Genomic DNA, 57019 nt, shown 5'->3' on the forward strand with positions numbered 1-57019 from the left:
CGGCGATATCCTCCACCGCGACGGAGCCAGGCACAAACGGCTGGAAGATTTTCGCCGTCTCTTCCGGATGTTCGGCGGTCCACTGCTGCGCATCGACAATCGCCTGGGTGATAGCACGCGCGGTGGCGGGATCGTCACGCACCAGCGAGCCGCGCAGACCCAGCACACAGCAGGTGAGGTTGGCGTATTCGCCTTTCAGGTTGTTATCGACTTCCACCAGATCGTGCTGCTTCTTCAGCAGCCAGCCCTGCGGATCGTCGGTGGCGAGCGCCTGCACTTCGCCTTTGCGCAGCGCTTCGCCGAACAGGTCGGGCGGATATTGCAGCCAGTTGACCTGCTTATCGGGATCGATGCCCTGTTTCGCCAGCTGAATGGCGAAGAAGTTGCGAATCGGGCTAGCTTGATCGCTGACCGCCACCGATTTGCCCACCAAATCTTTCACATCGCGGATGCCGCTATTTTGCGGCGCGAGTAAACGCATGCAGCCGCCGTGCGTGCCGACGGTGAGATCCACATCAAAACCCTGCTCCAGCGGTTTCAGCCAGCGCAGCGCCATGCCGATGCCGCCATCGGCCTGACCGGTGGCAATCGCCTGTAACAGCGCATCGGTGGGGCCGCTGAAGTTCACCGGCTCAACATTCAAGCCGTACTTTTTAAAGAAGCCTTGCTTCAGCGCCACAGATATCGGTGACTGACACACTGCGGTTTGCCCCCAGGCCAGCTTGATGGTTTTGAGGGGTTTTTCGTCGGCAAACACGTTGCTGCTCAGCAACGGATTTACCGCCACGCCGGCACTAAAGAGACCCAGCCCGCGTAATAACGCGCGGCGGCTCAGAGAGAATTGTTGCAATGCCATCCTGTCTTCCTTGTAGATAAAGTTCACAGGCACTATGGCAAAGGCAATTAGCGCGACCAAATAACAATCCCGCATGACATCATGCAGTTTTTCATTATGAATATTTGCGGATAGGTTTGCCGAAATGGCTATTTCAGTGTGGGAAAGGCGAGGCTTATGCTTTATTTCTTAGCAAATCAAGCAGGAGCGAAAATATGGCTACCACTTCGGCGGGCGTTAATATTGCGATTGAGAAGGTGAATCATCACTTCACCTTAGAAGGCGAAGATTTACCGGTGCTGGAGAATATTAATTTGCAGGTAGAGGCCGGTGAATTTGTCGCGCTGCTGGGGCCGTCCGGCTGTGGCAAATCGACGCTGCTGCGTTTGCTGGCAGGCCTCGAACCGCCCGCCAGCGGGTTACTGGCGGAGGAGGGCAAAGCGATCACCGCGCCCGATCCGTCGCGCGTGGTGGTGTTTCAGGATCCCACGCTCTATCCGTGGCGCACCGTCTATGACAACGTCGGTCTCGGTTTGCAGATTCGTGGGGAGAGCCGGCCAGTGCGCGAACAGCGTATCAACGCGATGCTGGATCGCGTCGGCCTCAGGCAGTTTGCCCGTGCCTGGCCACATCAGCTTTCGGGCGGTATGGCGCAGCGTGCAGCGCTGGCTCGCGCGCTGGTTAACGTGCCGCGTTTGCTGATCCTCGATGAACCGCTCGGCAAGCTCGATTCCCTGACGCGGTTGCGGATGCAGCAGGAGATTGTCGACCTGTGGCAGGAGCAGCAGTTCACCACGCTGATGGTGACGCACGATGTTGAAGAAGCGTTGGTGATGGCGAATCGCGTGGTGGTATTCAGCCCAAGACCGGCGAAAGTGGTGGATGTGATCGAGGTGGATCTGCCGTGGCCGCGCCGTCGCGATGATCCGCAGCTGGTGGCGCTGCGCAGCAGGATATTGGATTTGTTGGGGGCGGATCGGGTAGCTGCGTGATGTGGGTCGCCATTCATGGCGACCTTCTGGCATTTACCCCTGCACGATCCGGCAACCGGCCAAAATATCATCCGCAGGTTGATACTCGCTGGTTTGAATCCCCGTCAATCCCAGCACGGTGGAGAACAGATTATCCTGCGAATAACCCTGATGCGCCGCTTGTTTATCGACACAGCGTTTACTCACGCCATAACGCTGCTGGTAATCTGGTGACAGCCAAATCAGCATCGGCACATGTTTCTGCACATCCGGTGCAATCGCATACGGCATACCGTGCAAATAAGCGCCATTTTCCCCCAACGACTCACCGTGATCCGATAAATACACCAGGCTGGTGGTGTATTGATCCTGATGCGCCTTCAATACATTGATCGCCTTATCGACAATGTAATCGATATACAGAATGGTGTTGTCGTAGGTATTCACCAGCTGCTGTTGCGAACAATCCTGAATTTGATTGGTATCGCAGGTCGGCGTGAATTTTTTAAACTGCGGCGGATAACGGTTGTAATAGGTTGGGCCGTGACTGCCAATGGTATGCAGTACGATCACGCCGTTGCCTTTGAGGTTTTTAATATAGTCCTCGATACCGTGAAATAATACCTCGTCATAACACTCCCCATCGTGACACATATTCGGCAGATTCAGACTGGTCATATCCTGATGCGGGACGCGATCGCAGGCACCTTTACAGCCGCCGTCATTGTCATTCCATAAAACCTGCACGCCGGCGCGCTGGATAATATCGAGCATGCCTTCCTGATGTTCAGCGAGCTGATCGTCATAATGCGCGCGCGGCATATTCGAGAACATGCATGGCAAAGAGACCGCAGTAGCGGTACCGCAGGATTGCGTATTGGGGAAATAAGAGACGTCATCTTTCGCCAGCAACGGCGTGGTTTCGCGGCCATAACCATTAAGCTGGAAATTCACCGCGCGCGTGGTTTCACCCACCACCAAAATCGTTAGATTGCGCTTTGCACCCGCCAGCATCTGCGGCTTTTGTTTGGCATCTAAGCCAATTTTCACCAGCGGCAAATTGGCGGTGCGGCTGTGGCGATACCAGGAAAGTGTCGCCACAATGGAGTTCGACGGGCTGAGCGATTTGATCAGCTCTTTTTGGTTACGAAACAGCGAGGCGTAATCCTTATAGAAAAATGTCGCCACCAGGGCGATGCAGATGACCGACACCACAATTGACGCGGCGCGTTTGGCGATGTTTTTCCACAGAGGTTCGTTATGTTTAATCCGAATCCAGAATACCAAAAGGGCAGCGAGCAGGCCGCTGCCACCCAGCGTGATAATTAACTTAGGCGACAATAGAGCAAAGGACTCGGACGGTGTGGTATCCAGAATATTCACGATCATCGAGCGATCAATAACAATGCCGAAGGTCCAGATGAAATATTGCGCAGCCGCCGCCACTAATACGAACAGCGCAAGAATAAGCCGGTCAAGCCAAACAAAAGAGGCGAGGGTGGCGATAATATTGATCACGCTAAATGCCACCAGCGGCATTGAGACGAAGACGAATATCGTGCGCAGCGTATCAAGCGGCATTGCTGCAATCACCTGACGATAAAAGGCAATATTCAGGAACACCGCAATATAAATTGAAAATAGCGAAATAAACGTCAGCCGACTTAGCGTCGGTCTTTTGCGCAGCGAAAACGTCATTGGTCCATCCGTAACAGTGAAGATGGCGCCAGATTAAGAAAAGAAGGTTAAGTCAACCTTAGGCTGAATCCTTTGAGGCAGATTTATCTTTAGACAGCATCATTGCGGCTGACCGTGGTGAACAATAATTCGCGCAACCAGCGATGCCCGGCATCGCGGTGCGTTCTTTCATGCTACGCCACGGTTTTGGTGAAGCCTGAATCTCCAGCGGCGGCGCGCGCGTCCCATCGCATTCAAAGCCGCATCGGTGACGCCGTGAAAATTCCCGCCGAGATAAGACACCAGCGCGTGATTCTGTGCGCAGAAGTGGTTAACGTGAGATTTCCAGGGTGGGGCAGCGATGATCGTCTGGACGTGCTGCATGCATGGTTGATCGAAGATCTTTCCGATAATCGCGTGCGCCTCCTGACGCAGGAAACTCAAAACGGCAAACCGGCGGTTGAGCCGGCAAAAGCGCAGGCGAACCCGATGATTAACGGCCATCAGGATTGGCGTTTGGTCAAACTTGCCACGCGTGCCCATATTCATCAAACACCTATTGCGCGATAAATCGCGCGGTGATTAGATAATATTACTAACGTAATTTCATCACTTCCTCCTGCGTCAATCCGTTTTAATCCTCTATCTCCTTGAATAGAAGAAATTCTCCACTGAGGTCTAAAGTAATCGGCATTGCTGCCGATACAAACCTGTGAATTTTTTTTATCAATTAGCCTCAACCATTAATCATTGTTTCCTCCGCACGACAGAGGATTTTTCAATCAAGGATTTGATGTGAATTTACCCTTTTCTAAAAAAGCTGCATTCGTGCTGATCGCCGCTTCTCTGACTTCCAGTTGTGCCTCAATGAATGACTTTGCTCGTGATTACGGTACCGCTGCCGGTTGTATCGGCGGTGCCGCACTGGGTGGCGGCATCACTTATCTGGTGACTCACGACGCCAGGAAAGCCCTGGTGGGTGGACTGGCAGGCGGCGTAGCGGGATGCGTGGTCGGAAACGTTTGGCAGAATCGTGAACAGGCGCTGGCTGAAGTCGCCCAGGAAGAAAAAATTCGCATCAGCACTCAGGCGCTTAAGGCGCAGGAGAACAGCAAGCAGGAGCCGGTTGGGATTGTTGCACAAGTTGAGGACGGTACCATGTTCGCCATCGACAGTGCAGAACTGACCAGCAGCGGCATGCGTCAGGTGCAAAAAATTGCCACAGCGATGAAAGGCGGCCAGCAATCCTCCAACGATGTTTTGCTGGTGGTGGGACATACGGACGCCACGGGCAACGCCGAACACAATCAGCAACTTTCTGAAGCGCGTGCCCGCAACGTTGGGCTGGTACTGGAGCAAAGTGGCATTAAAGCCAGCCAACTCTATTTCCAGGGCGTGGGTTCCTCACGTCCACTGGCGGATAACGATTCCCTTTCGGGTCGGGCACAAAACCGCCGGGTTGAAATCGTGGCGTTGGCGAATGAAGCACTGTTACGCCAACGTCTGGCGCTGGAAAGCAATAACCCACTGTATTTGCGCCACAGCTCTGCTGCTGAAAATACGCTGGCGCGTACTTCAACCACCAGGGCGGCACCACGTATAGCGAGCAAGAAGGCTGCGACTAAAAGCGTTGAAGTAAAAGCGCCGGAAGTGGTGACCCAACCCACTCAAGCCATTGCTGAGAGCAATCCCGTTAACTTTGTCGATTTTGGTGGCAAGCCCACCAGCGCAAAGGTTACGGGTCTCGCCAGCAACTTAAAGCCGCTGTCGCAAGGTTTCAGCCTGATTAGTCAGGCGCAGGCCAGCAGTGTCAGCGGTAGCTGTCTCACCGATCTTCCCCGCGTCAGTGGGCTGGCTAAGAATTTAGCCAGCGGTAAGGCGATCGATCAGCATGATACGCGGGAATATCTGCCCAATATGAACGGGCGCGCGTGGGCTGGATTGGTGAATGGCAACCTGGTGACATTGACGCCAGTGTTTGTTCTCAAGGAGGGTGCCGTGGTGACGCAAAACCCTCAAGTGCTCATCACGCCAAACTATGCGCAGGGCAACCGCAAGGCGCTACAAGGCATGGCAAGTGTCGCCAACAGTTGGGAAGGTGAAGACAGCATTCTTTACCGCGTCTACATCGCCGATGCCCAGCATCAACCGATCTCGTGCGTCGACCTCTTGCTGCCGAAATCGGGCAAGCCTGCGCAACAAGGACAGCTCTTTTATAGCAATCATCGTCAGCCGTGGCTGGCCAATTACGCTCCTCAGCGTGGATAAACGGATAACACTCTTATGGAAATTTTAGATACCTTAATGCAGGCGATCGCCACCTATCGCTACATCTTCTGGCCGCTTTTCGGGCTATTGGCGCTAACACTTGGCGTGATCAAATGGTGGGATCAAGTTCGTTACTTCTTTCTCAACCTGTTTTGTTCCCTACCGCTCTTTGGCCACATCACCCGTTTGTCGCGTAGCCATGAATCTCGCCGTGCGGGCACCGGCGGACGCATCTGGCATCCGGCTGAAGAAGCGTTGTGTGGCAAGTTTTATCAATTTCATAGCATTTCAAACCGCGATGCCGATTTTTATCTGCGCTGCGTTAACTATCTGAACAAAGTGGATGAGCGGGGCCGCAAACCGACCAGCGTGGTGTTGTGGTTATGCAGTATCGCCCTCGTCATTCTGGAGGCCTTTATCTTTGCGCTGGTACTTTCGCCATTCATTGCCAACAACATCTCTGCGAACCAGGCGGAGCTGTCGGCGATTGTGGTTTCGGTGCTGATTGGTGTGATTTTAGTGCCCGCAACGCATTTAATGGGCACGCAGTTACACAAAAATACGCTGCTGAGCAAAATCCGCTACTGGCATAAAGAAGCGCGTCTGGAAGGCCATGCGCAGGCGTTGGTCAAAGACAACCGCGTCTCGCTGGAAAACAGCCGCATTGACGATGACGCACCAAGCTATTTGCAAATGCTCAACCGTGTGAACCACGGTATTGGCGCAAAACCGCAATATGTACAAACGGTTGTGACGCTGCTGCTGATCGTCACCTTTGCGGTAGGCGCCTATTTCATTCGTGCGGCAACCATTAATGCCGCCGAAACCCAGGCCGTTAATGGCACGCCGTTCAGCCAAACCAGCGCGGCGAGCAACGCTTCACCTTTTGAGTTGCCACAGCAAGCGGTGGAAGATAATCAGCTGGCTGATAAACAAGCGGCGAAAGAGGTCAGTGACAACCGCGTGTTCGCCTCCAAATTGACCTTCATTATTTTGTCGGTGATTTTCATTGGCGTGCAGATTATCGGTATTTTGATTGGTTATTACCGTTCTCTGGTCGGCATCGAATCGCGCCTGGCGGCGAAATATATTGGTAATTTCAGTAGCTCTGAAGAGTTTGCCGCGTGGTACGCCATGCGCCGTGAGCGCGTAGAGCGTGATGCGCAGGATAAACTGGCAAGCTTGCAGAATCGTATGGCGATGCAACGCGCCAGTAGCGCCAGCATTGCACAAACTGATGTTCGGACCTTCGACGATTACGTGCGCGGTAAGCAGCGCGATAAAGCACTGGCTGACGATCAGCATCAGCAATTTAACGCCACGCGCGCAACCGTTGCTCAAGAGCGACCGGTACATCAGCCAGAACCGGCTTTAGTATTTGAACCTACAACGCCAACACCTGCACCGGTGGCACTGCAAACGGCACCTGTTGCTAACGCCGATGAAAAGGCGCGCATCGCGGAGTTGGGCGATTTGACAGCCTTAGATGATGAAGAACTGCGTTTGGTGGCTGAGGATTTGGGTCTGCCAATGGAAGCACTGCTCAGTCGTCGTAAAGTGCAGCGCGTGCTTAATAAGGCCAGAGGGTAATCAGGTGAAGATCAGCAAATGGTGTTTGCTGCTGTTAGCCGGGGTGAGTGCCCTGGCGCAGGCTGCGGATCGCAACGATATCCCGAGCTGTTATGACTATGCCAAACTCAGTCAATATCGCCCGGCCAACAGCGGTCGTGAGCTGGTGGTGATTATTGATCAAACGGTTAAAGTGCCGCTGCAGATCAAAAATGCCAGTTGGCAGCAGATTATGCGTTTTAGCCAGCCCGGCGATCATGTGGTGCTGTATCAGTTCTCGGCGTTGTTGCAGAACAATTTCATGCAGCGCTTATTTGATGGACGTCTGGAGCCGCTACTCACGGACAAGAAGATCCGCGACAATCAAGGCATGGAGAGTTTGAAGAACCTCGACAAATGCCTGAGTGAGCAAAAGCAATATTTCGCGAGCGCAATGGGTGGGTTGATGGCAAAAAGTTTCGCTGAGAAGGGCGATAACATCGCTAAAAGCGAGATCCTCGATAGCCTGAAACGCATTAGTCACGATCTTGAGCAGGATGAAAACGCGTCACGCACTCTGTTTCTGATCTCCGATATGTTGGAAAACAGCGCTTTTGATAGCTTCTATCGCAATAACGCGCTGCGTTTGCTTTCGCCTGAGAAAGCGTTGCAGCAGGTTAAACAGCAGAATTTGTTAGCGGATTTTGCCGGCGCTAAGGTATTTGTCGCAGGTGCAGGATTGATTGATACCGACGCGAAAAATAATTATCGCTCAGGCAAAATCATTCAGCAGCTTGAGATATTCTGGCGCGACTATTTTACTGCGTCTAATGCAGAGTTAGTAAGTTTTGGTGCACCGGCGTTGAATGTAGATTTGCAATAAATTATTCAGAAACGATGTATTCACTGCCTCAACGTCTGGCCAGGGCAGTGAATATGAGTCGTGACTTCGTTACCATAATGGTTTTAGGGTGGATTACCCATGTTCATCTGCTCACCGTTGATCTGGGTAAAGCGCTTTAACATCTCCCGCATCTGGCATTGAAAGAATGTGTGCATATGGCAAGGTCCGCTATGAGTGAGGAGCGGAAGTTCATAATTTTTTCGACAATCTTCTAAGCGGTTATGCTAGAAATAAACAGCTACAAAGGGAATGGACATGACATTGTTTGAAGAATGTAAGGAATTGCTCAAGGCAGATTTTGATGTTGTGGAAGGAGATGATTTGAGCATGGTAATGGATATTTTTCATCAATATCCATGGCATAGCGGTAAAATTATGTGGCATGAAATGGAATTCAGCGATCATGAAATTACTGATGAGATGTTTAATGGGGGCGGCTTAGGTAATGAAACTGTATTTGTCATAGCGGATGATGCTAATGTGCCTGTGTTCAAAACGCATCTACAACTCATTGTCGATAATATCTACGATGTTATCTCCATATCATCTAATGTCTTTATATTTAATGATAATTTAATGATGCAACCATTATTTCCTCACGATTTTATACGGTTTAGTTTGCGAAAGTGATTCGCTGAAGTTCTGGCCAGAACCCCGCATATTAGTACATTCCGATGTTAGCAATGTCTGCTTTTAGCACGTAGCTGACCATCGGACTGAACTGAAGGTCCGCTGCGAACGAAAGCAGGCGTAGTTTTCAATTGCTGATTCTTTTATTTAATATCCTAACGCACGATTGACTTGCTCATATTGATACCCGTTACTCCAAAACCGCTGCTCTCGTATACATGGAAAGCACGAGCATTATCTCCAGCTACGCGTAGTCTAATCTCTTTAAAACCCTTATCCTGAAGATCCTCTTCAAAAGCGCGAAGAGCCTGTTTACCCAATCCCCCTCCCTGAAGTGAATTAAAAATATGAAAATCATAGATAAATACTGTGCGCATTGCCGCGTCTGGTTTGTACCAGAGATAGCCTACGTGCCTCTCAAATACATCTAATTTCGCGAAAATGGACAGTAAAATTTGCCCGTGCGTATTCACTCCTTCCGCAAGCAACTTTGATATTTCCTGCCTGGCCATCGTTAGAGAATCACTTTTAGACATTCTATAATTTGACGCTATCTCAATTGCATAATCAGGAATAAAATATTCCAGATAAGCAGAGTACTCTTCTTCTGTCATTGAGCGAAACGAGACCATCTTTTAATCCTTATTGAGGAAGTCATACAGACAGAAAGGGCCATACTAATAGCGCCAATACCAGTGTAACGTCAAATTATTCGTTTATGGAATAACAACACTTCCGATCGATTACATGAAAGTGATACTCAATGTCCGCTTCTGGCACGAAGCGGACAAGCTAACTGAGTCGAGGTCGCTATGAGCGAAGAGCGGACTTTTAGTCAAAAAGATCCCCGTTTTTGCTTAGCTGAACATTGCCTATATGCGAAACGCTTGCACTGGCAATTTCAGAGAGTGCCAATTACTATCCAGAATCTATGGATATGAACATTTTGGGCTTTATGCCAGCCTTACTCCCTGTTGCCCTGTCTCCCGGAGCGAGCTTCACTCTCGTTATGAACAGTGCTCTGACAGGAGGTAACAAAGGTTTATTTAGAACCCTCGCCGGAACCGCTCTGGGCATATATACCCATGCAATTTTTATAGGGTTTGGTATCACGGCAGTGCTCATCTCGTCGTCAGCAGCGTTTGCTGTGCTTAAAGTAACCGGAACTGTCTATCTGCTTTGGTTAGGCGCGATGCTTATCCGGAGAGGGATAGCGGTAAATTCAGGCGGGTTTACTGGTGCAAAGCATTCCGTGACTTTAAAAGAGGCTTGGCTGGCTAATGTTTTGAACCCTAAAGCCATCCTTTTTTATTTGACGGTCGTTTCACAGTTCGCAGGCGCGAAGGGTGGCGTTTACAACTACCTTATACTGGCATCAGTTCATATAGTGGTTATGAGTATCTGGCTTTTTGCAATCACTCAAACGCTCATATTCTCAGCCAAAAAAACTAACCCGCGAATGCTGAAAAAGTACGTCAACATTGTCGGCGGGATAATGCTCATTGCTTTTTCTCTGCACAACCTTATCTATTAACTCCATAGAAATACCGTTGTTCCTGATGGTCTCTACGGCCCGCAGGCCAGAGGCCGGCAAAGGCAAATTCCCGGTCAGGGGCTTCCGCGCTTGATACCATCCAAAAGACTTCAGATGTCTTCATGGTCATTTCCGGCCCATCCTCTGCATCCAGCTCTTTTCCCAGCGAGGAGGCAAGGGCAACGATGCCTTTGCGGCGGCCCACAAGTAACAGAATGTGGTTCTCATTTAGCGGCATGTCAGGCGTAACGGCGATGACTTTATCGCCGCGTTTCATGCGTTCAACGGTAACCGGGAAAGTGGGTTAGCTAACGCTCTAATCTGAGTAATGCTCCTGCTCGCGGCCGCTCCTGCCAGAAACACCCGACCTATCAGTTCAGATAAAGCAGGCATCTGTCTTGATGCCGGTATGATTACACCATGCATCAGTTCCTGTTCAGCTTTTATTGCGTCTTCACGAATAGAGCGCCCCATAATTTTGGCAAGAATGTTAACGCAGATAATGATGGCACCCAGGGAGCCGAAGATGTATGTCACCGCATATCCCACCGCGACATTCCCCTGCATCTGCTGGAGCTGTGCTGGATCAAGTTCAGTTTTGCGATGGCGACCGCAATTCTCTTGTCCAGCGCAAATATGCGCCCAGTTTGAATTTACCAATCCACGTGCCTACAGCGTGAGAAAGAAAAAGCGCCAGCTCCGGTGATAATCGAAAAACTTCATGAATCAAATCCATAGAAATATATCCTGCAGAGAAAATTCTTAGGACTCAGGCATATTTTTCTGCCTGAAGAGTGATTATTCAGTTAGAAGAAACGTCAGCGTTTGATGCTTATCTCAGGGTAGCTTTATAATTTACTTTCGCAAATTAAAAATCCTAAGAAACAGGTTTAAGGTAGTGCAAAATACTGATAAGTAGTCTAATTTTAATCGTTACATTTTGAAGGCGAACCGGCAATTTATTACATACGGTTAACTTTTTTATTCATTTTTCGACTGAGTCAAACTATTAAGCATTATAAAATGGTTAATCATTATGGAAAACTCATGCAAAGTGGCTATATTATTCCTAAGCAAATGACTTGTATCTGTCATCTAAATGCTAATATTATGTAAATAATTGATATGCAAATGCTTGCGCATTGTTTCATAACATGCTCACCGCGTAACGCTACAGTATTTAGATTACGCGGGTGCAGCAAGTAACATTCCACACTACGCCACTCTATCGGAAAATATGAGGTCGTTATGTCAAGTGAATCAGTTAATGATATATCAAAAGACTTATCCGCCTTTGTAGGGACGCATTTTGTCTATACCTATGATAATGGATGGAAATATGAATGGTATGCGCGTAATGACAATACGTGTGATTACAGGATTCATCAGGGGTTGGTAGGTGGTCGTTGGGTGACAAATCAAAAAATGAATGCCGTGCAGTTCGCACCTGGCATTTATAAAGTCGACTGGCACGAGCCGACAGGAACCTGTGTGAGCCTGTTATTTGACATTGAAAGAAAGATCATTCATGGCACCATCTTCTTTCCTCAGTGGATTGCAGGTGAAAATCAACATCCCGAAAAAACAATTTGTTATCAAAATGAGTTCATTGAGGATATGCATCGCTTCCGCGATGAAGGACCGGCATATCCCTATGTTGTGATACCCGAATTTGCCAGGGTCACGTATATGAAAAATGAAGGGCCTGATAATGATGCTGTTATTAATATGCCCCCAGGTCAACTTCCGGACAATTTCTTCGATGGGAAATAATTAATTCCGGACATTACTGCTTCATTACACTGACACCTCAAAGCCAATTCATTTGGACGCTGAGGTGCCGAACAGAGTAGTAGAGATTTTAAGTGAGCGGAAAGAGCCAGGAAACCTCGCTACTTTTTTCAGGCCAGCCAAATGGTTCAGCTGGCCTTTATTTAAACGTTTTTAATAAGGGAAGTGGTCAGCTCAGCGCGACCCTCACTTTTAGTGCAATCACCAGCGCGGCAAAACACATTATGCAACCCGCGGTAATGAAAACACCGGTTACGCCGCTGAGACCAAAAAGTAATCCTCCCAATGCAGCACCCATAGCAATTGAGGATTGAACTGCTGCGACTACCATGCCGCCAGCGGTTTCAGCCTGATCGGGAACGGAACGCGCTACCCAGTTTGACCACGCAACGGGTACGCCACCAAATGCCATCCCCCACAACGCGACGAACAACATCAATCCTGCTTCCTCAAGTGGCAGCAAAATCATGCTTAATGCCGCTAAACCAACAAGTGCTGGCATCAGTACCAGGGTAAGACGCAGGCTTTTCTCCATCAGCCACCCGGCCAGCAGCGTACCGATAAAATTAGCGACGCCAAATCCAAGCAGTATCAAAGACAAACGATCCACATCAAGTTGAACGATATTTTCAAGAGCCGGACGAATATAGGTAAACAGCGCATATTGACCCGTATGGGCAATCACACAACCCGTCATTCCCACAGCAATGCCTGGACGGCGGAGTAAATCCATGACAGATGCCGTAATCATCATTTTACGCGGAGCCATCCCAGGAAGCGTAAACAGCTGGAAAAGCAGTGTCAGCAGGCCAACTGCGGTTGCAGCGATAAAAGCACTACGCCAGCCATAAAGCCCACCTAAATAGCTCCCCAGCGGGATCGAAACCACGGTACCGACAGCAATACCGCTAAAAATAATGGAGAGAGCACGCGGGACGCTTTTTGCAGGGACCAGTCGCATAGCTACGGCAGCAGCCATACTCCAGAAGCCTCCCAGCGCGATGCCCAGCAGAATGCGCATGACCAGCAGAACAGCCAGACTGGAGGAGAGTGCGACAAGCAGGTTGGAGGCGATCATCAGCACGGTAAAACCCAGTAAAACAGTTCGGCGATCATAATTACGCGTCAGCCGGGGAACCATCAGGCCCGCAAACAGGGCCACCACAGCTGTCACCGTCACAGCCTGACCAGCAAGCGCTTCGGTCACACCAAGATCCGCGGCCATGGGTGTTAACAGGCTGGCAGGAAGATATTCTGCAGTCAGCAAGCCAAACACGCCCATCGTCAGTGAAATAACGGCCATCCATGCGGATTCTTTGGGTTCCGAACTGTTCAAACTAACGGATGCAGCTTCAGTTGCTTCGTTTCTCATAACACACTCTTTTTTGGAGAAAAAATGATAACTCCAAGTCTAGAGTTGAGCCGCTGGACGATCTATGATGCCACATCCTGATTTTTTACCCGAAACTCCGGTTATGCATGTGAATAAACACTTTGCCCTGTCATCCGAACTCATTAGTGAATTGCTGCTGGAAATGCGTCTGCGTGGCGTGCAGTATCGCCGTTTACAGACGGGCTCTGAGTTTGGCGTCGGTTTCAGCAGCAGACTCGGACATGCCTATTTTCATTACATCGCAGTGGGTACTGCTCTGCTGCGCACACATGATGGTACGTTGCACGAACTGAAAGCCGGGAGCATGGTATTCATGCCGCAGGGCGAGGAGCATCAGCTTTTATCGGATGTCAGCTGTTCATTTCAACATATCGACACGTTCGGCTCTGCTCCTTTAGGCGAGGCCGTCAGCGGAATTAATACCTGCCCGAGTTCGCATCCGACACCCAGCACAGTTCTGTTTTATGGCTGTATGGAGTTCGATCTTGGTGGAATGCAGGGCCTGGGTAAACTGATGCCGCAAGCCATCGTGGTTGAGGCAAATGAACAGATTTATCCGGGGCTGGTTCCCGTTCTGGGCGCGATGAAATCTGAAATCTGTTCCGGACGCGCGGGCTTCGCGGGCATTCTGGCACGCCTCGCAGAAGTGGCGGCGGCCATGATTGTGCGTGGATGGATTGAAAACGGCAGCGAGAACGCCGCTGGTCTGATCGCTGCGTTACGTGATCCACGACTTGCCCGTGCCATTCTGGCCATTCATCGTGATACAAGCCGGGAGTGGTCTGTTGCCGAGCTTGCTGCCCAATCGCATGTATCCCGTTCTGTTTTTGCTGAACGCTTCAAATCAATCATCGGCATACCTCCGCAGCGCTATGCAAGGGAAGTGCGAATGCGCATCGCGGGTCACTGGATTACTCACGATAAGATCTCAATTGACACCGTAGCGCTTCGCCTCGGCTATGCCTCGCAGGCAGCCTTTAGCAGAGCGTTCAAGCGTATTAATGGGTATCCACCGGGCGCTATGCGTCAGCGAACAGCGAGAGGCGTTAATACAGTAAGTGAGTGAATGCTATTATTGTCATTTGCTGGATTGAATGTAGAAGACCTTAAAAACTGAGCGGAAACGACTTTTCATCATTAACCGTTCCGTAAATTTCTCCGGTGTCCGCTTCTGGTACAAAGTTGCTGGTTGTAAGAAGCGGCTGTCTGTAATGAGCAAAGAACTGACATAACGTTTACAGATGCTGGTGGTTTTGAAATTACGCAATCAAGCAAGATGATTAATTCTGATCTGACTGACTTTGTCACTAAACATTCTTTCCGAATATGCTTTTTCGTTCATGTAGGAAAGCACGATTTTTACGATGCGATATCGAATATTAAAATTAGGAACCTGGGATTCTAAATTGAAGTCAAACGAATTTGTTTTTAAAGGAATAAAGAATATGTCATGCTTAAAAAAATATGTATAGTGGGTCTTCCCCAGTAATGAGGATATAATCGACAGTTCTACATTTTACGTTACTTTACTCATGCGTCTAGTCGTGTCAGGAACCTGGGCTTCTAAATTGAAGTTAAACGAATTTACGTTTAAAGGAATAACGAATATGTCATGCTTAAAAAAATATGTATATGCCCCATTTATATCACTACTTTATGGTGTTTCAGCAACGGCCTCACCAGATTTGATGTATGACATTGATAAGAAGGACTATTCGGTGTCAACAGAGGTAACGCCACAATTTTCCTGGGATAAAAGTGAGTCTCAAGGTGATAAAACCCAATATTGTCTTACTCCTCGCGATCCAGGATGCAGCAAAATGTGGCATGAGGAAAAAGCGAAGGATTATTCCTGGTCCACAGAGGTAACGCCAAAACTATCTTGGGAGAAAAGTGAGTCTCAAGATGATAAAACTCACTATTGTCTTACCCCTAGCGATCCAGGATGCAGCAATATGTGGCATAAGGAAAAAGCGAAGGAGTATGACGAGCGGAGGCAGCGTTCCCAACAAAAAAGGCTTTATAATTAACATAAATGATCGTTCAAAAGCTCATATTCAGTTTTCCATAGTGGGATATTACGCCTGGCTTGTAACGTTCTTAATAGTTAGGCTGATAATATTTGACGATTCATTTCTTGAGAATTTTTTGCAGCTTATTTAGAATGCATCTAAAAATCGCACCAAACCGCCTCGTATTCATTTACTGATTCGCGAAATATTATGAATTGGACAGAATAACTTGAGCGTCCAAAGTCAGTTCCTTTTGGGAATATTGTCTGACCAGCTTGTTCGTATTTTCATTTGAGCCACGCTGTCAGGGAGATTGAGGACCACAGAAATAAATCCAAATGTCTGTCGCTACCGTAAATCGAGCGTGGCTGGTCGTTTGGCGCCTCGATCCCATGTTAGTGTTTTATAAAAGCTCAGCTGGTAATTCCGCGCTTGTTTGATGAGTGCAGATACAACAGTTATGGTTTTGTTGTCGCTGATTTTGGACAGCATAACAAAGCGGGAATGGCGTTCAACGTGGGTGACGATATAGGAGTTAGTAGACATCTCTATGTTTGGTCGGGTTAAATATGGCTAATTCGTTAAATAACCTTGATCCCGAGCTGAGTTGATCACACCTGCACTACAACCCATATTCCTCGCGCAACAACCCAAACAGCCAATCGTTATGCCACGCATTTCTCAGCCAGTAACTTTCTCGCAGTTCACCTTCTAATACAAAACCGACTTTTTCCAGCAGTCGCCGTGAGGGCGTATTGCCTGCGGTGACGGTAGCGCTTAGGCGTCGAATGCCGCCGTCGCTGAATGCATAGTCACAAATCGCGCGGAGCGACTCGTGCGCATAGCCTTTGCCATGCGCTTCAGGTGCGAACAGAAAGCCGACTTCGGCGCAGTCATTTTCCCTACGAATATAACCGCTGACGCCGAGGCGATTGCCTGACTGTTTTTCCCGCACCACCAGACACAGCCAATGCGCGCTGAATGGCGACCAGCGCGGCAATCTTGCTGTAAAATCGGCGTGAATTTTTTCATCGGATTTTGCATCGGCGACGTAATGCATGACGTGAGGCGAGAGCTGGAGCTGACGGAAGAAGTCCCAGTCGTCTTCCGCGATCTGCGAGCAAGTGAGTCTGGGCGTGTCGAGATGCAGGTTAGCGGTCACTTTTCACCTTTAGAATTCAGATTACTCCACAACGATATTTTACAACGCTCATAACGTAGCGGCGCAATTTATTGCGCAATATCAGGCTAGTTGCGCAATCGCCATCACATTGCGCGATAAATCGCGCCGCTACGGATACATGCAAAACGTGATTATTGCTGGAACCGCAACGCCACACCAAACGCCTGCTCGGCACCAACAATAATCGCCGACTCTTCTTCGCGGAACGGCACATCACCGAGCAGAAGGCTGGCTTTCACTTTGCGCAGATCCGAGGTGCGCAAACTCAATCCGGCCATGCGCGCGCTGCCGTCGTAATCAATCGGCAATCCGGCGAAGCGCTGCGTAACGTATTCCGCGGCGGCAAAGCGTACCGTTGCCACGCCCGCTTTGAGCACAAACGCGCCTTCCTGACAGGCGGTGAGTTTATCTGCACCGAATAAACGGCTGTAGGGCTGCGCAGCGGCGGCGGGATCCTGCGCCACCACCACGAACTCGACGATATCGCTCACGCCATTCGGATGGACGCGCCACGCGTCCTGCCACACCGAATCCGGTGTGTCGTGCTGACAAAAGAAGCTGCGGCCGTTCGCAACCAGCGACGGGCGCAACCGCACGGTGCGGAAGCGTGCTTCCTGCTCGGTGCCGTCCGGCAAAGTAACGGGACGGAAAAAGCTCGCAGGCAGATCGCCGTCGATATCCTGGCTCTCAAGATAGCGCCACACCGCATCGGCATCCTCGGTTTTCCACACTAATCCGCTGAGGCCAATCGGCGACTGCCACAAATCCTGGCGCAGATTGCCGCGCCCAGGCTCAAACCCCAACAGCTCCAGATAGTTATCTCCAAAAATCGCCAGATGATTACTGGAGCCGAGCGAATGATGGCCGCGCTCGGTCAGCTGAAATCCCAGGCGACGAAACAGCGCGCTGGCGTCATCCAACTGGCTGGTAACGTTGATCACCACATGGTCGAGACGTGGAACAGGTACAGAAATCGCCATCGCTTTTCTCCTTGCTCTCATGGTCACGATGCCAGCGCCTGTTGTTGGCGCAGCGTCAGCAGCGCGCGCTGGGCCAGCTCGGTAAAGTAATGCACCGCCGGTTCCAGCATCGCTTCATCCGGATCGAATCCGGCGTGATGCAGGCCAAATTCACTGGCGCTGCCGATGCTGACGAACGCGCCCGGCAGCTGCTGCAGGTAGAAGGCGAAGTCTTCGCCACCCATCTGCGGCGTGCCGACCTGTGTTTGATAGCCTTGCTCTGCGGCCAGATCCAGCGCGAAATCGGCCCATTGCGGGGTGTTAACCAGCGAAGGCGGACCTTCCTGCCACACCAGCTCCGCCTGTGCGCCAAATCCGGCGGCGATCCCGTTTATCAGCGCATCAATTTTCTGCGGGATTTGTGCGCGAATCGCCGCATTATGGGTGCGCACCGTGCCTTCCAGCTCCACCGTTTGTGGCAGCACGTTCCAGCTGTTGCCTGCGGTAAAGCGCGTCACGCTGACCACCACCGACTCCAGCGAACTGAACACGCGGCTCGGCAGCGTTTGCAGCGCGGTGACGATGTGGCTGCCAATCACGATGCTATCAATGCCTTCATGCGGACGCGCGGCGTGCGCACCTTTGCCGTTGATAGTGATCTGGAAACGATCGACGTTGGCATAATAGGCACCGCCGCGCGTCCGCAGCGTGCCGGTTGGCAGATCCGGCGCATTATGCAGGCCGAAAATCGCCTGCACCTCTTTCAGCGCGCCCGCCGCCAGCAGCTGTTTCGCGCCGGTAAAAATCTCTTCGGCTGGCTGGAACAGAATGCGCACGCGGCCAGGCAGCTGGGATTCGATGCGTTGCAACTGCTGTGCGACGCCCAGCATCACGCTGCTATGCAGATCGTGGCCGCAGGCGTGCATCACGCCCGGCTGTTGGGAGCGCCATACTTGATCGGTTTGCTCGTCGATGGGCAGGGCGTCGATGTCGGCACGCAGCGCAATCAGCGGTTCACCGTGACCGATTTCTGCCACGACACCGGTTTTCAAATCCAGCGGCAGCAGCTTGACGTTGAGTTCCTGCAACCAGCGGGTAAGGCGCTCGGTGGTGGCAAATTCCTGATCCGACAGTTCAGGATGCTGATGCAGCTCGCGTCGCCAGCGCACCAGCTGTTGATGGGAAAGATCCGTCATGGTCATCCTTGTGTGTGTTCAGGTAAGAAAGGTTCGCCGAGCGTCAGCATCAGGCGATTTGCCCAGGCAAAGAAGGCGGCGGATTGAATCAGGTCCAGCAGCTCCAGCGTGCTGAATCCCTGAGCGCGCAGCGCCTGCAGCTGTTTCAGGCTGGTGGCGGCAGGCGTAATCGATAAGGTAGCAACCAGATCGATCTGCGCCGCCCAGCGCGCCGATTGTCCGTGCGACAGCTCAGCGCCCGGCGCGACATTCAGCAGCTTCTGCACCGCCGGTTCATCTTTCGACAGCTGGCTGGCTTTGCGCGCATGCACCGAGGCGCAGTAGATGCAGCCGTTGACCTTGCTCACCACCGTGGCGGCGAGTTCTCGCTCGGCGCGCGAGAGTCCGCCTGCGGTGTAGAAGATGCCTTTATCGGTTAGCGTGCGCTGCTCAAGCAGCGGCTGATTGCGGCCCAGCAGGCGGAAGTAATCAGAGTCGCTATGGCCGAATTTCGCCAGCGTTGCCTGCTCTTCAGCGCTAAATTCATGCAGCGGTTTTGCTGCCAGCCACGGTTCCCAGCCGAGTTCCTGTTGGGTAAAGGCGGTGAGGGCGGTTTTCCCGCTGACGGTGAGCGGCGCATCGTGCCATTTACCGGCCACCGCATGCGGCTGCGACGCCGTCTCTTCACCGTTGAGCAAACGCAAACCCGCAAGCAAGCGGCTCTGGAAGCTGACAAAGGCAATCAGCTGCGCCAGCGTGACGATGCCACGTGGCGACCATCCGGCAGTTTGCAGCGTCTCGATGTGCTGCGGCGCAGCATCGACCGGATGCAGGCTCAGCAGTTCCGCAAACGCCAGACCCGCAGCGAAGCGTGCGTTGTTAGGCTGATCCGGCTGGCGGTAATGCGCTTCGAGACTCGACGCGCCATGCCAGGCCGCGACCTGCGCGGCGAGGGCGAAACGTTCTGCTAACGGCAAATCCTCATCATCCTGCGAAAACAGCACGTCGTAGCTGCCTTGCGTGTGCTGGGTGGCGGCGTGACGCTCGGCGCGGGCTTGCGCCAGTTCAGACGCGGGATCGATATCCGCCAGCGCGGCCAGTAAATCAAACGTTTGAGACATGAAATTCTCCTGTTAAGCGTGGCTTAGCGCACGCAGCGCGGGCGCAATATGCTCGGCAATCAATTCGATAGAACGCAGAATGTCGGCGTGTGGCGGATCAATGGAGTGCACCTGGAAGCTGATATCGGTGACGCGTTGCAGCGACGTATCGGCCAGCAGCGATTGCCGCACCGTGTCGGCATCGCCGAAGTGCGCATCCAGCTGACGCGCCTGTTCGTCCAGCGTGTTGCCAATCACGTGTCCCGATTCACGGAAATGCTGCGCCTGGCGCTTTAAGCCCGGCTCGGCAAGACGGCGCGCGTAGTCGTTGGAATCGGCCACAAAAGCGGTGCGCGATGCCAGAATGCGCGGCGCAATGCCTGCTGGTAAAGCCGCCAGATAGGCATCAATCATCGGGTTTTGTATCTGGTGGAGCGGCAAATCAGGCTGGCCCGCCGGACGCGGCTGGGTGCGCGACAGCATCAAACCGTGCCCGGCAAGGCCTGCGCGCGCCGCACCTTCCACCGAGAAGGTGGCGATCCACACGCGCTGCGCCAGCGTCGGCGCTGCGGGGTAAAGATGATTCTCCGGATGGCCCAGCGTATCGCCGCGCCAGGCGCTCAGCAGCTGATGCAGATGATCGGCAAACACGCTGGCGCGCTGGTCGATAGTGATACCGAACGGCAGAAACGAGGTCGCGGTGCCGCCCGAACCTAAACCGACTTCGAGCCGACCGTTGCTCAGCAAATCCAGCACCGCTGCATCTTCGGCGACGCGCAGCGCGTTCTCCATCGCCAGCGTGATGATGCCGGTGCCAAGCCGAATAGTGCGGGTGTGCGCCGCAACGTGGGCCAGAAACAGCAGCGGTGAAGGCAAGCCGCCTTCTTTCTCGTGAAAGTGGTGCTGAGCAATCCACGCGCTGTCAAAACCGGTGCGCTCGGCGTGCTGAATCTGTTCAGTTGCCAGGCGATAGCGCTGCTGTGCGGAAGTGTCATCCAGCAGGCGAGTGAAAAAACCAATGCGTTTGCGCGTCATGCAGACTCCTTAATCAGCGGACGGAAAGCGGGTATCGCGTCAATCAGCGATCGGGTATACGGATGCTGCGGCGCGCTAAATAGCGTGACAGTGTCACCTTGCTCCACCACTTCACCGGCGCGCAGCACGGTGACGCTGTGCGCAATGCGGCGCACGGTGGCGAGGTCGTGGGTGATAAACAGATAAGTAAGGCCGAGCTCGCGTTGCAGTTGTTGCAGCAGTTGCAGAATCTGCGCCTGCACCGTGACATCCAGCGCTGAGGTCGCTTCATCCAGCACCAGAATCGCCGGTTGCAGAATCAGGGCGCGGGCGATGGCTACGCGCTGACGCTGGCCGCCAGACAACTCGCGCGGTTTGCGCGTCAGCAGCTCCAGCGGTAACGCCACGCGCTGCGCCACGGCTGCGACGCGTTCACGGCGCTGCTCGCTGCTGAGTTTCTCAAAGTTACGCAGTGGCTCTTCAATGATGGCGAACAGCGTCTGGCGCGGATCCAGCGAGGCAAACGGGTTCTGATACACAAACTGAATCTTGCGGCGCAGCTGACGTTGCGCTTCGCCGCGCAGCGCGGTGGCATCGATGCCATCGATCACCACGCGGCCGCTATCGGCCTGCTCAAAGCCTAAAAGAATGCGCGCCAGCGTGGTTTTCCCCGAGCCGGATTCGCCGACCAGCGCGTGCGTGGTGCCGCGCGGCACCGTGACGCACACCTCTTTCGCCACCTGCAGCTGCTGCTGGCGACCGAGGGAAAACTGTTTATTGATGCCGGAGAGCTGAATCGCTGGCGACGAGAAGTTGGCCTGTGTCGGCACGGACAGCGCGCTGTCGCCCGGATCGGCGTCCTGCAACAGCTGCCGCGTGTAAGCATGCTTAGGCGCGTTGATCACCTGCGCCGCCGGGCCTTGTTCCTGAACTTCGCCATGACGAAATACCAGCAGGCGATCGGCGCGTTCTGCCGCCAGCGCCAAATCGTGCGTGACAAACAGCACCGCCGTACCGGATTCGCGTCGCAGCACATCCAGCAGATCGAGAATGCGTTTTTGCACCGTGACATCCAGCGCGCTGGTGGGTTCATCGGCAATGATAATCTGCGGACGCAGGGCAAGGGCGATAGCAATCAGCACGCGCTGTTTCATGCCGCCGGAAAGCTGATGCGGATACTGCGTCAGGCGCTGTTCCGGATGGCTCAGCCCCACTTTTTGCAGCAGCTCCAGTACGCGCTGCTGGCGTTCGGCTTTACTGATTTTCAGGTGCAGCTGCAGCATTTCACCGACCTGATCGCCAATGGTTTTCACCGGATTGAGCGAGTTGCCCGGATCCTGCGGCACTAAGCTGATGCTGACGCCGCGCAGGCTATCAAGACGTTTAGAAGACCAGCCGGCGATATCGGTGCCGTTCAGCACAATTTTGCCGCTGTCACGACGGCCATTTTCCGCCATCAAACCCATAATGGCCTGCGCGGTGGTGGTTTTGCCGGAGCCGGATTCACCGACCAGCGCCACCATTTCACCGGGCTGCAATTCAAAGCTGACGTTGTGAACCACCGCGCACCACTCGCCGCGCTGGCGATAGCTGAGGGTTAAATTTTCAATGGCTAATAACGCGCTCATGCGTCACCTCCGGCCAGTTGACGACTGATGCGGTTGGCGGCCAGCACCACGGCGACCACCACAATGCCGGGGAAGGTGGTGAGCCACCACGCAGTCGCCAGATAGTTACGTCCTTCGGCGATCAATAATCCCCATTCGGGCGTCGGCGGCGGCGTGCCGTAGCCGAGGAAGCTGAGCGTGGATAACGCCAGAATCGCCTGGCCAAACTGCAAGGCGGCGAAGGCGATCACCGCCGTCAGCGAGTTGGGTAAAATATGACGCCACAACACGCGCCAGAAACTGCCGCCGCTGCCGTACGCCGCTTCGACGAACTCGCTGCGGCGTACGCGGACCACTTCGCCACGCGCCAGGCGGGCAAAGCTGGCAATCGAGGCGATGCCCACCGCCAGCGCGGCGTGCACGGTGCCAAAACCCAGCAGAATCAGAATGCTGAGCGACAGCAGCAGCGAAGGAATCGACAGCAGCACATCCACTAAGCGCATCAGCCAGTTCTCAGTGCGACCGCCCATCGCGCCCGCCAGCACGCCGAGTGTGGTGCCGCCAATCAGCCCCATCGCCACCGCTGCGACCGCCGCCGACAGCGACTGTGACGCACCATAAATAATGCGCGCGTAGAGATCGCGGCCCAGCTGATCGGTGCCGAGCCAGTAAGCGGCCTGCGGCGGCAGACGTTGCGCGCCAGGCACGCCTTCCGTTGGGCTGAAATGGGTAAACAGACCCGGCGCAAATGCCGCCAGCAGCGCCAACAGCATCACGCCCCACGCCAGCCACAAACCTGGCTGGATGTTGAGCACGCGGGACGCACGTGCGTTGCCGTTGCTTTGACGCGCAGTTGAGTAATCGACCAGACTCATCGGTTGCCTCCGGCAATGGATTGCAGACGCGGATCGAACAGCGGCATCAGCGCATCGACCAGCAGGTTAATCAGCACAAACGCCAGCGCCGAGATCATCACCACCGCCTGTAACACCGCGACGTCCTGATTATTCACCGCCTGCTGCGTCAGCTGACCGACGCCGCTCAGGCCAAACACGGTTTCGGTAATCAGCGCACCGGCGATCAGTTCCCCGAGCAGCAAACCGGCAACGTTCAGCACCGGCAGCAGCGCATTGCGCATCACGTGATGCCACAGCACATGGCTTTCGCTGGCGCCTTTAGCGCGCGCGACCGCCACGAACGGCTGGGTAGAAACCTGATCGATGCTGCGTAATAGAATCTGCGCCAGCGGCGCGGAGATCGGGATCGCCACGGTAATCACCGGCAGAATCAAACCCTGTAGCGGCGACGGATTGATCACCGGGATCCAGCGCAGCTGGAAGGAGAACAGCTGAATCAGCGCGATGCCGAGCCAGAAGGTCGGCAGCGAGATAAACAGCGCCGGTACCGATTGCAGCACCGAACGCAGGAAGCGCAGCGCTGGCAAGCGCGATAACGCCGCCAGCGCGAACGCGATAAGGGTTGCCAGCACAAAACCGAGCAGCGCCAGTTGCAGTGTGGCGGGCAGGTTGCTGATCAGCTGTTCGCTGACCGGCACGCCCGCCTGCACCGAGTAACCAAAATCGCCGCGCACCATCGCCAGCAGCGTGTGCACGTACTGCTGCCAGAGCGGATTATCCGCGCCGTAAGCCAGTCGCATTTCGGCGATTTGATCCGGGCTAAGGCCCAGATCCGGGTTCTGAAACTTGATCAGCACCGCATCGCCGGGCAGCACCTGCAGCAGAAAGAACGACAGGGTAAACGCGGCCCACAGCACCAAAACGCTTTGACCCACTCTTCGCAGCAGTGAACGTTGCATCATCAACCTGCCTTAGTGTTTTTCCAGCCACGCGCCGTAGAACGACGGACGACCGACGGCTTCAAAATTCACGCCTTTCAGCCACGGCGCACCGGCAAACACCTGCGGTTCTTCAAAAATCGGAATCACATAGGCCTGATCGAGCAGATAGCGCTGCGCCTCGCCGGTCACCGCCAGGCGTTTTGCCGGATCGACTTCCGAGGAGATCCCCAGCAACAGCGTGTTCAGTTTGTCGTCGCGGAAGTTCTGCACCTTGTCGCTGGAGCCGCCTTTTTGCAGCAGCGCATCACGGTTAGTCGGATAGAACTGGCTCTTCACCACGTCAGGATCGGCGCGTCCCACTTCGGACACCACCAGCGGGGTTTTCAGCGGATCGAGGTTATCCAGCACGCGGCTGCCGGCATCACCGGCTTTCACCGCCAGCGCGACGCCAACCTGACGCCACTGCTGTGCCACCAGCTGTAGCACCTCTTTGTTCTGCGGCTGCGGCAGCGATTCATAAATGGTCAGCGCCAGTTTCTTGCCATCCTTTTCGCGGATGCCGTCGCTGCCCGGTTTCCAGCCCGCTTCATCCAGCAGCTTTTTCGATAACGCCGGATCGAATTTCAGCTTGTCGGCCAGATTGACGTAACCGGCCGCCGAGGTGGCGATCACCGAGGTGGCCTGCGGATAGTTCGGTGAGAACAGGGTTTGCACCACTTGCTGCGCGTTGGTGGCGTGCAGCAGCGCCTGACGCACTTTCACATCGCTGACCAGCGGGTTATCCGGGCGGAAGCTGATGCTGTCGTTAACGCCACGCGTGGGTGCAGCGTAAATCGGGAAGTTTTGCTGCTGCGCCTGCTTCTCGTCGTAGGCTTGCACCTGACGAATAAAGTCGGCCTGACCGGCCAGCAGCGCGCCAATACGCACGCTGTCTTCCGGCGTGACGATGAATTTAATGCCGTCGAGATTGGCGGGACCTTGCTGGGCGAGGTTTTTCGGGCCCCATTGATAATCTTTGCGCGCGGTTAAATCGACCTCGCGGCCGAGTTTCTCATCGCTGACCACAAATGGACCGGAACCAATAATATGACGCGCATCGCCGAGTTGGTCGAAGCTACGCTGCAGCGTACTGAGGGAAACCAGGCCTGAACCGATGGTAGCGGTGCCCTGTAAAAAACCGGGAGATGGCTTTTTGAAATAGAATTTCACCGTCTGAGGATCAATAACTTCACTGCGGTCGTAATTATTGATCACTTCGGAAACCGGCAGGCGCTGGGCTTTATTTCCCAGACCGTAAGTATCAAAGTTTTTGGCTACCGCTTTAGCATCTAAGGGCGTGCCATCAGAGAAGGTGACGCCGGGACGAATTTTAAAGGTATATTCGGTTTTATCGGCGTTACTGCTCCAGCTTTCGGCAATCCACGGTTCCACTTTTAAGGTTTCAGGATTCTGCCACGTCAGCTTATCGGTAATTTGATTCAGAATACCGCCATTGGGATAAAAGCCACCGGCGGGTGGATAAAGGTTGGTATGTGCCTGTTGTTCGAGGTAAACCAGCGTGCCGCCTTTGACGGGCGTGTCTGCCGCGTGGGCGCTAAAAATCCCTGATAGCAGGGCCAAACTCAACGCCTGCAAGTGAAAATGCTTAGTCATGGTGTTTCCCTTTTTAATCAATAGCCCGACGGGCGGTTTTCATCATTGAATGCCGCACACGGGAGTTGAACCAAGGAATTGCACTAAGCTTTGCCGAAAAAAATAAATAGAGAAGATCACAGATTTCTGTAGCGGCGTGATTCATCGCGCGTCTTTTAATTCTGCACGGCAATATCACGCGCAATAAATTGCGCCGCTACGTGGTGGTTAACATTGGTCGGTTACATCACGCCCATCAAACGCGGTAGCCACAACGATATCGCCGGAATATAGGTAATCAACATCAGCACAATAAACAACACGCCATAGAAAGGCAGCATGGCGGTGACCACTTGCTCAATCTTTTGCTTACTCACTGCGCTGGCGACAAATAATACCGTGCCGACCGGTGGCGTAATTAATCCGATGCCTAAGTTGGTTAGCATTATCATGCCGAAATGCACCGGATCGACGCCGAGTGCGGTGGCTACCGGTAATAGTACCGGCGTCAGAATCAGGATCAGCGGTGCCATATCCATTAGCGTCCCCACCACCAGTAGCAGCAGATTAATGCACATCAAAATCACATACTTGTTGCTGGAAAATTGGGTAAAGGCTTCGGTGATAATGGTGGGTAATTGCATAAAGGTCATTACCGCACCGAAACCGGCGGCGAAGGCGATCAACACCATCACAATGGTGACCGTTTTGATGGTACGAAACACCAGGATATGCAATTGCGTCCATTTGAAATCACGGTAAATAAACATGGTGACAAAGAACGCCCAGATGCAGGCAATGGCTGCCGATTCCGAGGCGGTGAAAACGCCGGACAGAATTCCGCCGAGAATGATGAAAATGGTGAACAATCCCCAAAACGCATCGAAGAAGATTTTCAACGCCTGCTTGTAAGGGATGCGCTCACCTTTGGGATAGCCGCGTTTACGCGCAAATCCCAGGCACATTACCATTAAGCAAAAACCCAGTAACAGACCAGGAATGATGCCGGCGACAAACAGCGATGAGATGGTGACAACACCGCCGGTGGCGAGCGAATAAATCACCGAGTTGTGGCTGGGCGGGGTTAACACCGCTTGTACCGAGCCGCTGGCCGTTACCGCCGCAGCGAAATCACGCGGATAGCCTTTCTCCTCCATCTGCGGAATCATCACGGAACCAATCGAGGCGGTATCCGCCACCGAAGAACCCGAAATTGCACCAAAAAAGGTTGAGGCGACGATATTCACCAGCGACAAACCGCCGCGAATAAAACCAACGAAAATATAGGCAAAGTTGACCAGTCGTCGGGCAATGCCGCCTTCCGCCATAATCGCGCCAGCCAAAATAAAGAAGGGAATGGTCAGCAGCGAAAACTTATTGATGCCGTTGGTAATCTGAATCACCACCGCTTCCAGCGGTAAGTCTATCCACCATGCGCCAATAAACGCGCTCAATCCAACGGCGAATGCCACCGGGAAACCCACCAGCAGTAATACCACCAAACTGCCTATCAAAATCAGTGCGTCCATTTTCTTCTCCGCTTAGTGGGTGCCGCCAAGAGTCACGATGGCGCGTTGGCTTTGATCGCCATTAACCAATCTTTCAATGACAAACAGCAGGGTGAAAATCGCGCCGATTGGGATCGGCAGATACATTTCGCCGTAGGTCACCACCGGTAGTGAGGCCAGCGTTTGCACCCACATCGCTTCGCACAGGTTGTAACTGGCGCGGAAAATCACCAGACAGGTGATGATCATCAGCGCGTCAGACAACTTGAGCAGCCAGCGCTGATTCACCGGCGAGAGCCGGTCGGTCATCATCGAGACGCAAATATGCGTACCGGCGCGGAACCCGACTGGCGCACCAATAAAGGTAAAGATGACCATGCAAATGATGGCGACCGGTTCTGGCCAGGATAACGCGTCGTTCAGCACATAGCGGGTGAAAATCCCGATGGGAATCACCGTCACCATGATCAACAAGGCAACAGCGGCGATCGCCATGCACAGCAAATAAAGCCCATCCATCAGACGAGAGTATGCAGTCATAATGTTTACCTGATTAAAACGCCACGCAGGCACGTGGCGTGGGGAGGATTACTTCACATCAGCAATTTGTTTCATCAAATCCTGATATTTGCCGCCAAACTGATCGCGCACTGGCTGGGTGGCTTTCATGAAGGTTTCACGATCGGTTTCCTGGAAGGTCACGCCACCGGCTTTCATCTTCTCAATGGATTGTTGAGTGTAAGTTGCCCAGAGCTGACGCTCTTCCTCCTGTGCCTCTTTGCCTAATTTCTTCAGCAACGCCTGGTCGTCAGCCGAGAGGCGATTCCACAACGGTTTAGAGTAGAGAATCATTTCAGGCTGAATGAAGTGACCGGTGAGGGTGTAGTACTTAGCGACGGGCATATAGTTGTGGGCAACAAAGGTTGGCGGGTTGTTTTCAGTGCCATCCACCACGCCGGTTTGCATGGCGCTAAACACTTCGCTCACGCCCATTGCCACCGGGTTTGCGCCCATGGCTTTTAAGGTCGCCAACGAAATCGCACTGTTTTGCACGCGGATTTTCATACCTTTAAGATCGTCGGGTTTGGCGATTGGCTTTTTAGTGATCATGTTGCGCACACCGGCGTCGGTCCAGCCGAGGAATATCATGCGGGCGTTAGGATCGTTATCGAATTTCTCGACGATATTTTTCCCGATATCACCATCAAGCACCTTGTGCATATGATCCTCATCGCGAAAAACATACGGCAAGGTTAATACGCTGGTTTCTGGCGCGATGGTGGTGACCGGTGCCAGCGAAACACGGATCATGTCAATGGCGCCCAGTTGCACCTGCTGCAGCGTTTGGTCTTCATCGCCTAGTACGCCACCGGCGTAAACCTTCATTTCTAATCGGCCATCAGTGGCTTTTTTTAGCTTCTCGCCCATGTGTTCAAGCGCCACCACGGTGGGATAACCCGCCGGTTGAACTTCGGCCACTTTAATGACCTTGGCGGAAGCCACTGCCGGGCAAAACGCTGCTGCAGAGGATAACGAAACGACCAGAAGTAATTTTTTAAACGTCATGCTTTTTCTCCAGCTAAGGGGAGGCAGGAAGGTGCGGCGCATTAATTTGTCGAAGGATGCCGCGTGGTGTCAGCATAGAGAAAATAGTGGCTGGAAAAATAAGGGAATGGCGATTGGATGAATTGCGTCACATTTTGAAACGATGTTTTAATAATTTTATATTGAGTGTCACATTTTCAAAACATCACCACAACAATCCATATCCTGTGGGGATAATTGTGTGTTTTCAAAGGAGTTTAAACCACATGGTCCAATCTATCTCCCTGATATGCATAAAGTAAATATAGATACGACAATATCATGTTTTACGAATCCGCCTTCTCCGCCACAAACTACTCGCCATATTCATGACGAAAAGGATAAGGCGCATGTCATACCGACTGAGTTTGCTGGATAAATCGCCGATTGCCGACGGAGAGACAGCCAGCCACGCGCTTCACCGCACGTTACAGCTGGCGCAGCAGGCGGAAGCCTGGGGCTATCACCGTTTCTGGTTAGCGGAACACCACAATACCGATCGCCTGGCGAGTCCGTCGCCGGAACTGCTGATCGCCTGGATCATCGGCCAGACGCAACATATTCGCGTCGGCTCCGGCGGCGTGATGCTGCAACACTACAGCCCGTACAAAGTGGCGGAAAACTTCAACTTGCTGGCGTCCTTAGCGCCGGGCCGCATTGACGTTGGGGTCGGCAAAGCGCCAGGCGGCTTGCCACTCTCAACGCGTGCGTTGCAGCTCGGCGTGCATCTGCAGGAGAAAGGCAGCTTCGCCGAGCAATTGACGCTGCTGGATAGCTGGTTGCAAGTGCCGCCAGTGGGCGATGAAGAGATTCTGCGCGCCACGCCGCAGCCGCCGCGTCCGGCCAATCGCTTCCTGCTGGGTGCCAGCGAAGAGAGCGCTAAACTGGCGGCAGAACTCGGCTGGCAGCTGGTTTTTGCGGCGCATCACAACGGCGATCCGCAACTGATGGAAAAAGTCCTCAACAGCTATCGCCAACACAGCAACGGCCAGCGCGCGCTGGTGGCGGTGCAAGTGGTGGTGGCGGATTCGCCGGCGGAAGCCGATCTGCTGGTGGATAACCTGCGCGTTTACCACGTCAGCGTGAAAGATGGCCCCAGCGTTAACGTCGGCAGCGTCGAGCAGGCCGAACGCTACGTGCGTCAGGGCGGTTATACCGATTACGTGATTGAACCGCGCACGCCATCGCTGCTGAAAGGCACCGCCGCGCAGGTGCATGCCAAGCTGGATGCGCTGCATCAGAATTTCGGCATTGAAGAGTTCGTGATTGATACGCCGGTGGCTGAAGAGCAGGCGCGCGTGAAATCACTCGAACTGTTGGCCACTCACCGTTTAGTCACCGCATGATTCGCTGCTTCCGGAGGCAGGTATGACGCAATTTAGCGAACATCAGCTGATTGACTGGCGACGTGAGCTGCACAGCTGGCCGGAGTTATCCGGCCGTGAAGTCGAAACCACCGCGCGCCTGCGCCGTTGGTTACAGGACGCCGGTTTGCGTCTGCTGGATTATCCGCTGGAAACCGGCGTGATCGTGGAAGTGGGGCACGGCGACACGTTGATTGCGCTGCGCGCCGATATCGATGCGCTACCGATTCACGAAGCCACCGGACTCACTTACCGTTCGCGCAACAGCGGCGTAATGCATGCCTGCGGCCACGATGTTCACAGCGCGGTGATGCTGGGCGCGGCCTTGCAGCTGAAAGCCGTTGAAGATCACTTGCCGGGCCGCATCCGTATTCTGTTCCAACCGGCGGAAGAGAACGCCACCGGCGCACGCCAGTTGATCAATGCGGGCGTGCTGGACGGGGTGCAGGCGATTTTCGGCATGCACAATGAACCCGGTTTGCCGACCGGCACCTTCGCCACACGCGGCGGCGCGTTTTACGCCAATGCGGATAAATTTATCGTGCGCGTTTCCGGCAAAGGCGCGCATGCCGCGCATCCGGAAGAGGGCGTGGACAGCATTGTGGTCGCCAGCCAGATTATTCAGGCGCTGCAATCGCTCACCAGCCGCAGCTTCAATACGCTGGACAGCTTAGTGCTCAGCGTGACGCGTATCGACGCTGGCAAAACCTGGAACGTACTGCCCGGCGAGGCCGAATTTGGCGGCACGGTGCGCACCCACGACAAACAGGTGCGCGCGGAGCTGGAGCAGCGCGCCCGCACGCTGGTGGAGAATATCGCCGCCGCCAACGGTGCCAGCGCCACCTTCAGCTGGCATCCGGGTCCGCCGGTGCTGGAGAACGATGCGCGCTGGGCGCAGTTTGCCAGCAACGTGGCGCAGCAGGCGGGCTACCGCGTGCAGACCGCTGAGTTACATCTCGGCGGCGAAGATTTTGCCTACTACTTACAGCAGATCCCCGGGGCGTTTGTCAGCATTGGCAGCGCGAGCGAATTTGGCCTGCATCATGGCGGCTTCAATCCTGATGAAGCGCTGATTGCCCCCGCTGCACACTACTTTACGCAACTGGCTCAGCAAGCGTTGCAGCACCTCAACGCGCGATGTCGTGACGCCATTCTGAACTAACGCGATTCACCCGTTTAATTCCGGTTCTGCACGGCGACAGGCATGTCGCCGTCAGGCTGCGCCTTGGCAAAAGAGAGAACATTATGACTGCAAGACAACTGCGATTGGGCACCATTCTGCATGGCGCGTCCGGCAATATGTCCGCGTGGCGTCATCCGGCGGCGCTGGCCGATGCCAGCATCAATTTTGATTACGCCAAACACATTGCGCGCAAGGCGGAAGCGGGCAAGCTGGATTTCCTGTTTGTTGCCGATGGCCTGTTTATTAACGAAAAATCGATTCCCCACTTCCTCAATCGCTTCGAGCCGCTGACCTTGCTGTCGGCGCTGGCGGGCGTTACTGAGCATCTTGGTTTGGTCGGCACGGTTTCCACCTCATACAGCGAGCCGTTCACCGTGGCGCGGCAGTTTGCCAGCCTCGATCATCTGAGCGGCGGTCGTGCGGGCTGGAACGTGGTGACCTCGCCGCTGGAAGGTTCGGCGAAGAACTTCTCGCGCCAGCAGCATCCGGAACACGCGCTGCGCTACCGCATCGCTGATGAGTATCTGCAAGTGGTGAAAGGGCTGTGGGATTCGTGGGAAGGCGACGCTTTCGTGCGTAATAAAGAGAGCGGCCAGTTCTTTGATCCTGAGAAGCTGCACACGCTGAATCACCACGGCGATTTCTTCCAGGTGCAAGGGCCGCTGAATATCGAACGTACGCCGCAAGGACGTCCGGTGGTGTTCCAGGCGGGCGCATCGGAAGATGGCCGCAAGCTGGCCGCTAAACACGCCGATGCCATCTTTACCCATCAGCCGACGCGCGAAGAGGCGCAGGCGTTCTACCGCGATGTGAAAAAACAGCTGGTGGCGAATGGCCGCGAACCGGGCGATCTGCACATTTTCCAGGGCGTTGGCGTGATTGTTGGCGACAGTGCGGAAGATGTGGAGCAGCAGTATCAAACCACCGCCGCGCTGGTTTCCATCAAAGATGCGCTCAACTATCTCGGTCGCTTCTTCGATCATCACGACTTCTCACAATATCCGCTGGATGAGCCGTTCCCGGAACTCGGCGATATCGGGCAAAACAGCTTCCGCAGCACCACCGACGAAATCAAACGTAAGGCGCGCGAGCATGGCCACACGCTGCGCCAGGCGGCGCTGGAAGCCGCAACGCCGCGTCCGCTGTTCCATGGCACGCCAGAGCAGGTGGCTGACGGTTTGCAGCTGTGGTTTGAGAGCGAAGCGACCGATGGCTTCATCATTCAGGGCGGCACGCCAGATACCTTCGAACGCTTTGTCGATCGCGTGGTACCGATTCTGCAAGCGCGCGGTTTAACCCGCAGCGAATACCCCGGAACCACGCTGCGCGCCAGCTTTGGTCTGAAAGATCCGGTTAACCAATACACACAAAAATAAAACACGAGAATAAACGCTATGCAGAAAAAATCTCTTATTGCGCTGTTGTTGCTGGGCATGAGCAGCGCCGTATTCGCCGAAGATGTGGCGGTTAACGGTCAGAACATCAGTGTTGAAGCCAACAAAACGCCGATCAATACCGCGAAAAATGACGCCGCAGTGGCGCAGATCCCGGCTGGACATCGCTTTGCCGTGCCGGGTTCGTTCACCGTAGCGGTCGCCGCGCTGAATTCGCCGCCATTAACTGTATTCAGTGATGACAACAAAACCCTGCTCGGCAGCGAAGTGGATATCGCCCGCTTAGTCGCCGACAGCCTGGGTCTGAAACTCAACGTGGTGCCAACGTCATGGGAAGACTGGCCGCTGGGCGTGGCATCGGGCAAATACGATGCGGCGATCAGTAACGTAACCGTCACCAAAGAGCGCAAAGAGCGCTTCGATTTCGCCACCTATCGCAAAGATTCACTCGGTTTTTACGTCAAATCCAGCAGTCCAATTAAGTCGCTGACCAAAGCCGAAGATATTGCCGGACTGCGTATTATCGTCGGCTCTGGCACCAATCAGGAATCGATCCTGCTGGCCTGGGATAAAGAGAATCAGGCCAAAGGGTTGAAGCCGTTTACGCCGGTGTATACCAAAGACGATGCGGCCCAAACGCTGGCGCTGCAGTCAGGCCGCGCCGATGCCTACTTTGGTCCGAACGTAATTGGCGCCTGGAAAGCGGCGCTGACCAAGCAGACGCGTTTGGTTGGCAGCGTCGATGGCGGCTGGCCGAAAGCGGCGCACATCGCGGTAACGGTGAAGAAAGATGGCGGTTTAGTGCAGCCGATCAACACCGCGCTGAATGGCGTGATCAAGAACGGCGATTACGACAAGGTGCTGAAGCGCTGGGGTGAAGGCGTTGAGCGTATCGACAGTTCAGAGATCAATCCGGCCGGATTGGGCGATTAAGGAGGCCGCATGAGCGAGCAACTGTTCCGCGAAGTATCACCGGAAGCGCCTGAGCTGCAACCGATTTTGACCGGACTGTTTGGTGAATATACCGCGCGCTACGGCGCGTTCTTCACCAGCCAAAAAGAGGTGGAGCTGACCGAATGGTATTTACCGCCGCGCGGGCTGTTTATCGTGCTGGAGCGTGACGGCGAGATCATCGCGATGGGCGCGTATAAACCCTACGACGAGGTGACCGCTGAGTTTAAACGCATCTGGACGCGCAGCGATCTGCGTCGTCAGGGATTGGCACTGCTAATCCTGCAGGAACTGGAGCGCCGTGCGCTGCGTGCGGGCTATCAGCGCGTGTTTCTCACCACCGGTTTCCGCCAGCCAGAAGCGGTGAAGTTGTATATCGGCCACGGTTATCAGCCGCAGTTTGAGCTGCTGGAGGATATGGAAGTCTACAGCCAGCCGCCACACGATGGACGCTTGCGCTTCCTGAAAGTGATTGATGTACATAGCGTGGCGCAGGCCAGCTAAGGAGTTGTAATGCGTAATGAACCACAACGTTTAACCGTGGTGCCGGCGCGCTATCCGGCACGTACCGTCGGCGCGATTGTCGCGTTGTTTATTCTGGCCAGCGTGATTGATTCGGTTGCGTTCAATCCGCGCTGGGAATGGGGCGTGTTCGCCAAATGGTTTTTTGATCCGGTGATCCTCAGCGGTTTGGGGCAAACGCTGCTGCTGACGCTGTTTGGCACCATACTCAGCCTGATTTTTGGCGGTTTGCTGGCGCTGGCGCGCCTCTCGTCATCCTGGCTGCTGAGTACGCTGGCGTTTGGCTATATCTGGCTGTTCCGCTCGCTGCCGCTGATCGTGGTGCTGATCATCCTCTACAACTTCTCCTATCTGTACGACACGCTGTCGCTCGGCATTCCGTTTACCGCGCTGTCTTGGGGCCATTTCCAGACCATCAACGTGCTCGGCCAGTTCCCGGCGGCGGTGATTGGTTTGACGCTGGTGCAGAGCGCTTATAGTGCTGAGATCATTCGCGGCGGCTTTTTGGGTGTCGATCACGGCCAGTTTGAAGCGGCTTCGGCGCTGGGATTATCCTCCACGCGCCGTACCTTCCGCATCATTCTGCCGCAGGCGCTGCGCGCGATTATTCCTACCACTTTTAATGAAATCATCAGCCTCGCCAAAGGCACCTCAATGGTTTACGTGCTGGCGATGCCGGAACTGTTTTACACCATTCAGATGATCTACAACCGCACGCAGCAGGTGATTCCGCTGCTGATGGTCGGCGCGGCCTGGTATCTGATCATCACCACCGTTCTGTCACTGCTGCAGCACAGCGTTGAGCGCTGGCTGGCGCGCAGTGTCACCCGTGAACCGCAGCCGTCGCGCTGGCGTCAATGGCGTAACCGCAGCGCCAAACCTGCAACCGAGGAGCTTTCCCATGTCCGAAGCCATTGATTACCGCAATCTGCATACCGCTGGCGCCATTAGCATTACCGGCGTGAGCAAGTCGTTCGGCAAACTGAAAGCGCTGGATGATGTGTCGCTGGAGCTGGAACCGGGATCGGTGACGGTGATTCTCGGGCCGTCTGGCTCGGGCAAATCGACGCTGCTGCGCACCATTAACCATCTGGAGCGCGTTGATGAAGGCTATATCCAGATCGATGGCGATTACATCGGTTATCAGCGTCGCGGCGACAAGCTGTATGAGCTGAAAGAGCAGGCGATTCTGCGTCAGCGCATCAACGTTGGCTACGTGTTCCAGAACTTCAATCTGTTCCCGCATCTGACGGTGCTGGAGAATCTGATTGAAGCGCCGATTGCGCATCGTCAACTGTCTCGCCGTGAAGCGATTGATCGTGCCGGTGAGCTGCTGGATGTGGTCGGTTTGCGCCACAAAGCCGATGCCTGGCCGCGCCATTTGTCGGGCGGCCAGCAGCAGCGCATCGCGATTGCGCGCGCCTTGATGCTCAATCCGCGCGTGATGCTGTTTGATGAACCGACGTCAGCGCTCGATCCCGAGCTGGTGGGTGAAGTGCTGGATGTGATCAAAAAGCTGGCGCGTTCCGGCACCACGCTGGTGATTGTCACGCACGAAGTCGGTTTTGCGCGTGAAGTGGCGGACAACGTGGTGTTTATGGTCGATGGACGCATTGTTGAGCAGGGCAGCAGTAATCAGGTGCTGAATCAGCCGCGCCACGAGCGCATCAAACGTTTTCTGGCGCGGGTACTTTAATGGAACGAGTGATTATTGCGGCGTTGCTGACAGTGATGTCAGGCGCGCCAGCCATCGCAGCAGAAACGCTGGATGCCAAAAACAACGAAACGCCCATCAATATAGCCGCGAATCCCCAGGCTATCGCGAAAATTCCGGCGGGTTTTCACTTTGTGAATCCGGGTTATTTGACCGTCGCTACCACGGCGATGAACTCGCCGCCGATCGGTTTATGGGCGTCGGATAATAAAACGCTGATCGGCAGCGATCCGGATATTGCGCGTCTGCTGGCGGACAGTTTGGGTTTAAAGCTGAAGCTGGTGCCAGCCGCCTGGGAAGATTGGCCGCTGGGTATTACCGCTGGACGGTATGACGTGGCGATGTTCAATATTGCCGTCACCGAAGAGCGCAAAAAGAAGTTCGATTTCGCCACCTATCGCGCGGATAACCACGCCTTTGCGGTGAAAACTAACAGCGCGATAACTGCGATTAAGGGCCGCGAAGATGTGGCGGGTAAGCGCATCATTGTGGGTTCGGGCACCAATCAGGAGCGGATTTTACTCAGCTGGGATGAGAAGAACCGCGCGCAAGGTTTAGCGCCGGTGCAGCCGATCTATCTCAACGATGATGCGGCGGCCACGCTGGCGCTGCTTTCGGGACGTGCGGATGCAACGTTTGGCCCTCAATCATTGGCAGCATGGAAAGTCGCTTCGCGCGGGCAGACCAAAATCGTCGGTCACGGCCCGTTCCGCGCTTGGGTGGCGGTGACCACTAAAAAAGGTAATGGATTGGATGTGGCACTGCAGCAGGCGATCAATGGCGCGATTGCCAGCGGCGAGTACAAACAAGTATTGGCACGCTGGGGCGAACAGGAAGAGGCGGTGGAAACCTCGCAGGTGAATCCGCCGGGGATTGTTTACCAGTAATTTTCTGTTCTGCTTAATTTTGCGAGAAAGCTCACGATGTGAAAGTTGTGGGCTTTTTTTATTTCATTGGGTTTTAGGTCGGCTCACATTAAATTGTCTGTAGATTGTTACTTGCTCAGTTGATTGATTATCTTCTTTGTTTTTTTGACAGTTATTTTTATTTTCTTATTCAAACCACTAATGTTTGTGAAAAAAACCGGTGTTAAGATGTTCAGGGTTTTGGGCGAGTGCGGAGTTTAACGTTTACCATTGCAAAAGGGAGTTTGATTATATGGCCTACCGTCAACCTGCATTACCCAATCAAAAATGGAAACGATTGGGGTGAAATAATGTTAGCTGAACCGTTAAATAAAGTGTTATCAATTATGCGTGCCGTCAACGTAAATGCAAACAAGGCGGACAACCACCGAGCGGAGGTAAAGGAATGCAAGAGCGTGTTAAAAGTCTGGAAGACAATGTTACCGTATTGGTTTCTGACGTAGCGGTGATTAAGTCAAACTATGCCACGAAACAGGATGTCGAAGCGGTCAAAGCGGATGTGGCGGTAATCAAGTCAAATTATGCGACTAAAGAGGATGTGGCTGCCGTGAAAGCGGATGTAGCGGTGATCAAGTCTAATTACGCTACCAAGGAGGATGTTGCGGCGATAAAGGTCGATTTATATAAAGCAATGATTACACAAACCAAATGGATGGTGACTACCCAATTTGTAACCTTAGGAGCGGGTCTTTCACTTGCGAAACTACTGTTTTAGTTAATATGCCGTGTGCCGGTCGCCATAAATGGCGACCCTGCAAAACAGCAGATTATATTTTGGCTTTCTTGATCCATACCTGCGCATCTGCGGGCGGCAGCGGGCGGGCGAAATGGTAGCCCTGAAACAGATGACAGCCTTTATCGCGCAGGTAGGTGAAATACTCCTCACTCTCGATGCCTTCAGCCAGCACATTCAGACCCATTTCACGCGATAACTCGATGGTTTTCTGCACCACAATCGCCGATGACTCATTTTTAAAAATCTGCATGATTAATGATTTATCAATCTTAATATCATCAATGGCAAAATCACTGATCGATTTAAGCGATGAATAGCCGACGCCAAAGTCATCAATCGCCCATTTAACACCTAATTGGCTAAAATGGCTGATTACGTCGCCAATACGCTTCTGGTCGTAGACAAAAGTGGTTTCAGTAATTTCAAACTTGAGGCGTTCGGGGCGGATTTTATAATGCGACAGCGATAACAAGGTATCCTGGGTGAAATCGCGGTGTATTAACTGCAGCGGACTGATGTTAACAGAAAACACCAAATCACTAAGGTGCTGACCGCGATCCCATTCGGCGATTTGCTGTAAGGTGTGTTCCATCACCCACTTGCCAATGTCGATAATCAAGCCACTTTTTTCGGCCACTGGAATAAACACTTCGGGTGAAATAAAGCCTTTAACAGGATGCTTCCAGCGCAGCAGGGCTTCAAATCCAATCAGCTTTTTATTGCTGTCGACTTGTGGCTGGTAATAGAGCTCCAGCTGATTCTTTTCGATGGCTTGTGAAAGTTCGCGTTTGATCAAATCGGTTTCGGAGTAGTTGCCGCGCAGCGTGAATGCCGTCAACAACAGCGCGATCATCGGCACTGCACAGTTGACGATATAAAAGCCGGATTCATGCGGAATATTGAGCTGAAACGCGCTATGTTGCCAGGTTAATCCGGTCGAGATAAAAAACAGATAAACCACCAGGCAGATTAACGGGAATATTTTACTTAAGTAAGGTGTTTGCTGGCGTAATACCAATGCTGAGCCAACGGTTAACGCCACCAGATAATTGTACTCAGAGTGTTTTTCTACTCTGTGGTCATTATCCAGCAGAAACAACAGCATTATGATCAGTAACAAAGCATGCACGATGATGTAGAGATGTTTGTTCAGCTTGTCACGGAATGCCGCAATGACAATATAAAATCCCATCGCGGTGCTCAGGCAATATAAGGCGGAAACACCATTTTCTCCCTTAATGAAATTCGTCGCTACCATATAAAAACCCGCCAGGATGCTGGAAAATCCAGCAATGAGCAGAGTTAAGCGCAATTTTTTTTCTGGGTTATCACCCTGCAAAATGAAGGGTAAATCTTTTAGCATGGAATATCTGGAGCTAAAATAAGAAATCATCTGAGGTTCTCATTTTTACTGTCATATTTATTAAATTTAATCGCATAATTATTCTAGATTCTTGCATCGATAAAGTCATAATTTTGTTTTCTCCTATCAGAGATTGTTCCTACCCAGTGCCCGGTAGGCGCGCTAGAATCAACGACCAACGGAAAGGCTTTCACAAAGCTTAAACTCACCTTCAACATACTGATTGCAATGAAAATACGATTCCTGTCTGCCAATGAACTAAAGCTGGCCGAGGTGCGTACCATCCTTGAGCCGGTCGGTGTCGAAGTGCTGCCCATCGCACGCCGTATTGAAGAGATTCAGACTGAAAATGAGGTTGAACTGGTGCGCGACAAGCTCACCAAAGCGTTCTCTATTATTGGTCGTCCGCTGTTTGTCGAACACACCGGGCTCTATCTGGATGGCCTGAACGGCTTACCGGCCGGATTGACGCGCATCTTCTGGAGCCGCCTGAATGCTGAGCGCTTCACCAAACTGGTGAACGGTTTAGATAGCGCCTGCGTCACGGCAAAAACCGTGCTTGGCTATTGCGATGGGCAAAAAATGTATCAGTTCGAAGGCGAACTGCGCGGCACCATCGCCACCGAGCCTGCTGGTCCACGCGAATTTCAATGGGACTGCGTGTTTATCCCGGAAGGGCACACGCAAACTTTCGCCGAAATGGGCGAGCTGAAAAATGAGATTTCGATGCGTCGCCTGGCGCTGGATCGCTTCGCAACCTTTTTGAAAACATCGCGGGGATTGGCATGAAACCCGAGCTAAAACGCGCCTATGACGCCGGTAAACTGATCCTGTTCGCCGGTGCAGGCATTTCACGCAATCTTGGCCTGCCGGAATGGCATGAACTGATTGCGCACCTGGCTAAAGAGCTGGGCTACGACCCAAAAATCTTCAATACCTACGGCACGCATCTGTCGCTGGCGGAGTATTACAAGCAGCGTAAAGGCTCGCTGGGACCGCTGCGCAGCTGGATGGATCGCGAATGGCATCGCCCGGATATTGACGTGCGCAGTTCTGAAATCCATACCATGATCACCCAAGGCAATTTCTCACGCATCTACACCACCAATTACGATCGCTGGCTTGAAATGGCGCATGAGGCGCACAACGTGCCTTACAGTAAAGTAGCGAACGCGGCAGATTTGGTGTCGTTGACTGAAGATAAGCGCCACATCATCAAACTGCATGGTGATTTCGACGACGATACGTCAATTGTGCTGGATGAAAGCAGCTACTTTGAACGCCTCTATTTTGATTCGCCGCTGGATATCAAACTCACGCACGACGTCATGGGCAACTCGGTATTGTTTGTGGGCTACAGCATCAGCGATTTCAATATTCGTCTGTTATTCTACCGCCTGACAAAAATGTGGGGCCGAACCGGATTGGCCACCGCGCGTCCTAAATCGTACCTGTTCACCAACCGCAACAACCCGGTGGCAAAAGAGGTATTAGGGCAGTGGGGCATTGAGATGATCGTCTCGGAAGAGGACGATCCGCGCAAAGCGTTGGCGCTATTCCTGGAAGAATTACTGGCTTAACAGCAGAAAGTCATTGCCTGGAAAAGTTTGATCAGAATATACTGTATATAAATACAGTTAATCGAGGTGCATCATGGCAGTCGAAACCAAATATGTTGTAGTCAGAAAGGGTGAAGAAAAGATGACGTTTGCCAATAAAAAAGACGCGGATGCCTGGGACAAAATGCTCGATATGGCAGACGCCTTTACCGATTGGCTACAGCAACATCAGCCAGATTTGGGTGAAGCGCAGGCCGAAGCATTGGGTCTGCTGTTGGCTGAACAGAAAGACGCGGTGCAGCATATCCTGCGCACCAGCAAGCTGCCGGATATTGTAAAGGCAGAAGAGGTTGCGCAAGCGCCTGAAGCCGCTGCGGAAACCGAGAGCGAAGCGGAAGCGGTAGCGCCGGAAAAGAAAGTCCGCGCGGTTAAAGCGGCGTAAGCCGTTTTGTCAGGTGCGCATTGACGCGCACCTGGTTACCCATCAATGCTTAATCTGGTAGCGCGTGCTGCGCCCGCCGCCGGGTAATTTCTCCAGACAACCTTTCGCCAGCAGTTCTGTCAGATGTCGCGTCGCCGTGGCTTTACTCACTTTCGCCACCTTCTGATACTGGCCGGCGCTTATGCCTGCGTTAAATCCCTGTTCACCGCCATCCAGTAAGCGATTCAGCACGCGGGTTTGCTCCGCACTCAGCTCAGCAGCATTGTGCATTAACCAGAAGCGCGCTTTGTTTTGCGTGCGCGTGACGGTTTCCAGCGCGCGCTCAAGGCTGTCATTCAGCACATCACAAAACCACAGCAGCCAATCTGTGACGTCCAGCGCACCGCGCTGCGTCTGCTGCAGGATGCGGTAATAATCGGCACGTTGCGCCAGAATCGATGCGGACATGGCATACAAGCGGATGCTCTGGCTATCCGCCTGCGCCAGCGCCAAATCGGTCAGGGCGCGGGTGATGCGTCCATTACCGTCATCAAACGGGTGCAGCGTAACGAACCACAGATGGCACAGCGCGGCGCGCAACAGCGGGTCGAGTAGCGGATCCGCGCGGCTGTGATTAAACCACGCGATAAATTCTTCAAGCTGTGCCTCCAGCCCGGCGCGCGGCGGTGCTTCGAAATGTACTGTTGGCCGATCGATACGCCCCGAAACGACCTGCATCGGTTCATCACCGCGCAGCGTGCCGACATTCAGTCGCTTGATGGTCCATTCGCTTGCGGGGAATAACCAGCGATGCCACTGGCATAAACGCGCCAACGTGAGTTCCTGATCGCGTTGCGTGATGGCATCCATCATCATGGTTGCCAAACCTTCGGAACGTTCGGAAACCGGGTAAGGCTGATCGAGCGATACACCTAAACGGCGGGCAAGGGACGATCGTACCGACTGCGCGTTGACGCGCTCATCTTCAATCGCTGAGGAAGAGAGGATATTGCTGAGCAGCGTATCCAGCGTTTGTTGATCGCTGTTATCTTGCACGCTGGCGCGGCCCAGCAAGACGCCGCGCTGCTGCTGCAACTGGCGCAGGCGCGGCAGTAATTTCTCATCCTGCCAGCGAAACTGCGGCCAATCAGGCTGCTGCCAAATCCACATCATAAAGTCACTCCTGAATCGCGTGAGCTGAATAGAACGGATATTCGGCTCATATATTGAGCTGAATAATAGTCTGTAATCGGCTCATTGACCAGCAGAGAGAGCGTGTATTGGGCGCTGACCTGATGACGGTCGCCATAAATGGCGCCCCAACGGAGTTTGGTGCGTTGCCATCAAGTTCCACCGCCGCGCGCCGATAGAGTGTTCAAAGGATGCACGCGCACAGGGAGTGGTTCTGAATACCGAAAAGTGTCAACTCCAGGAGCGCCATAATGGCCAAACACGCATCACCCAAGAAAACAATGAGCACCCGCACGCAGATGCTGCTGACGGGCGCCTTAACCATCACACTCGGCTTTGCCGTAACCATCGGCGTGCTGAGCTGGCAATCCAGTAACGAACAAAAGTCACTGGCCGAAAGCTATCTGCAGCAGATTGCACAAAGCCAGGCGCTGCAAATTCAGCATGAACTTAGCTACGCGCGCGATGTGGCGCATAACCTCGGCCACAGCTTGATCGCATTGCCAGCGGCGGGCATTCAGGACCGTAAAGTTGCTGATAAGCTGATGGAATCGGCGCTGCGCGATAATCCCGATTACCTGTCGATCTCGGTGATCTTCGAAGAGAACGCCTTCGACGGACGTGACGCGGAGTTCGCCACCCAAGCCAATGCGGCACCGAAAGGTCGCTACGCCTTCTTCGTCGATCGCGATCAAACCGGCAATTTTAACCTGCATCCGCTGACCTCGATCTTCACGCCAGGTCAGGGCGATTACTATCTGCTGCCGCAAAAAAGTCAGAAAGATATGCTGATTGAGCCTTACAGCTACGCCTACAACGGCGTGCCGACGCTGCTGACTTCGGTAGCGGCGCCGATTGTGAGCCAGGGCAAACTGTGGGGCGTGGTGACGTCCGATATTTCGCTGGCGTCGCTGCAGGAGAAGGTCAACAAAATCAAACCGTGGGATGGCAGCGGCTATGCGATGTTGCTCTCCAGCGCGGGTAATGTGGTTTCCTATCCGGATAAAAGCCAGACCAGCAAGCCGTGGAAAGGTGATACCCATAACTTCAGCAGCAGCGTGATGGAACATCATGATGCGTTGCTGGGTGAAGATGCGCTGGTGACCTGGCAGCCGGTGGTGATTGGTAACAGCGATCAGAAATGGTATCTCGGCGTGGTTGCGCCGGTCAGCCAGGTGATGGCGGCGGCGCATCGTCAACTGATTAACGCGGTGATCCTGATGATCATCAGCATTCTGGTGGTGTGTACGCTGCTTGGCATGCTGTTCAGCCGCAAAGTGCTGAAGCCGATTGGTGGCGAACCGCTGGAAGCCGCGACCATCGCGCTGGCCGTCGCCGATGGCAAACTCGATAACGTCATCACGTTGAAAGGTCGCGATAACAGCAGCTTGTTCTATGCGCTGCATACCATGCAGAACCAGCTGCGCGATATCGTGGGACAGATTCAGGATGCCAGTTCGTCGGTGCGTCAGGGCGCGGGTGAAATCGCCAGCGGCAACCTCAATCTCGCCTCGCGTACCGAGCAGCAAGCTGCCGCGCTGGAGCAAACGGCCGCCAGCATGGAGCAAATCACTGCCACGGTGAAACACAACGCCACCAACGCGCATCAGGCGACAACGCTCACCGACAACGCCACGCACATTGCCAGCCGTGGTGAAACGCTGGTGGGCGAAGTGGTGCAAACCATGGCGCAAATTGACGACAGCGCGAAGAAAATTGGTGACATCACCGCCATCATCAATAGCATCGCCTTCCAGACCAATATTCTGGCGCTGAACGCCGCAGTAGAAGCGGCGCGTGCCGGAGAACAAGGACGCGGCTTTGCCGTGGTGGCGTCGGAAGTCCGTAATCTGGCCCAACGCAGCGCCAATGCGGTGAAAGATATCGGCGCGCTGATTGAAGAATCCACGCAGCGCGTCGGCAGCGGCGTGCAGCTGGTGCAGGATGCGGGCAAGACCATGCAGGAGATGACGCAGGCGGTGAATTCGGTGCGCACCATTATCGGTGAAATTGTGATTGCTTCCGATGAGCAGGCGCGCGGCATCAGTCAGGTGACCATCGCGGTGAACGAGATGGACAGCACCACGCAGCAGAACGCCGCGCTGGTGCAAGAGATGTCTGCCGCCGCCAGTTCGCTGGAAGATCAGGCCTCGCAGCTGGCGAACACCGTTGGGCGTTTCCAGCTGAGTTAATTGAGCCTTAGCTAAGAACGCGCTGAGCGTGGCACGCCGTTTTTCTCTGAATAACGGCTGCCTATCCACCAGGTGATCAGCGCCGCCAGGGCGATTGCGCCTAGCACGGCAAACGCACTGCGATAGGAATAGGCTGCGGCAATGTTTCCCGCCAACGCGGGACTCATTGCCGCGCCGACGCCCTGCATGAGCATGATAAAACCCTGACCGGCATTGGTATGTCCGCTGCCCTCAAGCACCTTCACGATATAACCCGGCACCGCCACGCCCAGCAGACCCGCCGCTACGCCATCCAGAATCTGTACCGGAATCATGAAATAAGCGCCGTCAAAAGCGGAGGCAATCAACGCACGTAATGGCAGCACCAGCAGCGCCGCCGTGATCAGCACGGGGTAGCCAAAACGCGGTGCGTGACGTGCAGCATACAGCGCCATGGGAATCATCACACATTGTGAAATAACCACCGTGGCGGCAGCATAAAGTCCGGGGCTGATGGCTGCGTTGTGCGCTGCCGCCACCCGCAGGCTCAGCATAGGTAACAGCGCGGCATTGCCAAGATGGAAGAGTAACAGCGTAACTCCCGTAATAATGACGGCAGGATTACGGGCAATCTGATAAAGACGCGGGACGTTGCTGGCCGATTCGCTGCCAGAAAGCCCGCGCGCGGCAAGGTTATCGATGTCGTTATGGCGAATAGCCAGCACGGCTGCACCTGCGCACAGCGCCATCGTCGTCATGAGTACAAACACCGCACCCGTGCCCCACAACCACACTGAAGCACCCGCAATAATGGCGGCTGTCATATTTCCGCCGTGGTTGAAGGCTTCATTTCTCCCCATTTGATGGCTGAATCCTTGCGGACCGGCCAGGCCAAGGGTAATACCCGTCAACATCGGCGCGATGAGCGCGGCGGAAAGGCCAGTCACAATCTGCGATAAAACCACGATCCATCCCTGATGGAAATACCACAGCAGCAAGGTGGATAGGGTGATCAGGAGTGAACCGATGAGCAGCAACGATCGTTTATGGCGAGTAGCGTCTGTGGCTAAACCCGCCGGCAGGGTGGCAACCAGACCTGCAAGGCCACCGGCGGTCATCACCCAGCCAATATCTCCTGCATTCCAGTGGCGTTCTGTCAGAAATATGCCGAGAAAAGGCCCAAGACCATCTCGTACGTCAGCCATAAAAAAGTTAACCAGACACAGAGCCTGAAGCGAACGCAGTGGCATAGGAATCCTTAGCAAGTAATCGGAACGGGACGAACGTAATCATGGCAGGAAAACGGCAATTTTCCTGCTGTGATGGGCGTTAATTATGTTGCCGGGTACCAAACCGCTGCCGATACTGGCCGGGCGTGACGCCGGTGAGTTTGCGGAAAATTTTGCGGAAAGCGGAAGGGTCGCTGTAGCCGATCTCCCAGGCGATCTGATCGACCGAACGATTACTCAGCTCTAGCGCATCGCGCGCTTTCATAATGCGTACCTGCTGCAAATAATCCGTTGGCCGCAGGCCGGTCGCTTTCTGGAAATGGCGCAGAAAAGTACGTGGCGTCATGCTTGCCAGCGCCGACATGCTCTCAATGCTGTGATGCTCGGCAACATGGGCATGAAGATGATGCTGCGCGCGCAGAATCTGGCTATCGCCGTGATCGAAATTGGGGATAAATGCCGAATAGGTGCTTTGCTCGCGTCGCGGCGGGTCGATCAGTAAAAAGCGTGAGGTCGCCAGCATGGTGCCGGTGCCGAGCACTTTTTCGATCAGCGTTAAACCCAAATCGGTCCACGCCAAAATCCCACCGGCGGTAATAATGTCGCCATCGTCAATCACCATATTTTCCACCGCGACGTCTACCGCAGGAAAACGCTCCGACAGCGTCTGTGCAAAGGCCCAGTGTGTAGTGGCACGACGATGATCGATCAGTCCGGTTTCGGCCAGCACAAAGGCACCGGCGCACACCGAACAGAGCGTTACGCCTGCGTCATAAAGCTCACTCATCCAGTCGGCGGGCACCTTCATGGGCACCATTTTCGCTGGCACCACCAGACTTGGCGGCGCAATCACGTGGCTCAGGCGATGTGCTGTATCGGGATGGCTATCCCAGACGCAAACCATGTGATCGCTGTGCGCATCAATCTGCCAATGTGAGACACGAATCGTCCGCTTGCGCTCTTCACCCGATATATTCTCGGCCCACTCCGCAGCAATCCTGAACATATCGGTTAAGCCATATATCGCCGCGAGTTGGCAATCGGGATAGATCACCAAGCCAATCTCCGCGACAACGCTGCTTTCGTCAGTTTTAATCATTTGTCAGTTACGGCCCTTAATGTGTCATATTTGACAATATTAGCCGCTGCCGCTTTCCATAACAATAAGCCCATCGAACGCAGACAATCACATACAGAGGACTTACTCATGAGCAACGGCATCATCACCACCCAAGACGGCACCAAAATCTTTTACAAAGACTGGGGCCCAAAAAACGCCCAACCGGTAGTGTTTCATCACGGCTGGCCGTTAAGCGCCGATGACTGGGATAACCAAATGTTGTTCTTCCTGGCACAAGGTTATCGCGTTATCGCCCACGACCGTCGCGGCCACGGACGTTCCGACCAAACCGCTAGCGGCAACGATATGACCACTTACGCCGCTGACGTGGCAGAACTGGCCAAAGCGCTTGACCTGCGCAACGCCATCCATATCGGTCACTCTACCGGTGGCGGCGAAGTGGCGCGTTATGTGGCGCATGCCGAAAAAGGTCGCGTGGCGAAAGCAGTGTTGATGGGCGCCGTGCCACCAATCATGTTGCAAACCGCCGCCAATCCTGAAGGTTTGCCAAAAGAAGTGTTTGACGGTTTCCGCTCGGCGCTAACCGCTAACCGCGCGCAGTTCTTTATCGATGTGCCAGCGGGGCCGTTCTACGGCTTTAACCGTCCGGGTGCGAAAGTGAGCCAGGGTTTGATCGATAACTGGTGGCGTCAGGGCATGGCGGGCGGCGCTAAGGCGCAGTACGACTGTATCGCTGCGTTCTCGGAAACCGATTTTACCGAAGATTTAAAAGCGATCACGGTGCCGGTATTGGTGCTGCACGGGGAAGACGATCAGGTGGTGCCGATTAATGATTCGGCGCATAAGGCGATTAAGCTGCTGAAACAGGGCACGCTGAAAACCTACCCAGGCTTGTCGCACGGTATGTTCGCGACGCATCCTGAGCAGATTAATCCTGATTTGTTGGCGTTTGCGAAAGCGTAAATTACCGAGTTCACGAATCGTAGCGGCGCAATTATTTGCGCGATAAATCGCGCAGCTACGAAATATTCAATATTTTTATTTTATTCGTTATTTTCCGTCATTTTGCGGTAAGCGGCGGGTGTAATGCCTGTCACCCGGCTGAACGCCCGCCGCATCACGTCAGCGCCGGAAAATCCGCACTGCAATGCCAGCGTTTTAGCGGGCAGCGATTTTTGTTCCAGCAGCTGTTTTGCTTTCGCCACGCGCTCGCGCTCCAGCCATTGTCCCGGCGTCATCCCCAATTCATTGCGGAACAATCGCGTCAGATGCCTTTCACTGATCGCCATATGTTCGGCCATCATCACCACGGTTTTAACTTCCGCCAGATGCGAAATCACCCAACGCTGTAACTCCTGCAACGCCGAACGGCCGCTCAACGACGCGCTGTCGCTGCGCATAAAATGCGTCTGATTGACCGGACGACGGAAAAACATCACCAAATGCGCGGCAATCTCAATCGCGACTTCACGCCCAAGATCCTCTTCCACCAGGCGCAGCGCCAGATCCAGCCCAGACGTGACCCCCGCGGCGGTACGCACTCGCCCATCTGCAACGCACAACGCATCGGCATCTACGGTGATCTCCGGATAGCGTGAAGCCAGCAAAGCGGCGCTTTCCCAGTGCGTGGTGACGCGTTTTCCGGCCAGCAATCCGGTGCGCGCCAGCAGCAACGCGCCGCTGCACACCGAGCCGAAACGCTGGCTGCGCTGGCATAAACCGCTCAGCGCATGCAGCAGGTTGTCATCGGCAGCAAAATTTTCTATGCCCGGCGCGCCGGCGATCAGAAAGGTGTGCGGCGCATAGTTCTGCGTTTCAGCCAGCTGCATATCGGCGCTCAGCCGCACGCCGGATGATGCGTGAATCTCACCGCCCTCAACCGCGATAATGCGTGGCGTGTAAATCTGGCGCTGCAGCAGACGGTTGGCTTCGGCAAACACATCCAGCGGGCCGGAAACGTCGAGTAACTGCACGCCCGGCACCGCCAGAATCGCTATTTCATGACGCATTCATTTCCTCATGTCGCAAAACATCACAATGTCTTTAATCGTCTGTATTGGGTGCTTTAAGACTTTTAGCCTGCGCTCTATGGTTGAAAAAGACAACCAACAGGAGAGAAAAAATGAGCGTGAACATTACCGGCATCCGCATCCCGGACAGCAAAATGGCCCGTGAAGCGACAGAGTTTGTGCGCGATACCGAATCAGAGTTGCTGTTTAACCACTCCAGCCGCGTCTTTTACTGGGGCGCGCTAGCGGGGCAGCAGCGTGGAGTTAACGTCGATCGCGAGCTGCTGTATATCGGCTGCATGTTCCATGACATCGGCCTGACGCACGAACACTGCAGCTGCGATAAGCGTTTTGAAGTAGATAGCGCCAATGCCGCGCGGGCATTTTTGCAGGGCTACGGCATCGCCAGCAGCGATATCGACAAAGTGTGGACCGCGATTGCACTGCACACCACGCCGGGAATCCCGGAGTTTATGGCACCAGAAATAGCGCTGGTTACCGTTGGCGTGGAGATGGACGTGCTGGGCATCGGTTATGAAAAGTTCGCGGAAGAGGAGATTGTCGCCGTGACGGCGAACTATCCGCGCCCGGCGGCGTTCAAGGAGGCGATCATTCAGGCCTTTTACGATGGCATCCGGCATAAACCGGATACCACCTTTGGCAATGTAAAAGGTGATGTGATTAAGGATAAAGAGCCGGATTTCTCACCGCTCAATTTCTGTCGCGTTATCCGTCAGTCTCGCTGGCCGGGCTGAGTGAGGTTTTCGCCCGGCTGTTCGCAGCCGGGAAACCCTGCTTAGCACGCAGCGCAATTCCCAACGCGACCAACAGCAATAGCAGAATCGCCCACGGAAAAGATTGGGAGCCGACATGTTCCAGCAACATTCCGCCGGTCAAACCGCCGAGGGCGATAGCGCTGTTCCAGGTGACGACATTCATGGAGAGCGCGACATCGGCATATTCGCCGGCGGCATCTGCCAGAGCCGTTTGCAGCAGCGTCGCGGCACCGCCGAAGGTGAGTCCCCAAACGGCTATGCCCGCATAGATCACGGCGGGTGTTGGCGTACTCAGACCAAAAATCACCGACACCGCAGCAAAGATGGAGAGTGACAGCAGCACCGCTTTGCGCAGTTGCGTATCAATGATCTTACCGGTGATGAATATTCCCCCCAATGCCGCCATACCAAAGATCAGCAGCACCACATCCACGCGATCTGCCAGACCGGCTGAAGCAATGAACGGTGCAATGTAGGTGTAGAGAATGTTATGCGCCAGCATCCAGGTCAGCACCACACCCAGCACGGCACCTACGCCGGGGAGGCGTAACACTGCGCCGAGCGGCATTTTTTGCGTGGCAGATTGGCCGGGATAGTTCGGCACGGCCAGCAGAATCCAGCCGATAAGAATGAGAGAGAGACCCGACATGGCGGCAAATGTCAGACGCCATCCCAGCAACGAACCCATCCATGTGCCTGCCGGAACACCGAGTGAAAGAGCGATTGGCGTGCCCACCATAGCGAGCGCCAATGCGCGTCCCTGCAGCGATGGAACCACCATTCTTCGCGCATAGCCCGCAATCAGACTCCACGCCAAACCGGCTGACGCACCCGCAAAAAATCGCGCTATTAAGGTGATGACAACGTCAGAAGAGACGGCGGTAAGAGTGTTAAACAGCAGAAATCCACACACGGTGCTCAGCAGCACAACCCGGCGCGACCAGCTTCGGGTCAGCAATGTGAGCGGAATCGCGGCCAGTAGCGAACCGGCTGCATAGGCGGTAACCCATTGACCGGCCAGCGAGGGGGAAATATTAAGCCCCTGACTGATTTGTGGCAGCAATCCGGCGGGTATGGTTTCAGTCAGGATGCAGATAAAACCTGCCATTGCGAGCGCCAAAAGCGCCGGGAGTGGCAGCCGTTGGGCTTCTTCGTGCTTAAACGTTGAATTCATTATTTAGCCTGCTCTTGATTTGCGACAGCGCAGCGAAGCGCCATGGATATATGTATCGATCGGTATTTATATTGCGGAGGCAAGCTGTGCGTTGTCAATGAATTCTGTATCGATTAGTATAAATGGCGGAGGATGTGATGATGAGAACAGGCAGACCAAGACAATTTGACCGGGATGAAGCGGTGATCAAAGCGATGCACCTTTTCTGGGAAAACGGCTATGAATCAACCTCGCTGGCGCAGCTCAAAGCCTCGATAGGCAAAGGCATCACCGCGCCAAGCTTTTATGCCGCGTTTGGATCGAAAGAGGCACTCTTTGCTGAAGCCGTGAACTGTTATTTGCAAACCCATGCTCAGGTCACGGAAGCTTTGTGGGATACCCGCGTGCCCGCTCGGCAGGCGCTGGAAACCGCGCTGCTCAACTCCGCCAGAATGCAGTACGATCCTGCGCATCCGCGTGGATGCATGGTTGCGCTAAGCGTGATGTCTTCCTGTTCTGAGGAAAATCGCCACGTGCTTAAACCGCTTGAAGCATCGCGCATGCGCACCCGTGAAGGGATAAAGCATTGCGTTGAAAGAGGGATCGGCAGCGGTGAGTTGCGGGATGAGGAGGAGACGCTTTCGCTGGCGGTCAGCTTCAACAGTTTTATGCTGGGGATCTCAACGCTAGCGCGCGATGACGTTCCTCTCCACGAAGTTGAGCGCGGAATCGCACAGATGATGAGATTGTGGGATGCCTCGCGGGCACTCCCACAATCTTAAGTGCGTTAGGGTTTGCGCTGCAGCGTAATGCGGGTCAACTCTGAGGGGCGGCCCAAACGCACCGCCATGCCAGGCCACAGCGCGGTGCCGTTGTTGACGTAGAGTTGCATGCCGTCGACCTGATACAAACCCGACACGAAACCCGCGTTGGGTTTGGCAAACAGGCGATCGAAGCCAACAATCAGGCCGCCGTGCGTGTGGCCGGACAGCTGCAAATCGATGTTTTTCAGTGCGTTTTGCCGGGCGTTGCGCGGCTGGTGGTCGAGCAAGATCACCGGAGCGTCTTCCGGCGCACCGGCCAGCGCCAGTTCCAAATTGGGGCCAACTGCGCCACGTCGTGCTGCTGACGTATCCGGCATGCCGGCGATCACCAGCTCGGCGTTATCGCGCTTAATCACCGTATGGCGATTGAGTAACGGCTCCAGACCTAGCGACGCCAGATGTGCGGTCCAGCGCTCCTGCTCAAAGAAATATTCGTGATTGCCGGTGATGGCGAAAACGCCATCGCGCGCGTGTAATCCGCGCAGCGGTTCGACGTCCGCACGACGGTTCTGCAGCGTGCCGTCAATCACATCGCCGGTGACCAGAATCAAGTCAACGTCCAGCGTCATGGCTTTTTGCACCAGCGCGCGCGTCCATTTCTCATTAAAAAGTTTGGTGATGTGCATGTCCGTTAACTGCAACAGTTGATAGCCTTCGAATTCGCGCGGAAGGTTGTCGATCTCAATGGTCACATCTTTGATGGGCGGAACGCGGATAGCCTGATAAACGCCAACCGTGGCAAGAATCAAGGCAAACGCCGCCGCCACATAACGCACCGCGGGCACGATTTCGAACGGATGGCGGAACAACAGTGAAACCAGCGCCACTATATCAATCACAAACTGCGTCAGCGCGAGGAATAAAACGGCGCTGAAACCCCAGTTGAACAGGATGACGATGGCGCGCGGCATTTCCGGCGAAAACATGCTGCCAGAGGTAAAACGGCTCACCAGCAGATATTGCGAAGCCAGCAACACCAGCAGAGAAAGGATGATTTTTAACAGCAAGGGCATGGCTAACGGGAACAAAAATCGGGCGATCACATACCAGCTGGGTATGCTGAAAATCAGATGGAACATCATTCACTTCCCTGGTCTAAGAGCGCTGATTTAGCGCAAGAAATCTATACGCAGTGTAGACGTAACTGATTACTATCATGGCTTCGCACGTACTTTTTTAGGCGCAATACACCACGGAGGATGCATGCAACGCCAGCAGCTGTTCGACTACATCATTCAGCACTATCAGGTAGAACCCGATTATCCGTGGAAAAAGCACAGTGAATATGCGGTGCTGCGTCATCCGCGGCACCGCAAATGGTTTGCGCTGGTGTTCCCGCTGGAGAGTCACAAACTCGGTTTACCGGATAGGCCGGTAATTGATGTGATGAACATCAAAGCGCGGCCTGAACTGATTGGATCATTGCGCCAGTTGCCCGGCGTTTATCCGGCTTACCACATGAACAAAGAGCATTGGCTGAGCATCACGCTGGAGAACGGCTTGCCGGATAGCGAGATTCTGGCGCTGCTGGATGACAGCTTCAGTCTGACGTTTTAGCGCGCGAGCGGCGCGCAGGCATCATGCGCATTAACGTATTGTCTTTAAACAGATAATGGTGCGCCAGCGCGGCAACGGCGTGGATGCCGATCAGCCAGTAACCGTAAGGCGCGAGGGTTTCATGCCAGTCCGCAATCATGTCGGCGAAATCCGGATCCGGATTGCCACTCACCGGCATCGGAATGCCAAAAATCCACCAGGTGCGGCCCATATAAAAGCGCGACAAAATGCCCAGCGTGGGTAAGACAATGAAAAACACATAGATCGCCAGATGCATCAGATGCGCCAGGCCGGTTTGCCAGTGCGGCGGCCTAGGCAAAATCGCCGGGCTGCGATGGCGAAAACGCAGCAGGATGCGTGACAGCATAATCACCAGCACACAACTTCCTGCGCTGAAGTGACCAATAATCATGGCAAAGCCTTGCCACGAACCGCGCGTCGCCAGTCCACGAAATTCCATGGTGCAATACGCAGTGACGACCAACAGGAAGGTCAACCAGTGAAGAAAAATCTGCGATGGGGCGTATTTATTGCTCATTTTTAATCCGTAAAAAGGCCTGGCGGGACGGTTACTTTAATGGAAAATGCGCTGAATGAATTCATTATTTGACACATCAGCAACAGCGTTTTTACCTTTCCGCTTCTGTTGCCGCCAACAATTGACTCAGCAAGGTTTTCAGCTGCGCTTGCTGCGCTGCATCCAGCGTTTTCAGCAGGCTATTTTGCGTTTGCGTGTGTACCAGCAGGGCTTGCTCGATCTTCGCTAATCCTTCTTCAGTTAGCGCTACCAGCATGCTGCGCTTATCGTCGGGATCGGCAACGCGCACAATCGACCCCACTTCTTCCAGCCGATTGAGGCGATTGGTCATCGCGCCCGATGTCACCAGCAATGATTTATACAGCTGGGTCGGCGATAAGCGATAGGGCGCACCCGCGCGCCGCAGCGTCGCCAGCACATCAAATTCGCCATCGCGAAATCCAAACGGTGCCAGCGCTTCAGCGCGCGTTTTCGCCAGATGTTTCATGATACGCAGCATGCGACCAAATACCGCCATCGACGATGCATCCAGCTCCGGCATCGCGCTGGCCCACTGTTCAACTACAAAATCGACGTGATCGGTCAAAATGATTTCTCCAGATGCTGTTGTTGCCTGTTTGCACAATCCGTAGTGGCGCGATTCATCGCGCAATAAATTGCGCCGCTACGGATTGTGCGGTGATTAATATTCGTCATCTCATCCCATTTGTTGCTTTGTGCGCATGGGCTGTTGCTGCTGCGAAAAGTATCTTAACGTTAAGATACTTTTAATGAGCATGGAGATGCAAAGTGAATCGTATTTTACCTGCGGTTGGGATGTTTGCCTTACTGGTTTTTGTTATCGCACTGAATTTGCGGCCGATTATGGCGGCGATGGGTCCGCTGTTTCCATTACTGCAGCGTGATGCACAGCTCAGCGCCACGCAGCTTAGCCTGCTGACCACGTTGCCGGTCATCATGATGGGATTGGCGGCGCTGGCCGGGCCGCTGCTGTTGCGCCGGCTTGGCGAAGTGCGCGGTATCGTTGCCGGATTGCTGTTGCTGGCGCTGGCGAGCGTCGCGCGTGGGTTCGACCAATCTGCCACAGCGTTGATTACCAGCGCGCTGGTGGCGGGTTGCGGTATCGGATTGATTCAGGCCTTAATGCCAGCGCAGATCAAACGTCACTTTGGTGCAAAAGCAGGCACGCTGATGGCGCTGTTCACCACCGGGATTATGGCGGGCGCAGCGATTGCTGCCGCCAGCGCCGCACCATTGGCGAAATCGCAAGGTTTAGCGTTAACGCTGGCAATTCCTGTTGTCCCCGCAATCATCGCGCTGTTGCTGTGGTTGACGTTTTCACGCGGCGTAACGCCAATGCAAAGCAGCCAGGCTCCACGCACTGCACGCTCACCGCGTGCCTGGTTGTTGATGATCTTCTTTGGCATTGGCACCGGCGCGTACACGTTGGTGCTGGCGTGGCTGCCGCCATTTTACATGCAGCACGGCTGGCAACCTGAACAAAGTGGCTATGTGCTGGGCGCGCTCACGCTGACGGAAGTTGCCGCGGGTTTTGTGCTGTCGGCGTTGATCCATCGCTTCCGCAATCGTCGCCGTCCGTTGCTGGTGGTGTTAACTTTGATTCTGCTGGGCTTGATCAGTCTGCTGTGGCTTGGCGGGGCGCAGGCGTGGCTGCCTACATTGCTGCTCGGATTAGGCATTGGCGCGCTGTTCCCGCTCTCGCTGATCGTCACGCTTGATCATGCGCACACGCCGGAAGAAGCGGGCGCATTGCTGTCCTTCGTGCAGGGCGGCGGTTATTTGCTGGCGGCGTTGATGCCGCTGGTCGCTGGCATCGTGCGTGACCGCGCCGCCTCGCTCGATAGTGCGTGGATAATCATGAGCGTGGGCATTGTGTTGCTGATGGTGATGGCGCTGCGGTTTAAAACGCAGCGATAATCGTGCGGCAATCAATGTGATAAAACGTGGGACAATTTTTTCACGCAGGTTCGTCATTTATGACAGCCTGCAAACCAAGGAGCAACCATGTCGCCACAAGTGGGAATCGGCGTTTTAGTTTTCCGCGATGGAAAACTGTTATTAGGGCAACGCAAAGGCAGCCACGGCGCGGGCGACTGGTCTGCGCCGGGCGGGCATCTGGAGTTTGGCGAATCGCCGGAAGCCTGCGCGCGTCGCGAAGTGCTGGAAGAAACTGGCTTACAGCTTGGTAAACTGCAAAACGGCGCGTTCGTTAGCGATGTGTTTCCCGAGGTCAACAAGCACTACATTACGCTACTGATGGTGGCGCAGGACGCAATCGATGAACCACAACTGATGGAGCCTGAAAAGTGCCACGGCTGGCAATGGTTCGCACCAGAGAATCTGCCGCAACCGCTGTTTGCGCCGCTGCGCACATGGATAGCACGCGATGGATTGGCGGCGTTACAGGCGTTGGCAAAATCCACTTAGAGCACCAGCTTCATCACCGTAACATCTTCATCAGCAATCACGCGCTGCTCTACATCCTGCCAGCCGAAGCGGCGATAGAGCGCTTGTTGATCCGGCGTATACAGCCACAACGCGGTGATCCCACGCTGACGCGCTTCGGTAATTAAGCGCGTCACCAGGCCACTCGCCAACCCTTTTCCACGGTGTGTTGCGGCAGTAATGACTTCGCCGAGCCAAAACTCGCGCTCGGCGATATCGTGCAGTTCGTAATGGATAATGCTGGCGGTCGCCATCAATTCGCCATCGCTTGTGGTGGCCACCAGCGTCAGCGTTTTGGCCTCGGCGGCATTGCGCGCCTGTAATCGCTGCTCAATCACTGCCGCATCGCGCCAGTTGGGGAAATCTGACCATTCTTGATGCAGCATTTGCGTCACCGCATCCAAAAACTGTGGCTGTTGTGCCAGCAGGCTGATGTGCATTCCGATTCCTAAAAGGTGGCAGGCGAGAGTGACAACATAGCGATTAGTGATTGATATTGCCAAGTATACTGCGTTCGATAATAGCGCCGGGCATCATCTGCTGAATACCTTGCTCCAGCATATCGCCCGCATGTTGCAATGCTTCGAGTTGCATCGCCGGTAATCGCTCCAGCACAAACCACATCTGCGTTTGCTCAATACTGAGACGCGTGCGCACACCTTGTCGCCAGTTCCAGCGACGACAGGTTACGCCTGCGTCATCCCGCCACACCACTTCGCCAGGTTCGGGAAATTCATGGCTCAAGACGCCTTCTTTATAGACATCAAA

General features: G+C 54.1%; 57 protein-coding genes and 3 pseudogenes (2 of these 60 running past the window's edge). 29 read left to right on the top strand and 31 right to left on the bottom strand.

All coding sequences use genetic code 11. The annotated features are described in order from the left end of the window. Nucleotides 1-856, bottom strand: the 5' portion of a protein-coding gene (locus P6287_RS20885; RefSeq protein WP_277975293.1) for an ABC transporter substrate-binding protein. It extends 218 nt beyond the left edge of the window; only the first 856 of its 1074 coding nucleotides appear in the window; the start codon lies at nt 854-856; its stop codon lies beyond the left edge, outside the window. Nucleotides 857-1050: 194 nt separating this feature from the next. On the opposite strand from P6287_RS20885, the gene P6287_RS20890 reads away from it, so the two are divergent. Further along, a complete protein-coding gene (locus P6287_RS20890) occupies nt 1051-1827 on the top strand; it encodes an ABC transporter ATP-binding protein (RefSeq protein ID WP_137386993.1) in 777 nt (258 codons plus the stop codon). Nucleotides 1828-1860: 33 nt separating this feature from the next. Here P6287_RS20890 and eptA read toward each other — a convergent pair whose 3' ends face one another. Continuing rightward, nucleotides 1861-3504 (bottom strand): phosphoethanolamine transferase EptA, encoded by a 1644-nt coding sequence (gene eptA, locus P6287_RS20895; protein ID WP_277975294.1) that lies wholly within the window; start codon nt 3502-3504, stop codon nt 1861-1863. An 89-nt stretch (nt 3505-3593) separates the two neighbouring features. Then, nucleotides 3594-3819 (bottom strand): annotated as a pseudogene (locus tag P6287_RS20900) (LysR family transcriptional regulator); the annotation flags it as partial. 18 nt (nt 3820-3837) lie between these two features. Between P6287_RS20900 and P6287_RS20905 the strand changes: the two are divergent. From P6287_RS20905 to P6287_RS20925, 5 genes and pseudogenes are all read left to right on the top strand, one after another. Beyond that, a pseudogene (locus P6287_RS20905) lies at nt 3838-4053 on the top strand (hypothetical protein); the annotation flags it as partial. 225 nt (nt 4054-4278) lie between these two features. Next, nucleotides 4279-5751: an OmpA family protein gene (locus P6287_RS20910; RefSeq protein ID WP_277975295.1), complete on the top strand. Its 1473-nt coding sequence runs from the start codon at nt 4279-4281 to the stop codon at nt 5749-5751. 15 nt (nt 5752-5766) lie between these two features. Further along, nucleotides 5767-7341: a hypothetical protein gene (locus P6287_RS20915; protein ID WP_271460327.1), complete on the top strand. Its 1575-nt coding sequence runs from the start codon at nt 5767-5769 to the stop codon at nt 7339-7341. A 4-nt stretch (nt 7342-7345) separates the two neighbouring features. Beyond that, a complete protein-coding gene (locus P6287_RS20920; RefSeq protein ID WP_277975296.1) occupies nt 7346-8182 on the top strand; it encodes a hypothetical protein in 837 nt (278 codons plus the stop codon). Between the two features lie 276 nt (nt 8183-8458). Then, nucleotides 8459-8833, top strand: coding sequence for a hypothetical protein (locus tag P6287_RS20925; RefSeq protein ID WP_110867228.1), 375 nt, complete (start codon nt 8459-8461; stop codon nt 8831-8833). Between the two features lie 155 nt (nt 8834-8988). Here the strand turns inward: P6287_RS20925 and P6287_RS20930 are convergent, their stop codons facing one another. After that, nucleotides 8989-9465, bottom strand: a complete 477-nt coding sequence (locus tag P6287_RS20930; RefSeq protein WP_271460330.1) for a GNAT family N-acetyltransferase — start codon at nt 9463-9465, stop codon at nt 8989-8991. Between the two features lie 299 nt (nt 9466-9764). Between P6287_RS20930 and P6287_RS20935 the strand changes: the two genes are divergently transcribed. Further along, nucleotides 9765-10367, top strand: coding sequence for a LysE family translocator (locus P6287_RS20935; protein WP_277975297.1), 603 nt, complete (start codon nt 9765-9767; stop codon nt 10365-10367). Here P6287_RS20935 and P6287_RS20940 read toward each other — a convergent pair. Beyond that, on the bottom strand, nt 10357-10644 hold the full coding sequence (locus tag P6287_RS20940; protein ID WP_192412857.1) for a hypothetical protein: 288 nt from the start codon (nt 10642-10644) through the stop codon (nt 10357-10359). The genes P6287_RS20935 and P6287_RS20940 overlap by 11 nt on opposite strands. Beyond that, nucleotides 10641-11027: a hypothetical protein gene (locus P6287_RS20945; RefSeq protein ID WP_192412859.1), complete on the bottom strand. Its 387-nt coding sequence runs from the start codon at nt 11025-11027 to the stop codon at nt 10641-10643. The genes P6287_RS20940 and P6287_RS20945 overlap by 4 nt, the downstream gene beginning before the upstream one ends. A 588-nt stretch (nt 11028-11615) precedes the next feature. On the opposite strand from P6287_RS20945, the gene P6287_RS20950 reads away from it, so the two are divergent. Then, a complete protein-coding gene (locus P6287_RS20950; protein WP_110868449.1) occupies nt 11616-12140 on the top strand; it encodes a phenolic acid decarboxylase in 525 nt (174 codons plus the stop codon). A 187-nt stretch (nt 12141-12327) separates the two neighbouring features. Here P6287_RS20950 and P6287_RS20955 read toward each other — a convergent pair whose 3' ends face one another. Next, complete coding sequence (locus tag P6287_RS20955) at nt 12328-13530, bottom strand: MFS transporter (RefSeq protein ID WP_277975298.1); 1203 nt, start codon at nt 13528-13530, stop codon at nt 12328-12330. A gap of 64 nt (nt 13531-13594) precedes the next feature. Here P6287_RS20955 and P6287_RS20960 point away from each other — a divergent pair, with 64 nt between their 5' ends. Continuing rightward, nucleotides 13595-14617 (top strand): AraC family transcriptional regulator, encoded by a 1023-nt coding sequence (locus tag P6287_RS20960; RefSeq protein WP_192412863.1) that lies wholly within the window; start codon nt 13595-13597, stop codon nt 14615-14617. Nucleotides 14618-15095: 478 nt separating this feature from the next. Then, on the top strand, nt 15096-15581 hold the full coding sequence (locus P6287_RS20965) for a hypothetical protein (protein ID WP_277975299.1): 486 nt from the start codon (nt 15096-15098) through the stop codon (nt 15579-15581). A 196-nt stretch (nt 15582-15777) separates the two neighbouring features. Here P6287_RS20965 and P6287_RS20970 read toward each other — a convergent pair. From P6287_RS20970 to P6287_RS21030, 13 genes and pseudogenes are all read right to left on the bottom strand, one after another. Further along, nucleotides 15778-16115: pseudogene (locus P6287_RS20970) on the bottom strand (IS30 family transposase); the annotation flags it as partial. A 70-nt stretch (nt 16116-16185) separates the two neighbouring features. After that, nucleotides 16186-16725 carry a GNAT family protein gene (locus P6287_RS20975; RefSeq protein WP_277975300.1) on the bottom strand — a complete coding sequence of 180 codons (540 nt, stop codon included), beginning with the start codon at nt 16723-16725 and terminating at the stop codon, nt 16186-16188. A 152-nt stretch (nt 16726-16877) separates the two neighbouring features. Beyond that, on the bottom strand, nt 16878-17726 hold the full coding sequence (locus P6287_RS20980; protein WP_277975301.1) for a VOC family protein: 849 nt from the start codon (nt 17724-17726) through the stop codon (nt 16878-16880). A gap of 23 nt (nt 17727-17749) precedes the next feature. Continuing rightward, entirely contained in the window at nt 17750-18901 is a 1152-nt protein-coding gene (locus tag P6287_RS20985; protein WP_277975302.1) for an amidohydrolase, read from the bottom strand. Nucleotides 18902-18903: 2 nt separating this feature from the next. Then, a complete protein-coding gene (locus P6287_RS20990; RefSeq protein ID WP_277975303.1) occupies nt 18904-20001 on the bottom strand; it encodes an alkylhydroperoxidase domain protein in 1098 nt (365 codons plus the stop codon). Nucleotides 20002-20013: 12 nt separating this feature from the next. Further along, nucleotides 20014-21015 carry a putative FMN-dependent luciferase-like monooxygenase gene (locus tag P6287_RS20995; protein WP_277975304.1) on the bottom strand — a complete coding sequence of 334 codons (1002 nt, stop codon included), beginning with the start codon at nt 21013-21015 and terminating at the stop codon, nt 20014-20016. Next, nucleotides 21012-22622, bottom strand: coding sequence for an ABC transporter ATP-binding protein (locus P6287_RS21000; protein WP_277975305.1), 1611 nt, complete (start codon nt 22620-22622; stop codon nt 21012-21014). Before P6287_RS21000 ends, P6287_RS20995 begins: the two co-directional genes overlap by 4 nt. After that, nucleotides 22619-23476, bottom strand: a complete 858-nt coding sequence (locus tag P6287_RS21005) for an ABC transporter permease (protein ID WP_101761392.1) — start codon at nt 23474-23476, stop codon at nt 22619-22621. The genes P6287_RS21000 and P6287_RS21005 overlap by 4 nt, the downstream gene beginning before the upstream one ends. Beyond that, nucleotides 23473-24417: an ABC transporter permease gene (locus tag P6287_RS21010; RefSeq protein WP_217548529.1), complete on the bottom strand. Its 945-nt coding sequence runs from the start codon at nt 24415-24417 to the stop codon at nt 23473-23475. Before P6287_RS21010 ends, P6287_RS21005 begins: the two co-directional genes overlap by 4 nt. A 12-nt stretch (nt 24418-24429) precedes the next feature. Then, on the bottom strand, nt 24430-26052 hold the full coding sequence (locus tag P6287_RS21015; RefSeq protein WP_110868460.1) for a TIGR04028 family ABC transporter substrate-binding protein: 1623 nt from the start codon (nt 26050-26052) through the stop codon (nt 24430-24432). A gap of 221 nt (nt 26053-26273) precedes the next feature. Then, complete coding sequence (locus P6287_RS21020; protein WP_277975306.1) at nt 26274-27560, bottom strand: TRAP transporter large permease; 1287 nt, start codon at nt 27558-27560, stop codon at nt 26274-26276. A gap of 12 nt (nt 27561-27572) precedes the next feature. Beyond that, nucleotides 27573-28079 (bottom strand): TRAP transporter small permease, encoded by a 507-nt coding sequence (locus P6287_RS21025; protein WP_137386973.1) that lies wholly within the window; start codon nt 28077-28079, stop codon nt 27573-27575. A 48-nt stretch (nt 28080-28127) separates the two neighbouring features. After that, nucleotides 28128-29105, bottom strand: a complete 978-nt coding sequence (locus P6287_RS21030) for a TRAP transporter substrate-binding protein (protein WP_137386972.1) — start codon at nt 29103-29105, stop codon at nt 28128-28130. Nucleotides 29106-29473: 368 nt separating this feature from the next. Here P6287_RS21030 and P6287_RS21035 point away from each other — a divergent pair, with 368 nt between their 5' ends. From P6287_RS21035 to P6287_RS21075, 9 genes are all read left to right on the top strand, one after another. After that, complete coding sequence (locus tag P6287_RS21035; RefSeq protein WP_137386971.1) at nt 29474-30469, top strand: MsnO8 family LLM class oxidoreductase; 996 nt, start codon at nt 29474-29476, stop codon at nt 30467-30469. A gap of 22 nt (nt 30470-30491) precedes the next feature. Beyond that, nucleotides 30492-31649 (top strand): amidohydrolase, encoded by a 1158-nt coding sequence (locus tag P6287_RS21040; protein ID WP_277975307.1) that lies wholly within the window; start codon nt 30492-30494, stop codon nt 31647-31649. 83 nt (nt 31650-31732) lie between these two features. After that, nucleotides 31733-33046, top strand: coding sequence for an LLM class flavin-dependent oxidoreductase (locus P6287_RS21045; RefSeq protein WP_110868465.1), 1314 nt, complete (start codon nt 31733-31735; stop codon nt 33044-33046). Between the two features lie 18 nt (nt 33047-33064). Beyond that, nucleotides 33065-33997 carry an ABC transporter substrate-binding protein gene (locus P6287_RS21050; protein WP_101761401.1) on the top strand — a complete coding sequence of 311 codons (933 nt, stop codon included), beginning with the start codon at nt 33065-33067 and terminating at the stop codon, nt 33995-33997. Nucleotides 33998-34006: 9 nt separating this feature from the next. Beyond that, nucleotides 34007-34519: a GNAT family N-acetyltransferase gene (locus tag P6287_RS21055; RefSeq protein ID WP_101761402.1), complete on the top strand. Its 513-nt coding sequence runs from the start codon at nt 34007-34009 to the stop codon at nt 34517-34519. A 9-nt stretch (nt 34520-34528) separates the two neighbouring features. Next, entirely contained in the window at nt 34529-35455 is a 927-nt protein-coding gene (locus tag P6287_RS21060; protein ID WP_110868467.1) for an amino acid ABC transporter permease, read from the top strand. Next, entirely contained in the window at nt 35439-36233 is a 795-nt protein-coding gene (locus P6287_RS21065; protein ID WP_277975308.1) for an amino acid ABC transporter ATP-binding protein, read from the top strand. The genes P6287_RS21060 and P6287_RS21065 overlap by 17 nt, the downstream gene beginning before the upstream one ends. Next, complete coding sequence (locus P6287_RS21070) at nt 36233-37138, top strand: ABC transporter substrate-binding protein (RefSeq protein ID WP_192235003.1); 906 nt, start codon at nt 36233-36235, stop codon at nt 37136-37138. The genes P6287_RS21065 and P6287_RS21070 overlap by 1 nt, the downstream gene beginning before the upstream one ends. A 424-nt stretch (nt 37139-37562) precedes the next feature. Continuing rightward, on the top strand, nt 37563-37892 hold the full coding sequence (locus P6287_RS21075; protein ID WP_277975309.1) for a hypothetical protein: 330 nt from the start codon (nt 37563-37565) through the stop codon (nt 37890-37892). A gap of 52 nt (nt 37893-37944) precedes the next feature. On the opposite strand, the gene P6287_RS21080 is transcribed toward P6287_RS21075, so the two are convergent. Further along, nucleotides 37945-39105: an EAL domain-containing protein gene (locus P6287_RS21080; RefSeq protein WP_225614485.1), complete on the bottom strand. Its 1161-nt coding sequence runs from the start codon at nt 39103-39105 to the stop codon at nt 37945-37947. Nucleotides 39106-39504: 399 nt separating this feature from the next. Between P6287_RS21080 and P6287_RS21085 the strand changes: the two genes are divergently transcribed. The 3 genes from P6287_RS21085 (at nt 39505) to P6287_RS21095 (ending at nt 41277) form a co-directional block, all read left to right on the top strand. Next, the gene (locus tag P6287_RS21085; RefSeq protein ID WP_101761408.1) at nt 39505-40065 is read left to right on the top strand and encodes a non-canonical purine NTP pyrophosphatase; all 561 of its coding nucleotides are present in this window, start codon (nt 39505-39507) and stop codon (nt 40063-40065) included. After that, nucleotides 40062-40856: an SIR2 family protein gene (locus P6287_RS21090; RefSeq protein WP_008108794.1), complete on the top strand. Its 795-nt coding sequence runs from the start codon at nt 40062-40064 to the stop codon at nt 40854-40856. The genes P6287_RS21085 and P6287_RS21090 overlap by 4 nt, the downstream gene beginning before the upstream one ends. A gap of 73 nt (nt 40857-40929) precedes the next feature. Next, nucleotides 40930-41277 (top strand): YebG family protein, encoded by a 348-nt coding sequence (locus P6287_RS21095; RefSeq protein ID WP_110866975.1) that lies wholly within the window; start codon nt 40930-40932, stop codon nt 41275-41277. 42 nt (nt 41278-41319) lie between these two features. Here the strand turns inward: P6287_RS21095 and P6287_RS21100 are convergent, their stop codons facing one another. Continuing rightward, nucleotides 41320-42429 (bottom strand): Fic family protein, encoded by a 1110-nt coding sequence (locus P6287_RS21100; protein ID WP_277975310.1) that lies wholly within the window; start codon nt 42427-42429, stop codon nt 41320-41322. Between the two features lie 269 nt (nt 42430-42698). Here P6287_RS21100 and P6287_RS21105 point away from each other — a divergent pair, with 269 nt between their 5' ends. After that, nucleotides 42699-44639, top strand: coding sequence for a methyl-accepting chemotaxis protein (locus P6287_RS21105; protein WP_110866973.1), 1941 nt, complete (start codon nt 42699-42701; stop codon nt 44637-44639). A gap of 11 nt (nt 44640-44650) precedes the next feature. Here P6287_RS21105 and P6287_RS21110 read toward each other — a convergent pair whose 3' ends face one another. Both P6287_RS21110 and P6287_RS21115 read right to left on the bottom strand, forming a co-directional pair. Then, the gene (locus P6287_RS21110) at nt 44651-45868 is read right to left on the bottom strand and encodes an MFS transporter (protein ID WP_101761412.1); all 1218 of its coding nucleotides are present in this window, start codon (nt 45866-45868) and stop codon (nt 44651-44653) included. 79 nt (nt 45869-45947) lie between these two features. Continuing rightward, a complete protein-coding gene (locus tag P6287_RS21115; RefSeq protein WP_277975311.1) occupies nt 45948-46946 on the bottom strand; it encodes a GlxA family transcriptional regulator in 999 nt (332 codons plus the stop codon). Nucleotides 46947-47054: 108 nt separating this feature from the next. Between P6287_RS21115 and P6287_RS21120 the strand changes: the two genes are divergently transcribed. Further along, nucleotides 47055-47891, top strand: a complete 837-nt coding sequence (locus P6287_RS21120; protein WP_222233999.1) for an alpha/beta hydrolase — start codon at nt 47055-47057, stop codon at nt 47889-47891. 80 nt (nt 47892-47971) lie between these two features. On the opposite strand, the gene P6287_RS21125 is transcribed toward P6287_RS21120, so the two are convergent. Further along, complete coding sequence (locus P6287_RS21125; RefSeq protein ID WP_101761415.1) at nt 47972-48937, bottom strand: helix-turn-helix domain-containing protein; 966 nt, start codon at nt 48935-48937, stop codon at nt 47972-47974. Between the two features lie 113 nt (nt 48938-49050). Here P6287_RS21125 and P6287_RS21130 point away from each other — a divergent pair, with 113 nt between their 5' ends. Beyond that, nucleotides 49051-49692: an HD domain-containing protein gene (locus tag P6287_RS21130; RefSeq protein ID WP_277975312.1), complete on the top strand. Its 642-nt coding sequence runs from the start codon at nt 49051-49053 to the stop codon at nt 49690-49692. Here P6287_RS21130 and P6287_RS21135 read toward each other — a convergent pair. Beyond that, entirely contained in the window at nt 49664-50887 is a 1224-nt protein-coding gene (locus tag P6287_RS21135; protein ID WP_277975313.1) for an MFS transporter, read from the bottom strand. The two genes, P6287_RS21130 and P6287_RS21135, sit on opposite strands and share 29 nt — an antisense overlap. 137 nt (nt 50888-51024) lie before the next feature. On the opposite strand from P6287_RS21135, the gene P6287_RS21140 reads away from it, so the two are divergent. Further along, entirely contained in the window at nt 51025-51648 is a 624-nt protein-coding gene (locus P6287_RS21140; RefSeq protein ID WP_101761774.1) for a TetR/AcrR family transcriptional regulator, read from the top strand. A gap of 5 nt (nt 51649-51653) precedes the next feature. On the opposite strand, the gene P6287_RS21145 is transcribed toward P6287_RS21140, so the two are convergent. Then, complete coding sequence (locus P6287_RS21145; RefSeq protein WP_277975341.1) at nt 51654-52769, bottom strand: metallophosphoesterase; 1116 nt, start codon at nt 52767-52769, stop codon at nt 51654-51656. A 124-nt stretch (nt 52770-52893) separates the two neighbouring features. Between P6287_RS21145 and P6287_RS21150 the strand changes: the two genes are divergently transcribed. Continuing rightward, complete coding sequence (locus P6287_RS21150) at nt 52894-53247, top strand: MmcQ/YjbR family DNA-binding protein (protein ID WP_277975314.1); 354 nt, start codon at nt 52894-52896, stop codon at nt 53245-53247. Here the strand turns inward: P6287_RS21150 and cybB are convergent. Both cybB and P6287_RS21160 read right to left on the bottom strand, forming a co-directional pair. After that, nucleotides 53231-53785, bottom strand: a complete 555-nt coding sequence (gene cybB, locus P6287_RS21155; RefSeq protein ID WP_277975315.1) for a cytochrome b561 — start codon at nt 53783-53785, stop codon at nt 53231-53233. The genes P6287_RS21150 and cybB overlap by 17 nt on opposite strands. 91 nt (nt 53786-53876) lie before the next feature. Then, a complete protein-coding gene (locus P6287_RS21160) occupies nt 53877-54371 on the bottom strand; it encodes a MarR family transcriptional regulator (RefSeq protein ID WP_277975316.1) in 495 nt (164 codons plus the stop codon). A gap of 203 nt (nt 54372-54574) precedes the next feature. Here P6287_RS21160 and P6287_RS21165 point away from each other — a divergent pair, with 203 nt between their 5' ends. Together P6287_RS21165 and P6287_RS21170 are read left to right on the top strand one after the other, a co-directional pair. Beyond that, nucleotides 54575-55723 (top strand): MFS transporter, encoded by a 1149-nt coding sequence (locus tag P6287_RS21165; protein WP_277975317.1) that lies wholly within the window; start codon nt 54575-54577, stop codon nt 55721-55723. Nucleotides 55724-55810: 87 nt separating this feature from the next. After that, nucleotides 55811-56233, top strand: coding sequence for an NUDIX hydrolase (locus P6287_RS21170; protein ID WP_277975318.1), 423 nt, complete (start codon nt 55811-55813; stop codon nt 56231-56233). Here the strand turns inward: P6287_RS21170 and P6287_RS21175 are convergent. Together P6287_RS21175 and P6287_RS21180 are read right to left on the bottom strand one after the other, a co-directional pair. After that, nucleotides 56230-56691, bottom strand: coding sequence for a GNAT family N-acetyltransferase (locus P6287_RS21175; protein ID WP_277975319.1), 462 nt, complete (start codon nt 56689-56691; stop codon nt 56230-56232). The genes P6287_RS21170 and P6287_RS21175 overlap by 4 nt on opposite strands. 43 nt (nt 56692-56734) lie before the next feature. Further along, nucleotides 56735-57019 carry the final stretch of a B3/4 domain-containing protein gene (locus P6287_RS21180; RefSeq protein ID WP_277975320.1) on the bottom strand. Its footprint extends 411 nt past the window's final position, so only the last 285 of its 696 coding nucleotides appear in the window; the start codon falls outside the window, past its right edge; the stop codon is at nt 56735-56737.

The organism is Pantoea sp. X85 (assembly GCF_029623675.1).
In the GTDB taxonomy this organism is placed as follows: Bacteria; Pseudomonadota; Gammaproteobacteria; order Enterobacterales; family Enterobacteriaceae; genus Pantoea; species Pantoea leporis.

Excerpts from the sequence above, each read along its gene's own strand:
- P6287_RS21125 (WP_101761415.1), bottom strand. The coding sequence starts at position 48,937 with ATGCGTCATGAAATAGCGATTCTGGCGGTGCCGGGCGTGCAGTTACTC.
- P6287_RS21135 (WP_277975313.1), bottom strand. The coding sequence starts at position 50,887 with ATGAATTCAACGTTTAAGCACGAAGAAGCCCAACGGCTGCCACTCCCG.
- P6287_RS20940 (WP_192412857.1), bottom strand. The coding sequence starts at position 10,644 with ATGAAACGCGGCGATAAAGTCATCGCCGTTACGCCTGACATGCCGCTA.
- P6287_RS20925 (WP_110867228.1), top strand. The coding sequence starts at position 8,459 with ATGACATTGTTTGAAGAATGTAAGGAATTGCTCAAGGCAGATTTTGAT.
- P6287_RS21070 (WP_192235003.1), top strand. The coding sequence starts at position 36,233 with ATGGAACGAGTGATTATTGCGGCGTTGCTGACAGTGATGTCAGGCGCG.
- P6287_RS21115 (WP_277975311.1), bottom strand. The coding sequence starts at position 46,946 with ATGATTAAAACTGACGAAAGCAGCGTTGTCGCGGAGATTGGCTTGGTG.
- P6287_RS21150 (WP_277975314.1), top strand. The coding sequence starts at position 52,894 with ATGCAACGCCAGCAGCTGTTCGACTACATCATTCAGCACTATCAGGTA.
- P6287_RS20990 (WP_277975303.1), bottom strand. The coding sequence starts at position 20,001 with ATGTCTCAAACGTTTGATTTACTGGCCGCGCTGGCGGATATCGATCCC.
- P6287_RS21000 (WP_277975305.1), bottom strand. The coding sequence starts at position 22,622 with ATGAGCGCGTTATTAGCCATTGAAAATTTAACCCTCAGCTATCGCCAG.
- P6287_RS21030 (WP_137386972.1), bottom strand. The coding sequence starts at position 29,105 with ATGACGTTTAAAAAATTACTTCTGGTCGTTTCGTTATCCTCTGCAGCA.
- P6287_RS20935 (WP_277975297.1), top strand. The coding sequence starts at position 9,765 with ATGGATATGAACATTTTGGGCTTTATGCCAGCCTTACTCCCTGTTGCC.
- P6287_RS21010 (WP_217548529.1), bottom strand. The coding sequence starts at position 24,417 with ATGCAACGTTCACTGCTGCGAAGAGTGGGTCAAAGCGTTTTGGTGCTG.
- P6287_RS21105 (WP_110866973.1), top strand. The coding sequence starts at position 42,699 with ATGGCCAAACACGCATCACCCAAGAAAACAATGAGCACCCGCACGCAG.
- P6287_RS20960 (WP_192412863.1), top strand. The coding sequence starts at position 13,595 with ATGATGCCACATCCTGATTTTTTACCCGAAACTCCGGTTATGCATGTG.
- P6287_RS21040 (WP_277975307.1), top strand. The coding sequence starts at position 30,492 with ATGACGCAATTTAGCGAACATCAGCTGATTGACTGGCGACGTGAGCTG.
- P6287_RS21140 (WP_101761774.1), top strand. The coding sequence starts at position 51,025 with ATGATGAGAACAGGCAGACCAAGACAATTTGACCGGGATGAAGCGGTG.
- P6287_RS21005 (WP_101761392.1), bottom strand. The coding sequence starts at position 23,476 with ATGAGTCTGGTCGATTACTCAACTGCGCGTCAAAGCAACGGCAACGCA.
- P6287_RS21050 (WP_101761401.1), top strand. The coding sequence starts at position 33,065 with ATGCAGAAAAAATCTCTTATTGCGCTGTTGTTGCTGGGCATGAGCAGC.
- P6287_RS21035 (WP_137386971.1), top strand. The coding sequence starts at position 29,474 with ATGTCATACCGACTGAGTTTGCTGGATAAATCGCCGATTGCCGACGGA.
- P6287_RS21145 (WP_277975341.1), bottom strand. The coding sequence starts at position 52,769 with ATGTTCCATCTGATTTTCAGCATACCCAGCTGGTATGTGATCGCCCGA.
- P6287_RS20955 (WP_277975298.1), bottom strand. The coding sequence starts at position 13,530 with ATGAGAAACGAAGCAACTGAAGCTGCATCCGTTAGTTTGAACAGTTCG.
- P6287_RS20995 (WP_277975304.1), bottom strand. The coding sequence starts at position 21,015 with ATGACGCGCAAACGCATTGGTTTTTTCACTCGCCTGCTGGATGACACT.
- P6287_RS21065 (WP_277975308.1), top strand. The coding sequence starts at position 35,439 with ATGTCCGAAGCCATTGATTACCGCAATCTGCATACCGCTGGCGCCATT.
- P6287_RS21175 (WP_277975319.1), bottom strand. The coding sequence starts at position 56,691 with ATGCACATCAGCCTGCTGGCACAACAGCCACAGTTTTTGGATGCGGTG.
- P6287_RS21080 (WP_225614485.1), bottom strand. The coding sequence starts at position 39,105 with ATGGGATTTTATATTGTCATTGCGGCATTCCGTGACAAGCTGAACAAA.
- P6287_RS21075 (WP_277975309.1), top strand. The coding sequence starts at position 37,563 with ATGCAAGAGCGTGTTAAAAGTCTGGAAGACAATGTTACCGTATTGGTT.
- P6287_RS21045 (WP_110868465.1), top strand. The coding sequence starts at position 31,733 with ATGACTGCAAGACAACTGCGATTGGGCACCATTCTGCATGGCGCGTCC.
- P6287_RS21020 (WP_277975306.1), bottom strand. The coding sequence starts at position 27,560 with ATGGACGCACTGATTTTGATAGGCAGTTTGGTGGTATTACTGCTGGTG.
- P6287_RS21170 (WP_277975318.1), top strand. The coding sequence starts at position 55,811 with ATGTCGCCACAAGTGGGAATCGGCGTTTTAGTTTTCCGCGATGGAAAA.
- P6287_RS21085 (WP_101761408.1), top strand. The coding sequence starts at position 39,505 with ATGAAAATACGATTCCTGTCTGCCAATGAACTAAAGCTGGCCGAGGTG.
- P6287_RS21110 (WP_101761412.1), bottom strand. The coding sequence starts at position 45,868 with ATGCCACTGCGTTCGCTTCAGGCTCTGTGTCTGGTTAACTTTTTTATG.
- P6287_RS20980 (WP_277975301.1), bottom strand. The coding sequence starts at position 17,726 with ATGGCGATTTCTGTACCTGTTCCACGTCTCGACCATGTGGTGATCAAC.
- P6287_RS20930 (WP_271460330.1), bottom strand. The coding sequence starts at position 9,465 with ATGGTCTCGTTTCGCTCAATGACAGAAGAAGAGTACTCTGCTTATCTG.
- P6287_RS21090 (WP_008108794.1), top strand. The coding sequence starts at position 40,062 with ATGAAACCCGAGCTAAAACGCGCCTATGACGCCGGTAAACTGATCCTG.
- P6287_RS20950 (WP_110868449.1), top strand. The coding sequence starts at position 11,616 with ATGTCAAGTGAATCAGTTAATGATATATCAAAAGACTTATCCGCCTTT.
- P6287_RS21025 (WP_137386973.1), bottom strand. The coding sequence starts at position 28,079 with ATGACTGCATACTCTCGTCTGATGGATGGGCTTTATTTGCTGTGCATG.
- P6287_RS20985 (WP_277975302.1), bottom strand. The coding sequence starts at position 18,901 with ATGACGGATCTTTCCCATCAACAGCTGGTGCGCTGGCGACGCGAGCTG.
- eptA (WP_277975294.1), bottom strand. The coding sequence starts at position 3,504 with ATGACGTTTTCGCTGCGCAAAAGACCGACGCTAAGTCGGCTGACGTTT.
- P6287_RS21120 (WP_222233999.1), top strand. The coding sequence starts at position 47,055 with ATGAGCAACGGCATCATCACCACCCAAGACGGCACCAAAATCTTTTAC.
- P6287_RS21100 (WP_277975310.1), bottom strand. The coding sequence starts at position 42,429 with ATGATGTGGATTTGGCAGCAGCCTGATTGGCCGCAGTTTCGCTGGCAG.
- P6287_RS21055 (WP_101761402.1), top strand. The coding sequence starts at position 34,007 with ATGAGCGAGCAACTGTTCCGCGAAGTATCACCGGAAGCGCCTGAGCTG.
- P6287_RS20890 (WP_137386993.1), top strand. The coding sequence starts at position 1,051 with ATGGCTACCACTTCGGCGGGCGTTAATATTGCGATTGAGAAGGTGAAT.
- P6287_RS21060 (WP_110868467.1), top strand. The coding sequence starts at position 34,529 with ATGCGTAATGAACCACAACGTTTAACCGTGGTGCCGGCGCGCTATCCG.
- P6287_RS21130 (WP_277975312.1), top strand. The coding sequence starts at position 49,051 with ATGAGCGTGAACATTACCGGCATCCGCATCCCGGACAGCAAAATGGCC.
- P6287_RS21095 (WP_110866975.1), top strand. The coding sequence starts at position 40,930 with ATGGCAGTCGAAACCAAATATGTTGTAGTCAGAAAGGGTGAAGAAAAG.
- P6287_RS21015 (WP_110868460.1), bottom strand. The coding sequence starts at position 26,052 with ATGACTAAGCATTTTCACTTGCAGGCGTTGAGTTTGGCCCTGCTATCA.
- cybB (WP_277975315.1), bottom strand. The coding sequence starts at position 53,785 with ATGAGCAATAAATACGCCCCATCGCAGATTTTTCTTCACTGGTTGACC.
- P6287_RS20915 (WP_271460327.1), top strand. The coding sequence starts at position 5,767 with ATGGAAATTTTAGATACCTTAATGCAGGCGATCGCCACCTATCGCTAC.